The sequence below is a fragment of the Caenispirillum salinarum AK4 genome (assembly GCF_000315795.1).
GTDB lineage: Bacteria > Pseudomonadota > Alphaproteobacteria > Rhodospirillales > Rhodospirillaceae > Caenispirillum > Caenispirillum salinarum.
In genome coordinates this window covers 57,672-112,668 of the sequence record NZ_ANHY01000003.1, presented here as the reverse complement: position 1 = coordinate 112,668, position 54,997 = coordinate 57,672, and the positions used below count along the sequence as shown (strand labels likewise).

Genomic DNA, 54,997 nt, shown 5'->3' with positions numbered 1-54,997 from the left:
CGCGATCCTGGACCGCGGCATCGACGTCTACTGCGCCCTGTCGGCGGCGCACCTGGACGGGGCGCGCGACCGCATCGGCGTGCTGGCGCTGATCCCGCGCGAGGACAGCCTGCCCGAAACCCTGCTGGAGAAGGCCGACCAGATCGAACTGGTCGACGCCGCGCCCGAGGACCTGGCCGAGCGGTTCGAGAGCCGCAGCCTCATGCTCTCGGACGACGACTACGAGACGCTGGCCCCCATCTACGCCGTCGACTGCCTGACGCTGCTGCGCGAGACCGCCATCGGCGTCACCGCGCGGCACGTGCACCGCCAGTCGCTGGAACAGTGGTCGGAAGGCGCGGGCGTGGACGCCGAGACGCCGGCCGTGGAGCCGGAGCCGCCGCCGCGCATCCTGGTGCTGCTGTCCGACGTCGGCCGGCCCGAGCGCCTGGTGCAGGACGGCCACCGCCTGGCCGACCGCAACGGCGCGGCGTGGTTCGTCGCCTATGTGGACACCGCCTGGAACCATCGCCTGCCCCAGGCCATCCAGCGCGAGGTGACGGAAAGCCTGCACCTGGCCGATCACCTGGGGGCCGAGGTGGTGCCGCTGGGCGGGCCGGACCTGCTCGAGGAAGTCAGCGAATTCATCCGCACCCACCGCATCACCGAGGTGGTGGTCGCCCGGCCGCCGGTGCGCGGCCTGCGCCGGCTGTGGCGGCGCCCCTTCGCCGACCAGCTGCTGGAGCGCTTTCGGAACCTGGGCGTGCACATCGTCCCCGGGCCGGAAATGACCGTGGACGCCTTCGCCCTGCCCTGGCGCATCGACGAGGGGCGGCCGTGGTTCCACGAATACCTGGCCGGCGCCGTCGCCGCCTGCATGGCCGCCGGACTGATCAAGGTGCTGGACCCCCTGCTGCCGGCGGAAAGCCTGTCCATAATCATGCTGATGGCGGTGGTCTACGCCGCCACCGCCTACGGGTTCGCCTCGGCCCTGTTCACGTCGGTGCTGGGGCTGGCGATGTTCAACTTCTTCTTCGTCGAGCCCCAGTTCGCCCTCACGCCCGACAGGCCGGAGCAGATATTCCAGCTTGCCATCTACCTGGTCCTGGCCGCCATCGCCGCCAACCTGGCCGGGCGCCTGCACGACCAGGCCCAGGCGGCGCGGCGGCGCGAGCGGCACACCGGCGCGCTCTACCACCTGTCGCGCGAGATCGCCGCCACCTCCGACCCCGCCAAGGTGATGTCTGCCATCTCGGCGCAGATGCGCGACCTGTTGAACGTCAACGTGATGATCCTGCTGCCCCGGCGCATGGTGGCCGAGGCCGATCCCGGCCCCACGGGATCGGACGAGGAGGCCGAGGAACTGTGCGCCGCCTGGCCCGAGGGCGGCACGCTGGACGAGGAAGCCTGGCGCATCGCCTCGTGGGTGCGCCGCTACGGCGAGCCCGCCGGGCGCGGCACCACCGTCCACAGCAACGCCGGCTACCTGTTCCAGCCCCTGCGCACGGGCGGCGGCGTCATCGGCGTTCTGGTGGTGGAGGCCGCCGACCCCATGATCCTGCGCCGCGCCAGCTTCCGCCGCCAGCTCGACAGCCTGGCCGGGTTCTCCGCCGTGGCGGTGGAGCGCATGCACCTGAACCGCGAGGTGGAAACGGTGCGCGTGGTGGCCGAGACCGAGTCCATGCGCTCGGCCCTCCTGTCGTCGCTGAGCCACGACCTGCGCACGCCGCTGGCCTCCATCATCGGGTCAACGAGCAGCCTGCTGACCTACGGCCGGTCCTATTCCGAGGACGTGCAGCGCGACCTTCTCAAGACCGTGCTGGAAGAGGCCGAACGCCTCAACCGCTTCGTCGGCAACCTGCTGCAGATGACCAAGCTGGAAGCCGGCGCCACCGTCCCCAAGCCGCAGTGGACCGACCTGGACGACCTGGTGGGCACGACGCTGGAGCGCATGGAGGGGCGGCTTGAAAAGGTGCACGTGGCGCTGGACATTCCGCCCATGCTGCCGCTGTTCCAGGTGGATTTCGTGCTCATGGAGCACGTGCTGATGAACCTGATCGACAACGCGGTGAAATACTCGCCCGTGGGCTCGACCATCACCATCCGCGGACATGCCGAGGACGGATGGATCGTCATCGAGATCACCGACGAAGGCATCGGCATTCCGGCGGAGCACTGCGCGCGCATTTTCGACAAGTTCTTCCGCGTCTACTCGCGCGACCGGGTGGTGGCCGGCACCGGCCTCGGCCTTGCCATCTGCAAGGGGATCGTGGAAGGTCACGGCGGCACCATCGAAGCGGAAAGCGACGGCGAGAACGGCAGCACCTTCCGCGTGCGCCTGCCGGTCCGCACGCCCACGGCCGCTGATCTGGAGGGGGTCGACGCACCGCCGGAACACCTGCCCGCTGACTGACCGGGCCAAGCCGTTCAAGAGACCTGGACCAAAAGCAAGACCAACCGGAGACATCCGCCGCCATGCCCAACGACGCAACGGGAACCGCCAAAGTCCTCATCGTCGACGACGAACCGCAGATCCGCCGCTTCCTCAAGGCCAGCCTGACCGCCCACGGCTATCAGGTGGTCGAGGCCGAGGATGCCAACTCGGCCATCAAGGCGGCGACGGTGGAAAAGCCGGACCTGACGGTGCTGGACCTGGGACTGCCCGACATGGACGGCATGGAGGTGATCGAGCGGGTGCGCGAGTGGTCGTCCATGCCGATCATCGTGCTGTCGGTGCGCTCGGACGAAAGCGACAAGGTGGGCGCCCTGGACCGGGGTGCGAACGACTACATCACCAAGCCGTTCGGCATGGCGGAACTGATGGCCCGCATGCGCGCCGCCCTGCGCCACATCGGGCCCGAGGCCAACGACGACCCGGTGCTGGAGACCGATCGGGTGAGCATCGACCTCGCCAAGCGGCTGGTGACGGTGGACGGGGCGCCGGTGAAACTGTCGCGCAAGGAATACGACCTGCTGCGCGCGCTCGCCCAGCACCCCGGCAAGGTCATCACCCACCAGCAGCTGCTCCGCGACATCTGGGGCGAGGCCTATGTGGAGGAAACGCAGTACCTGCGGGTCTATATCGGCCAGTTGCGCCAGAAGCTGGAGGCCGACCCCTCCCGCCCCCGCCTCATCATCACCGAGCCGGGGGTGGGGTACCGGTTGCAGATTTCGGTGTGACGGGAGCGGTTCACGCGCGTGGGTGATTAAGAATAGACCGTCAAACCTGGGAAAGAGGCTGCCAGGAATTGGCGAGGACGGCGTGGGCGCTTGGCAAATCGTCTGGCACGGTGCGTGGATTCCTGCTTTCTCAGGAATGACGGTCAGTTTTACTTCATAAAAGAAGACCGAAACCGCCCCCTGCGAAAGAGGGTGTCAAGAAATCGGCTGGCTGCCGGCACAGGCGTCGCCAGGGCGGCTGACGGAGTGCGTGACCCCCTGCTTCCGCAGGGGCGACGGTTTTTTTAACCTGTTGTTATAGAGTGAAAAATACTCGTCATTCCCGCGAAAGCGGGAACCCACATGCAACGCCAGACACCCTGCCGCGCTCCCTCTGGTGAGGGTCCACCGTTTCTTTACAGCCTCGAAAGCAGGGGGCCACATCCGCTGCCAGCCGTCCTGCGCTTGCGTCTTGCAGTTGGCAGCTGAATCAACAACCCGCCACCACCCCTACCCCCGCTTCGCCCGCGCGTCATCCAGCGCGGCGCGCAGGGCGTCGAAGGGCAGCATGACCGAGCCGTGGCGGCTTTTCAGGTCGCGGACGAGGCGCAGGTATTCCAGCTCCTGCCAGTCGCCGCCGGGCAGGGGACCGTCTTCCTTGAGCATGGCGCGCATGGCCTCGGCCACCTGGTCCAGTTCCTCGACGGAGCGGCCGACGGCGTTGGCGGCCAGGATGGCCGTCGCCGCCTCGCCCAGGGCGCAGGCGCGCACGGCGTAACCGAAACCGGTCAGGCGGTCGGCATCGTCCAACGCGACGTCGACCGTGATGCGACTGCCGCACAGACGGCTTACCTTTTCCGCCGAGGCGTCCGGGCTCTCAAGACGGCGGTCCTCCCGCACCTGACGGGAGTATTCCTTCAGCTTGTCGCTGAACAGGTCGATCATGGCGGTTTCGGAACTCATCCCCACCCCGGGTCATGCTGAGCAAAGGCTGACGGCAACGGCGGCAGTCTACACCACCCCTGCCCAACATGGGGAGATGGCGCGCACGGCGCATCCCCCGCCCCCGCGCGGCTGCGGCGGCCTTGCGGCGGTGCCCCCCGGCCGGCCGGCGGCCCGACCGAGGATGCGGGAGGCCCTATTCCGGGTCCTGCCCGCCGCCGGCGTCCTCGCCGCCGCGGTCCATGCCCTCGCCCCCATGCCCATCGGGCCCGGCCGTCAGCTCCTTGTAGCGGGCGGCGTCGACGTCGGGGTAGGCCTCCACGAAGGCGGTGATGTCCCACAACTCCTCGGCCTCCTCGAAGGGGCCCCAGGCGGGCATGCCGGTCATCTTGAAGCCGTTGTCCAGGATCCAGTAGATGGACGCCGGCGCCCAGAACTCGGCCACATGGCCCATTTCCGGCGGCTTGGGCATCATGTGTTCGGCGAACTCGAACGCCTTGATACCCGGGGCGCCGTGGCAGGCGACGCACTTCTCGTCGTAGGCCTTGGCGCCGGCGGCGATCCGCTCCGGCGAGGCCAGGTCGCCAGGCACCTGGATGTCCTCTGCGCGGGTGCGCACGGCGTTCACCCGCGTGGTCGCCAGCGCCCACCGGACCAGGCCCGTGTGAGCGTCGGTGGCGGCCACGTTGTAGGCGCCGGTGAACATGATCGCCACCGCGATGGCGAGCAGCACGAGCAGAGTGGCGATGACGGTGCCGACGATTTTCATGGCGCGCTCCGGCGTTGCAGAAGGGGTTCCTTCTGCAACGCCGTCGCGCATCCCGCTGTTCCAGATGGCGGCCCTAGAGGTACCAGGCGAACTCGTGCGGGGTGATGACGCTCTGGAACTTCTCCAGTTCCGCCGTCTTGGTGGCGTGGTAGAGGCCCAGGTATTCGGCCCCCAGATAGCCGGGAAGCACCTCCGCCCCCTCCAGCCGCGCCAGCGCCGAGCGCCAGGTCCACGGCACGTCCGGGTCCAGATGTTCGCCGGCGTTGCCGGTATTGGCCGGCCCGGGATCGATCCTGCTGGTGATGCCGTGGTGGGCGCCCGCCATTACCGCGGCCAGCGCCAGGTACGGGTTGGCGTCGGCGCCGCAGACGCGGTGCTCCACCCGCCGCGTCGGCCCCGCACCGGCGGGCACGCGGAAGGCGACGGAGCGGTTGTTGACGCCCCAGGTGCGTCCCACCGGCACGTAGAGGTTCGGCGCGAACCGGCGGTAGCCGTTGGCGTTGGGGGAGAACAGCGCCATGCCCTCGGCCATGGTCGCCTGCATGCCGCCGATGGCCCAGCGCAGCATCTCGCTGCCCGTGTCGGAGCCGTCGTCGAACAGGTTGTTGCCCTGCTCGTCGCACAGCGACAGGTGGATGTGCAGCCCGTTGCCCGCCATGTGGGTGAAGGGCTTGGACATGAAGGTCGCCTCGAACCCGTGCTTCTCCGCCACGCCCATGACGACGCGCTTGAGCAGGCTGGCGTGATCGGCCGCCGCGACGCCGTCGGAGACGTGCCGCAGGTTGACCTCGAACTGGCCTGGCGCGTATTCGCTGGACGCCGTGTAGCAGGGCACGCCCTGGACGTTGCAGGCGTATTCGATGTCGCGCAGCACGGCGGCGTAGGATTCGATCTCCCACATGCCGTAGACCTGGGTGTTCTTGTCGCGCTGGCCGGTGTCGGGCGCGATGGGGAACTGCGGGCCGCCGTCCGACATGCGCTCGCGGTCGATAAGATAGAACTCAAGCTCAAGCGCCGTGACCGGGTGCAGGCCGTCGTCGCGCAGGCGCTTCTCCACGCCCTGCAGCACCACGCGCGGGTCCAGGAAGCTGGCCGAGCCGTCCTGCTCCGTCATGGTCAGCAGCACCTGGGCCGAGGGCACGCGCGCCCAGGGCACGCGCTTGAGCGTCCCCGGCACCGGCACGGCGATGCCGTCCGGATCGCCGTCCGAAAACCCGCGCCCGCCGGCGTCCGGGCAATCGCCGGTGACGTCGAGCAGGAAGACGCTGAAGGGGATCTGCATGCCGTTCTCGTACAGGCCCTTGGCGTCCTGGCGCGGATAGCGTTTGCCGCGGACGATGCCGCACAGGTCGAACAGGATCGCGTCGACGTATTCCACGTCCGGATGATCGGCCAGGAAACTGGTCAGTTCCTCGACACCGGCTTTCATGATGGGGAAACTCCCTGTCGGCTGCCTTGATGGGCCGCGACGGCCGGAGCGTCGCATATGTCGAACACGCAAGCCGGCGCGGCACGCTTTGTTATCGGCCTCAAGGGTGGCCTGCCGCGTCTCGGGCTGTCAATCGGCTGGTGAATTTATTTGACAGAAGGGCCGGTCCCGGCGGCCTCTCGGCGGCCGCTCCCGCTTGACTTGCCGGTCCGTGGTGCCCATGGTTCCGGCACTTCGCCCTCTGCCTCCCTCAACCCGTCTGTTGGGCACGCGTTGAGGCACCGGGGCCTGTGCGCCGTGACCTTCCGCCGTCCCGCCGTCTCCGGCGGGCCCTCCGACCGAATGACCTCCGACGAGAGCAATATCCGATGCTGATGGACTGGGTGTTTTTCATCGCCGGCCTCGTGCTGCTTGTGGCCGCGGCCGAGGCGCTGGTGCGCGGCGCCGTCGCCATGGCCGACCGCCTGGGCATCTCGCCCCTGGTGATCGGCCTGACGGTGGTGGCCTTCGGCACCTCGGCGCCCGAGCTGGTGGTGGCCGTGCAGGCGGCCATGACCGGGGCCGGCGGCCTGGTCTACGGCAACGTCATCGGGTCGAACATCGCCAACATCATGCTGATCCTGGCCTTCGCGGCGCTGATCCAGCCGGTGCACGCCGAAATGAGGGCGTTCGCGCGCGAGTCGGTCGTGCTGATCGGCGCGTCGCTGGCCATGCTGTTCTTCATGTGGGGCTGGGGCGTCGTGCGCTGGGAAGGCGGCGTGATGCTGGCGGCCCTGGCGGCCTACCTGCTGTGGTCCTACTTCCGCGAGCGCAAGACATCGGCCGAGTCCCAGGCGGCGCTGGAAGAGGTGGAGGAGCTGTCCACCCTGCAGCACAAAAGCTGGGCGACCATCATCGGCGCCACCCTCATCGGCTTGGCCGGCGTCATCGGCGGCGCCCGGCTGCTGGTCATCGGCGCCACCTCCATTGCGCGCGACTGGGGCGTGCCGGAAGAGGTCATCGGCCTGACCATGGTCGCCATCGGCACGTCGCTGCCCGAGCTGGCGACGGCCGTCGCGGCGGCACTGAAGAAGCACAACGACGTGGCGCTCGGCAACGTGGTGGGCTCCAACGTCTTCAACATTCTGGGCGTCATGGGCGCGGCGGCGCTGGTGAAACCGTCCGCAACGCCGGTCCAGGTGATGCAGTTCGACGTATGGGTCATGCTGGCCGTCACCCTGCTGCTGGTGCCGTTCTTCCTGTCCGGCCGACAGTTGTCGCGGGCGGAGGGCGGCTTCCTGCTGGCGGGGTACACGGCCTATATCGCTGTCCTGTTCATCGGCGTGGATAAACTCTTCACATGACCAATACGCCTCGCAAGCCCAGCCCCTCGCCGCGCACGGTGCTGATCACGGGAAGCGCCAAGCGCATCGGCCGCGCCATCGCCCTGGACCTGGCCGACCACGGCTGGGACGTCGCCGTGCACTACCGCTCCGACCCCGAGGAGGCCGACGCCGTCTGCGCCGAAATCGAGGCCCGGGGCCGCCGCGCCGTCGCCCTGCGGGCCGACCTGGGCCGCGAGGCCGACGTGGCCGGCCTGGTGGAGCAGGCCGCCGCGGCGCTGGGGCCGCTGGGGGCGCTGGTCAACAATGCGTCCGTCTTCGAATACGACGACTGGAACGGCGCGACGCGCGAGTCGTGGGACCTCCACATGGAGGCCAACCTGCGGGCGCCCTTCGTGCTGACCCAGGCCTTTGCCCGGCAGGTGGAGGCACCGAACCACGGCTGCGTCGTCAACATCATTGACGAGCGGGTGTGGAACCTCACCCCGCACTTCGTCACCTACACCCTGTCCAAGGCGGGGCTGTGGACCCTGACGCAGACGCTGGCCCTGGCGCTCGCGCCGCGCATCCGCGTCAACGCCATCGGCCCCGGCCCGACCCTGCCCAGCCCCCGCCAAAGCCAGGAACAGTTCGACGCGCAAAGCGCCTCCATGCCGCTGGAACGGGGGACGACGCCCGAGGAGGTCTGCGACGCCGTGCGGTTTATCCTTGCAGCCCCGGCCATGACCGGGCAAATGATTGCCCTGGACGGCGGCCAGCACCTTGCCTGGAGCCAGGACCCGCACAACGGCAAGGGCCCCCAGTCCATCGCGGAGTAGGCTCCGGCGGAAGGGCGCCGGGGCCTGTCGCCCTGGCGGATCGGCCGGTCCGCCCTATATCGCGCCTTCCGCGCCGCCCGCCCGCGTGGCCGAGCCTTCCCGCCCGGCCGCCGCCGCGCCCTCAACCGGACCGGATGCCCATGCCCGCAACGCCCGTCGTCACGCCGTTTCCCTCCGCCATCGCCAGCGCCCAGTCCGGCCTGCGCCATGTGTTTCTGCGCGACCTGGTGGTGGTCGCCAGCATCGGCGTCTACAAGCACGAGCACGAGACGCCCCAGCGCGTGCGCATCAACCTGGACCTGGCCGTGCGCGAGGGCGAAGGGCCGCGCCATGACGACCTGGCGGAAGTGGTCTGCTACGAAAAGATCCGCGAGCGCGTGCGCGACGTGGTGCTCGACCGCCACGTCAATCTGGTGGAAACCATGGCCGAACGGATCGCGGAAAGCTGCCTGACCGACCCCCGCATCCGCTCCGCGCGGGTGCGGGTGGAAAAGCTGGACGTGTTCGAGGACGTGACCTCGGTCGGCGTCGAAATCGAGCGCTTCAACACCCTTGCGTAATCGTTTGCGTGACGCCACACGGCGCCCGTACCGCGAGGCGCCGGCGGGTTGTGCGACATGATTCGCTACCAACGCGCGATCGGCTTAGACGGTTCCGCCTAAAGTTCGAACGAAAAGATTAGGGAAACCCGCCGATTCGCGCCGGCCCAGCCATCGAGTGCCGGGTTGTGCACAGGGCATGGGGACGGCTGCCAAACCGCAATATCCCTGTCAAGATGGAAGATCATGATCCCCTCGAACTTTCCGTAATGCAGGAAAATCAAGGGGTTCCGCTGTTCGCACATTTTTTGTGCAAGGCGGTGAGACTCCAAGAGTCCTGCGGGTCGGAGCGAGATGCCCCACAGCTATTCACAAAGTTATCCACAGGCTCCGTGGATATGTCGGACGGCGTAGATTTTTCCGCCTGATGCCCCCGTGTTCCACCCTGAGCGCGACCGCCTCCACCGACCGTTGACCCTGAAGAGCCCTTGACCAAGATTGCCGTCATGAGCGCGCCCGAGACCGACCAGAAAACCGCCGCCACGCCCGAAACCGAACCAGCCGCAGACATTCGGGTGGTGGACGCCGACCTTGCGCCGGACGAAGCGCCGGACGCCGTCTCGCGCGGGGTGGCCGTCATTTCGCGCACGCTGAAAACCCTGCCCGACAAGCCCGGCGTCTACCGCATGATGAACGCCAAGGGCGACGTGCTGTACGTGGGCAAGGCCAAGAACCTGAAGAAGCGCGTGGTGGCCTACACCCGCATCGCGCAGCTGCCCATGCGGCTCCAGCGCATGGTGACCGAGACGGCGGCGATGGAGATCGTCGTCACCAGCACCGAGGTCGAGGCGCTGCTGCTTGAGAGCAACTACATCAAGCGCCTCAAGCCCCGCTACAACATCCTCCTGCGCGACGACAAGAGCTTCCCCTACGTCGTGGTGACGGAAGGACACGACTACCCGCGCATCATCAAGCACCGCGGCGCCCGCAGCATCCCCGGCCAGTACTTCGGCCCCTTCGCCAGCGCCGGCGCGGTAAACCAGACGCTGACCCACCTGCAGAAGGCGTTCCTGCTGCGCACCTGCTCGGACAGCGTCTTCTCCAGCCGCACGCGGCCCTGCCTGCTGTATCAAATCAAGCGCTGCGCCGCGCCCTGCGTCGATCGCATCAGCCGCGAGCACTATGGCGAGCTGGTGGAGGAAAGCCGCGCCTTCCTGGCCGGCGAAAGCGCACGCATCCAGCAGGCCCTCGCCAAGCGCATGGAAGCGGCGTCGGAAAACCTGGAGTTCGAGGAAGCGGCCATGTACCGCGACCGCATCCGGGCGCTGACCCGCATCCAGAGCCACCAGGAAGTGAACCTGCCCAGCGCCCCGGACGCTGACGTCATGGCGATCCACCAGGCCGGCGGGCAGGCCTGCATCGAGGTGTTCTTCTTCCGCGCCGGGCAGAACTACGGCAACCGCGCCTACTTCCCCGCCCACAGCCAGGACGCCGAGCCCGGCGAGGTGCTGGAAGCCTTCATTGGCCAGTTCTACGACAACAAGGAGCCGCCGAAGGAGGTCCTGCTCAGCCACGACCTGCCGCAGGCCCCGCTCATGGCCGAAGCGCTGTCCGCCAAGGCGGAGCGCAAGGTGCGCCTGCACGTGCCCAAGCGCGGCGACCGCGCCGCCATGGTCGTCACCGCGCGCCGCAACGCCGAGGAAGCGCTCGGCCGCCGGCTGGCGGAAAGCTCCGCCCAGCGCAAGCTGCTGGACGGCGTGGCGGAGGTGTTCGACATGGAGCGCACGCCCGAGCGGATCGAGGTCTACGACAACAGCCACATCCAGGGGTCCAACGCCATCGGCGGCATGATCGTGGCCGGGCCCGAAGGCTTCATGAAGAACAGCTATCGCAAGTTCAACATCAAGAACGCCGAGGCCGCCGGCGACGACTACGCCATGATGCGCGAGGTGCTGACCCGCCGCTTCGCCCGCGCCATGAAGGAAGACCCCGACCGCGATCGCGGCCAGTGGCCCGACGTGGTGCTCATCGACGGCGGCCAGGGCCAGTTGAAGGTGGTGCAGGAGGTCTTCGACGACCTTGGCGTGGAGGACGTGACGCTGGTCTCCATCGCGAAAGGCCCGGACCGCGACGCCGGCCGCGAGCGTTTCTTCATGACGGGGCGGGAGCCGTTCCAGTTGCCCATGCGCCACCCGGTGCTCTACTTCCTCCAGCGCCTGCGCGACGAGGCGCACCGGTTCGCCATCGGCACCCACCGGGCGCGGCGGTCCAAGGACATCACGCGCACGGGGCTGGAGGACGTGCCCGGCATCGGCGCCCGGCGCAAGAAGGCGCTCTTGCACCACTTCGGCTCCGCCCGCGGGGTGCGCGAGGCGGCGCTGCGCGACCTGGAAAGCGTGGAGGGCATTTCCGCCGCGCTGGCGAGAAAGATTTATGACCACTTTCACCCGGAGGGGTGAGCAAGATAGGATGCCCGCACCCGCCGCCGGGGCACCAGACCGTCGACACCAGGAAGGGCCGACCCGTGTACACCTTGCCGAACATCCTCACCCTGTCCCGGATCGTGGTGATTCCGGTGGTGATCGGCCTGTTCTACGTGCCCGGTGACCTGGCCCGCTGGATTGCCTGCGGCCTGTTCGTCGCCGCCGCCGTGACGGACTGGTTCGACGGCTTCCTGGCCCGGCGCTGGAACCAAGTCAGCGCGCTCGGGCGCTTCCTGGACCCCATCGCCGACAAGCTGCTGGTCGCCGCCGTGCTGCTGCTGCTGGTGGGCTTCGACACCATGACGGTGTGGAGCTACCTGCCCGCCGCCGTCATCCTCTGCCGTGAAATCCTGGTCTCGGGCCTGCGGGAGTTCCTGGCGGAAATCCAGGTCAGCGTGCCCGTCACCAAGCTGGCGAAATGGAAGACCACCTTCCAACTGGTCGCCCTGACGCTGCTGATATTGGGCGAGGCTGCGCCCTGGGGCATTCCCGCCGTTCTGCTGGGCGAGATCGCGCTGTGGGTGGCGGCCGTGATGACCATCGTCACCGGCTGGGACTACCTGACCCACGGCCTCTACCACATGAAGGAAAGCGACCGCCGCGCCGCCGAGGAGGCCGCTCAACTGACCGAGGCCGAGGAGGCCGGAGAATGAAGATTCTCTATTTCGCCTGGCTGCGCGACACCATCGGCACCGGCCATGAAGACGTCTCGCCGCCCGCTGGCACGGTGGCGACGGTGGGTGACCTGATCGCCTGGCTGAAGGATCAGTCCCCGGCCCACGCCAAGGCCCTGGTCGACACCGACCGCCTGCGTTTCGCGGTGAACCAGGACTACGCCAAGCCCGACACGCCGGTGAAGGCCGGCGACGAGATCGCCTTCTTCCCTCCGGTGACGGGAGGCTGACGCCATGGCGGTGCGGGTCCAGCGCGAGGATTTCGACGTGGGCGCCGAAATGGCCGCCTTCTGCGCCGGGGATACGAGCGTGGGTGCCGTGGCGAGCTTCGTCGGCCTCGTCCGCGCCGACAAGACGGCCGAAGGGTCGGGCGCTGTCTCCGCCATGACCCTGGAACACTATCCCGGCATGACGGAACGCCAGCTGGAGGCCATTGAGGCCGACGCGCGCGAGCGCTGGCCGCTGCACGACGTGCTGGTGGTGCATCGGTACGGCCGGATGGAGCCGGGCGAGCGCATCGTGCTGGTGTTGACGGCCAGCAGCCACCGTCAGGCGGCGTTTGACGCCTGCGCCTTCCTCATGGACTGGCTGAAGACCAAGGCACCCTTCTGGAAGCTGGAAGAAACCCCGAACGGCGGCCGCTGGGTCGACGCGCGCGAAAGCGACGACGCGGCGGCGGCGCGGTGGGGCGGCGACGAGGGTTAAGCGGGCTCCGTCGCCAGCCTGACGGCCTGCGCCATGAACCCGGCGACGTCCTTGGCTTCGACGTCCTCCGCCGTCCGCAGCTTCACATGCCGCCGGTGCTTGCCCTTCCCTTCCAGATGCCCGGCTGGGTCCTCGAACCGCGCCCCGTGGGAGAATTCCAAGCTGGCATGGCCGTCGTAGACGAAGAAGCCGGCAAAGAGGGTCTTGGGGTTCCCCGCCTCCATCTCGAACACCCGCCCGCCATACATCGCCCGGCCCTTGGCGGAGGGCGCGGCGGCGGCGACGATCTCCTCGATCATGGCACCGATCTGTTCGGCCGTGGCGAAATCCATGAGGCGGCGCTCCCGCAGGTGGGGACGCCATGGATGGTACTGGCAATCGCGCGGAACGGGAAGCGACTTCGGCTGCCGCCGAGCGGGCTGCCGCCCGCACCCGCCTTCCCGCGAGGGCCACGGGCCCTCACACTCCCGATTTCGGCGGATGAAAGGCCGATCGGCGCTGGAGGTGGATCCCAGCCTTTGAGGGTGCAAAGTAATCGTGGATGTTCGGCGGCGGAGCGCGGCACGATGGTCGGCACTGTACGCGGATTCCTGCTTTCGCAGGAATGACGATCTCTAAATAGTTGTTACCTATGAAGTAATTACCGTCACCCCTGCGAAAGCAGGGGTCCACGTCAGACGCCCGCCATCCTGCTGCCTGCGCGCCGGGGGACCGCCGGACTCACCCGCCCTGCGCGGTCCGGCCCACCACCCCCAAAACCGTCTGCGGGTCCAGCCGGCGGTCGAACCAACTCACGCCGAAGTGCAGGTGCGGGCCCGTCGCGCGGCCGGTGGCGCCGACCTCGCCGATCTTCTGGCCCGCCGTCACCACGTCGCCCTCCGCCACGACCATGCGGCTCAGGTGGGCGTAGACGGATTGGACGCCGTGGCCGTGGTCGATCATCAGCGTCTGGCCGGTGAAGAACATGCCGTCATGCACCAGCGACACCACCCCAGGCCCCGCCGCCAAGACCGGACGGCCCGTTTCCGCCGCGTAGTCGGTGCCGGAGTGCGGACTGCGGGGCTCGCCGTTCAAAATCCGCTGGCTGCCGAAGACGCCCGAGACCACCGTATCCCCCTCCACCGGATGCACCCAGCCGGCGAACACATCGCCCGAGGCCCGGTCCACCGCGCGCACCTCGGCGATGGCGGCGGATTCGGTGCGGATTCGGGCGAGGAAGTCAGGGTCCGGCGTCACCTTCTTGGGCGGCAGACCATCGATGCGCTGCACGTCCCACTCCCGCGCCGCCACCGTCAGCGGCGTCACCACGCGGCTGCCGTCCGGCCCCGTCTCCACCAACTCCGCCGAGGGCTCGGCATCGCGGCCGAAGCCGATGACGAAGCGGCCTGCCTCGTCCACCCGCACCGGCTGGCCGTCCAGCGTCACCGCCGTGCCCGGCTGCGTCTGACCAAGCACAAGCGCCCCCTGCTCCACCGGGCCACTCAGGTCGGCGGCGTGAAGGGGCGCGGCGGACAGAAGCACCGCGAAGGCGGCGGCGAATAGGCAGCGCATCAGAACAGGCTCCCCTGGCGACCGTTGAACACAGGCTCCGGCGCGGCCGGCTTCTGCGCCTTGCGAGGGCGCAGGCGGGTCTTTCCCGGTTCCGGCTTCGGCTCCGGCGCTTTCTTCTTCCCCGAAGGCGCAGGCTCCGCCGCGCCCTCGCCGCGCACGGTGACCTCGGCGCGGCGCTCCTCCCGGAACTCCAGCGACCACACCGCGCCCGGCGCGGTGCCCGTCGGGTCCTCCACCACGCGGCCCTCGGCGTCGCGGACCAGCGCGAAGCCCCGGTTCAGCACGCTCTTATGGGAGCAGCTTTCCAGCAACCGGTCCTCGCGCTTCAGCGCATCGTCCCAGCCGCGCATCAGGCGGTCCATGTCGTCCCGCAGGGCGCGGCCCAGGCGCGCGGCCTCCTTCCCCGCGCGGTCGATGTCGGCGCGCAGGGGTTCGGGGCGCAGGCGGGCACCGGCGTGGAGGAGCGCCTGCTCCCGCTCGCTCAGGCGCTGGCGCATGCACTGGATCATGGAGCGGCCGGCGACCTCCACCCGGTGGGCGGCCATGTCCATCAGCTCGCGCGGGCTGCGCAGCCGCGCCACCGCCTCGCGCACCCGGCCGTCCAGGCCGTCGAACAGGCCGCGCGGGGCGTTGGCGAGGCGTTCCGCCCGGTCGTCGAGCCGCTGGGCGAAATCCTCCACCACGCGGGGCAGGTCGGGCAGGCCGCGCGCGCAGGCCTCCACCCGCACCCGCCGTTCCTCCAGCAGGCGGGAAACCGCGCCGTCCAGCCGGCTTTCCGCCTCCCGCACCGCGGCCAGCAGGTCGAGGCGCACCGGCACCGCCTTTTCCGCCGCGCCCGTGGGCGTGGGCGCGCGCAGGTCGGAGGCGTAGTCGATGAGCGTGGTGTCGGTCTCGTGCCCCACCGCCGAGATCAGCGGGATGTGACTGGCGGCGGCGGCGCGGACGACGCTTTCCTCGTTGAAGGCCATCAGGTCCTCCAGCGAGCCGCCACCACGCGCGACGATCAGCACGTCGGGCCTGGGCACCGGGCCGGAGCCGTCCGCCGGCAGGGCGTTGAAGCCGTTGATGGCGTTGGTCACCTGATCGGCCGCCGCATCGCCCTGCACGGCGACGGGCCACACCAGCACGTGACGCGGGAAACGGTCGGCGATGCGGTGGAGAATGTCGCGGATGACGGACCCGGTGGGCGAGGTCACCACGCCGATGACGCGCGGAAGGTAGGGGATCGGCCGCTTGCGCTCAGGCGCGAACAGCCCTTCCGCGGCGAGGCGCTTGCGGCGTTCCTCCAGCATCTTCAGCAGTGCGCCCTCGCCGGCCAGTTCCAGCGAGTCGATGACGATCTGATAGGACGAGCGGCCGGGATAGGTGGTCAGCTTTCCGACGGCGATGACCTCCAGCCCCTCTTCCGGGCGCAGCGTCAGGCGGCTCATGCTGGTGCGCCAGATGATGCCGTCCAGCACCGCCTGATCGTCCTTCAGCCGCATGTAGCAATGGCCCGAAGCCGCCACCTTGGGCTGGCTGATCTCGCCGCGCACGCGCACCCGGCCGTAGCTGTCCTCGACGGTGCGCTTCAGCGCCTGCGACAGCTCGCTGACCGAGTATTCCGGAACATTGGTGGCCGGGCCGCCGGGGCCGGGAGGATTGGGGCTCGTCATGGCCCGAACTTATGCTAAAACGCGGCCCCAGTGAATCACCGATCGACAGGGAGACGGCGGGCGATGAAGGTTCTGGTGGTGGGCTCCGGCGGACGGGAACATGCACTGTGCTGGAAGATCGCGCAGTCGAAGCAGTGCGAGGCGCTGTATTGCGCGCCCGGCAACGCCGGCATCGCCAGCGTCGCCACCTGCGTGCCCGTGAAGGCCGAGGACGTGCAGGGCCTCACCACCTGGGCGGTCGATAACGGCATGGACCTGGTGGTGGTCGGGCCGGAAGCGCCGCTGGTCGCCGGGCTGGTCGACAGCTTGCGCGCCGCCGGCATCAGCGCCTTCGGCCCCTCGCGCATGGCCGCCGAGCTTGAGGGCTCCAAGGGCGTGATGAAGGACGTGCTGGCCCGCCACAACGTGCCCACCGCCTGGTACGGCCGCTTCACCGACATCGACGTCGCCAAGAGATTCATCCGCGAGAAGGGTGCGCCCATCGTGGTGAAGACCGACGGACTGGCCGCCGGCAAGGGCGTCATCCTCTGCCAGACCGTGGACGAGGCCCTGCGAGCGGTCGACCAGATGATGGGCGACAAGATCTTCGGCGCCGCCGGCGACGAGGTGGTGATCGAGGAATTCCTCAACGGCGAGGAAGCCAGCTTCTTCGCCCTGGTCTCGGGCACGCAGGTGATCCCGCTGGGCGCGGCGCAGGACCACAAGGCCGTCGGCGAGGGCGACACCGGCCCCAACACCGGCGGCATGGGCGCCTACTCCCCGGCGCCGGTGGTCACGCCCGAGATGGAAGAGCGGATCATGCACGACTGCATCATCCCGACCGTCGAGGGCATGGCGAAGGACGGCCGCCCCTACACCGGCATCCTGTTCTGCGGCCTGATGATCGACGAGAAGGGACCGAAGGTCCTGGAATACAACGTCCGCTTCGGCGACCCGGAATGCCAGGCGTTGATGATGCGCCTGGACTCCGACCTGCTGCCCGTGCTGAAGGCCGCCGCCGACGGCAAGCTGGCGGACGTCGGCCCGCTGCGCTGGAAGGACCAGGCCGCGCTGGTCGTGGTGATGGCCGCCAACGGCTATCCCGGCGCCTATGAAAAGGGCACCGTCATCGGCGGCCTGGCCGAGGCCGGAGGGGTGGAGGGTGTGACCGTCTTCCACGCGGGCACGGCGGAGCAGGACGGCAAGGTGGTCGCCACCGGCGGCCGCGTGCTCGGCGTCACCGCCACGGGGCGGGACGTCGCGCAGGCCCAGGCACGGGCCTATGAGGCGGTGGACGCGCTGGACTGGCCGGACGGCTTCTGCCGCCGGGATATCGGCTGGCGCGCGGTGGGGCGCTGAGGCCTTTTCAACTTCAACTTGCATGAAGACCGCTCACCAGGGATGATCCTTGCGGGCGCGCAACAATGGTTGTCAATTGACAACCGCGCGCTCCGGAACCATCCTTGGGGGACGATGGATGACGCGCGGGAAACACCCGAACAAGGACATCCGGGCGGCGGTTGAGCACGCCTTGAAGCACGGCTGGCGGCTTAAGCCGGCGAAGGGACACGGCTGGGGCGTCCTTTTCTGCCCGGAGAACGACCCGGCGTGCCGCAGCGGCAAGTTCTGCATCAAGTCCGTCTGGAGCACGCCGCGCCGCCCTGAAGAGCATGCCCGCGATATTCGCAAATGGGTCGATGACTGCATCCACATGGGAGATGCCAAGAAATGAGCGACAGGACGTTCAGGTTCGACCTCGCGTTCGCACTTGCGGATCCAAGCCAGGACGTGGAAGAGTTGCTCGACCCCCTTTTCGAGGCGGGTTGCGACGATGCCTTGATCGGATGGAATGGCAAGGGCAGCCTCGGGGCGACTTTCAGCCGTGAGGCGGATTGCGCGGCCACCGCAATACGAACCGGCATCCGCGACGTTCAAACCGGCGCCCCAGGCGCGGCCCTTTACCTCGTCGACCCAGACCTCGTCAGCGCCAGCGACATTGCCTTCATGGTCGAGTGCTCGCGCCAGAACGTGCGCAAGCACCTGGAAAAGAACGCCCCGGACATGCCAAGCCCGGCGCACCTGGGCAACCCAGCCCTCTGGCATCTGGCGGAAATCGGGCCGTGGCTGATCGCGAACACGCCGCTGCGCATTCCGCGCGAAACGCTGGAGGTGGCGCGCGAGGCCATGCGCATCAACCTGGACCTGACGCGCCAGCGCCTGGAGTCGCTTCCTCCCCTGCCCGAGCAAGAAGAGTCGTGGGAGACTCCACGGACCGCCCACGGCTAAAGGACTGAAGGGTTCGGGAAGCTGTGCTTCCCGATCAGGGTGATCGGGGGACCGAGGCCCCCCGCGTCCGTCAGCCGCCAACCGGCTCCACCGGCACCCGCCCCCGCTCTCCCAGCACCCCCTCCAGCAGCGCCGCCTGCCCCAGCAGCGCGGCCTCTCCGCGCGGCCGCCCGACAAGCTGAACTCCGACCGGCAGCCCCGCCGCCGTCCGCCCGGCGGGCAGGCTGAGGGCCGGGCAGCTGGTCAGGGTGATGGCGAAGGTGATGGCGAGCCAGTCGACGTAGTTGTCGAATCGCACCCCGTTCACCTCCTCCACCCAGCGCTGTTCCACCGGGAAGGGCGGGACGATGGCGGTCGGGCAGGCGAGCAGGTCGAAGTCCGCCAGCACGCCAGCGACCTTCTCGAACACCTTGGCGCGCAGGCGCTCGGCACGCGCGATGTCGGCCATGGTCAGCGCGCGGCCTTTCTCGATGTTCCACACCACCTCGGGCTTGAGCTGGTCGCGCTTGTGGTCGAGCAGCGGCCCCATGGTGGTGGCGAAGCTGGCCGCGCGGAGCGTCTGGAAGGCCTCGCGCGCCGCCGAGAGGTCCAGCCGCACCTCCTCCACCACCGCGCCGGCGTCCTCGTAGCGGCGCACCGCCCGGGCGCAGATGTCCGCCACCTCGGGGTCCACCGGCCCCAGCCCCAGGTCAGGCGACCAGGCGACGCGGCGGGGCAGGCTCGGGCGTTCGGCGCTGGCGAGGAAGGGGGCGGCGGGCGGCTCCAGGGCGATGGGGTCGCGCACGTCCGGCCGGGCGAAGGCGTCCAGCATCAGCGCCACGTCGGCAACGGTGCGCGCCATCGGCCCTTCCACCCACAGCGTCCCCCACGGCTCGCGCGCCGGGCCGCGCGGCACGCGGCCGGGGCTCGGGCGCAGGCCGACGATGCCGCAGAACGAGGCCGGCGTGCGCAAGGACCCGCCCAGGTCGGAGCCCGTCGCCAGCCATGCCATGCCGGTCGCCAGGGCCACCGCCGACCCGCCGGACGATCCGCCGCAGGTGAGTGCGGTGTTCCAGGGGTTCCGCGTGACGCCGAAAACATCGTTGAAGGTGTTGGCGCCCGCGCCCCATTCGGGCGTGTTGGACTTGCCCAGCACCACGCCGTCGCGGGCCTCCAGCGCCTCGACGCAGGCATCGGTGCGCGTCGGAACCGTCTCGGCGAACAACGTCGAGCCGTAGGTGGTGCGCACGCCCTTCACGTCCGTCAGGTCCTTGACCACCAGCGGCAGCCCCGCCAGCCACCCCGGCGCGGTGACATCGCCCCGCCCCTCCATGGCGCGGCGGGCGGCGGCGCGGGCGCGGTCGGGGCAGAGCGTCGGCAGGGCGTTGACCACCGGATCGACGGCCGCGATGCGAGCGAGTGCGGCCTCCACCAGGTCCAGCGGAGAGACCTTGCCGGCGCGCAGCAGGCGCACGGCCTCCACGGCGGTCAGGCGGATCAGGTCGTCGCTCATGGCGGCTCTCCGGTTTTTTTTGCGTTCAGGCGCCACTAAGGCTCACGCGCCTGACTGGCGCGGGGTCCCACTGTGTGCTCCGCACACGCCTTCGGCTCCGGGACCCTATTCGCCCTCTTCGACCATGAAATAGTCGAAGAGGGCTCTACCGTTTCCCCAGGATCAGGCGGTGCAGCGCCCAGGTCACGGTCAGGACGATCACTGCCGACCAGATGGTGTCAGACAGGAAATGGCCGCCCTGCACGATGCGCACGAAGCTGACCATCAGGCCGAAGACCAGCGCCAGCGCCACCGCCTCGGCCCGGTGGCGCTTGGGCACCAGGAAGGCGAAGGCCACCGCCCAAAAGCCCAGCGCGCCGTGGCCCGAGGTGAAGGAGCAGTTGGACACGCACTGGTCCACGATCATGCCCGGGGGCGCGTAGGGGAACTCGCCGCCGAACACGGCCATGTCGTTGGGCCGGCCGCGCCCCCAGTTCTCCTTCAGCAGGGAATTGACGATCAGCCCCGGCCCGATCACCAGCGAGGAGACCAGGAAGCCCGTAACTCGCCCGTCGATGCCAAGGAATTTCTGGCGGTAGATCAGACCCGCGCCCCACAGGAAGATGACGAACAGCAGCGCGCCGATCATCACCGTCGGCAAGCCCTTGCGCACGAACTCGGCGAACCATCCGCGGCCGTGCACCCATCCCCCGCCGGGCTCGTAGAACAGGCCGCTGACCCACAGGTCCAGCCCCGGGAACAGCAGGAAAAACCACGTCAGCGCCAGCAGCCACACCGCCCAGTGGCGGCGGAACGAGGCGCCCAGCGATTCAAGAATCCTCTCGATCACGATCCCTCGTACCCCTTGAAACCGTCCAGGCGCCAGACGTTCAGGCGCACCGCGTAATCCTCCGACAGCGCCACCCGCAGCACGGACACCTGCTCCGCCTGGGCGAATCGGTTGGTGATGCGCGCCGGATCGTCCTGCTCCGTCACGTAGAGGAAGGGCCCCTCATCGCCGGATTCAAGCGGCATTTCAAGCTGATAGTGGTTGCCCGGGTAGTCGTAGGGCGCCCACATCTTCGCCTGAAACGGATAGGGCCGCACATAGTAGACAAGCGTCGCCATGGCCTTGCGTTCGTCGAACAGCAGGCGGGCATCGGGGGCGGCCAGGCGCAGGTCGGACAGGGACTGGCCGAGGGCATCCCAGCCGCGCACGCGCTTCAGCGGGTCCATCTTGTCGCCGGGCTCGATGCCCGCCAGCGGCGCGAGCACCCCGAAGTTGTAGAGCACCAGCGCGGCCGCCACATGAATGGCGACGCCGGTCTTCAGCAGCCATGCCTTTTCCCGCGTCAGCAGCCACGCCGGGACCAGCACCGCACCCGCCACATAGGCCGTGGCCGCCCAGTTGGCGTTCGCGCGGCTCAGCAGTCCCTGGAAGGTCATGAAGGCGAGGACCGGCAGGGTGAAGGCCAGCAGCAGGCGAAAACGCGGATCGGCAGCGGCCGACCGCCAGCGGGCGAAGACGACCCACAGCAGCACGGCGAAGAACACCGGCCCGAACACGCCGAACTGGCTGCCCAGGAACTCGCCCAGTTCGTCAAGGTTGAACAACTCGTTGCCCAGGTTGGCGTTGCTCTGGGTGTGGGCGTAGGAGACGAAGTCGTTGGACCAGTTCCACCACACGTTGGGCGCATAGAGCGCCGCGGCGACCAGCAACGCCAGCCACGGCCCCGCCTTGCGCACCTGACCCCGCAGGGCCGGCACCCACGCCATGCTGATCGCCAGCGAGACGACGAAGAACAGCATGGCGTACTTGGACATCATGCCAAGCCCGACGAACACCCCCAGCGCCAGCCACCAGGGCAGCGACCGTGCCGGGGCCTCCAGGATTCGCACCAGCGCCAGCAGGGCCAGCGCCCAGAACAGCAGCAGGAACGGGTCGGTGGTGATGACCAGCGACGAGAACGACACGCCGGGCATCAGCACATAGCCGATGGCGGCCCAGAACCCGATCCGGTCGTCGGAAAACAGCCGCCGCCCCACATGGTACAGCGCCAGCGCCGCCCCGAAATGGGCCAGCGGGGCGCCCAGCTTGACGCAGACCTCGCCATCACCGCAGACGGCAGTGGTCGCGGCGATGGCCCAGGCGACCATGGGCGGCTTGGAGAAGTACCCGAAGTCCGGGTCCTGCGCCCACAGCCAGTACTGGGCCTCGTCGAAGGACAGGTTGATGTCCAGCGCCGCCAGCGCCATGACGCGCCACACCGTGATGGCGCCCAGAAGCAGGGTGACGACGGTGGGGCCGAACAGCGCGGCGCCGCCGGGCGGGCCGGCGGCGCCTGGCGTGGACCCGGAGCCGGACGATTGCGAAACGAAACGGGGGGACATGGAGGAAGCTCTAACCGTCCTCGAGATGGAACAGGGATGCCACGCCCAGCAGCAGCGTCACCGCCGCCGGCGACCACGCCGCCAGCACAAGGGGCAGCGTTTCGGACAGGCCCAGGGCATAAGTGACCTTGCTGTAGAAGTACAGCGCGAACCCGGCGATCACGCCGCCCAGGACGCGCATCATCAGCTTGCCCGAGCGCAAGTTGGGATTGATGGTGAACACAGCCGCCACCAGCACCATGGCCGCCAGCAGCACCGGCGACGCCAGCAGCGTGTGCCAGTACAGCGTATGGCGGTGGGCCGAGAACCCGGCCGCCTCGAAAAAGCGTATGAACTCGGGCAGTTCCCAGAACGACACGCTTTCCGGCTGGGCGAATTTTTCCTGAATGCGGCCGATCGTCAGCGTGGTCGGCAGCGTCATGCTCTCCAGGTGCTCGCTGGGCAGGCCGGGCGCCATGATCCAGACGTCGCGCAGCGCGAACTCCTGGTCGGCCAGTTCGGCGCTCCTGGCCTCGATGCGGCGGATGAAGTCGTCCTCGCCCTTCATCTCGAACACCGACACGCCGCTCATGTGCAGGGTGTAGTTGTCCTGCCGGACGAACTCGGCACGCATGACCGCGGTGCGCTCGCCCGGTCCGGCCTCGCGCAGCCACAGGCCACCGCCGCTCAGTTCCAGCGTGCCGTCGGGGTCCTGCTCGACGAACTCCTGCTCCAGCGCCTGATAGCGGGCGAACAGCTTGGCGCCGACCGGGTTGACGACCGTCACCTGGAAGGCACCGATCAGCACCGTCGCCACCAGGATGGGCGCCAGGAACTGCCAGGCGGAGACGCCGGCGGCGCGCAAGATCACCAGTTCGGACGTGCGCGACAGCCGCCAGAAGGCCACCATCCCGCCGATCAGCACCACGAAGGGCAGTACGGTCTGGATCATGTTGGGAAGCTTCAGCAGCGCCATCATGACAAGCGTTGCGGCCGGCGTGCCCGTGTCGGCGGCACGGCGCAGAAGCTCGATCAGGTCGAACAGCAGGATCAACCCGGCAATCACCAGCAGCGTCCCCAGGAACGCCATCAGGAAGTTCCGCGTCACGTAACGCGAGAGAGTCGGATAGATCCGCAACACGAGACCGATTGTCCTTTGCATGGCCGGACGCGACGGCGCATTCTAGCCGCGCAATCGCGCCCGCGAAACCGCCGGAGGCATCCCGCCGCCCCGGCCGGGCATTTTTGTGCAGCGCGGCAACCGCAACACCGAAGCGCACCGGAGTATGGGGAGCAGAGTCACATGGTTCAACTCACGCGCATCTACACCCGTGGCGGCGACAAAGGCAAGACGTCGCTGGGCGATGGCAAGCGCGTCCCCAAGCACGACCTGCGCGTCGACGCCTACGGCACCGTCGACGAAGTGAACGCCGTCATCGGCCTGGCGCGGCTGCACACGGCGGGTTCGGCCGCCGATCAGATGCTCATGCGCATCCAGAACGACCTGTTCGACCTGGGCGCCGACCTGTGCATCCCCCTGCCCGAAGAGGCCGCCGATCCCGAGGCGGAAAAGATGGCCCTGCGTATCGAATCGGGACAGGTGGAGCGCCTGGAGGCGGAAATCGACTCCATGAACGCCGACCTGGAACCGTTGAAAAGCTTCGTGTTGCCGGGCGGCGATCCGGCGGCGGCGCACCTGCATCTCGGCCGCACCGTGGCCCGCCGCGCCGAACGGGTGATGACCGCCCTGGCCGAGGCCGAAGGCGTGAATCCCGAGGCGATCCGCTATATGAATCGCCTGTCGGACCATCTTTTCGTCATGGCCCGCTACCTGAATGCCCAGGGGCCGGGCGATGTGCTGTGGGTGCCCGGCGGCAACCGTTGATCGTAACAAACGAAAATCGAACCCGGCCGTGATTGACACGAAATTCCAGACACTTTATTTTGCGCCGCAAACAAAAGGTTGCGCGTAGCGCGCGACGACGGGCCGAAACGTGTCATAGTCCGGCCGTTATGCCCCGTCGGGGGAGAAAGACCGAACGCAACCGCTGAGACAGGAAATCCATGAAGGTTCTCGTCGCCGTCAAGCGGGTCGTCGACTACAACGTCAAGATCCGCGTCAAAGCAGACCAGTCCGGCGTTGAAACGTCCAACGTCAAGATGTCCATGAACCCCTTCGACGAAATTGCCGTCGAAGAAGCCGTGCGCCTGAAAGAGGCCGGCACGGCGACCGAGGTCGTGGCCGTCAGCATGGGCGTTCAGCAAAGCCAGGAGACCCTCCGCACCGCGCTCGCCATGGGCGCGGACCGTGGCGTCCTCGTCCAGACCGACGAGGAACTGCAGCCGCTGGCCGTCGCCAAGCTGCTGAAGTCGGTGGTGGAAAAAGAGCAGCCGGACCTGGTGGTCCTCGGCAAGCAGGCCATCGACGACGACAGCAACCAGACCGGCCAGATGCTCGCCGCCCTGATGGGCTGGCCGCAGGGCACCTTCGCCTCGAAGGTGGAACTGGCGGACGGCTCGGTGCAGGTCACCCGCGAGATCGACGGCGGCCTGGAGACGGTCAAGCTGAACATGCCGGCCGTGGTCACCACCGACCTGCGCCTGAACCAGCCGCGCTATGCGTCGCTGCCCAACATCATGAAGGCGAAGAAGAAGCCGATCGAGACGCTCTCGCCGTCCGATCTGGGCGTTGACGTCGCGCCGCGCCTGACGACCCTCAAGGTCGAAGAGCCCGCCGCGCGCAAGGGCGGCATCAAGGTGCCCGACGTCGCCACCCTGGTCGACAAGCTGAAGAACGAAGCGAAGGTGATCTGATGAGCATTCTCGTCATCGGCGAAATTTTCGAGGGCGCCCTGCGCTCGAGCGTCTACCCGACCGTCACCGCCGCCAAGCAGCTGTCCGACAAGGGCGCCGGCGACATCCACCTGCTGGTCGCCGGCAAGGACATCGGCCCCGCCGCCGAGGCCGCCGCCAAGATCGACGGCGTCGCCAAGGTGCTGAAGGTGGACGCGGAAACGTACGCCCACCCGCTGGCTGAGCCCCTGTCGCTGCTGATCAAGGGCATGGCCGAGGGCTACAGCCACATCCTGGCCCCGGCCGATACCTTCGGCAAGAACGTCATGCCGCGCGTCGCCGCGCTGCTGGACGTGGCGCAGATTTCCGAGATTTCGGAAGTGCTGGAGCAGGACACCTTTGTCCGCCCCATCTACGCCGGCAACGCCATGGCCACGGTGCAGTCCAAGGACAGCATCAAGATCATCACCGTGCGCGGCACCAACTTCGACGGTGCGGCCCCCGAGGGCGGCTCCGCTTCCGTCGAGGACGCGGGCGCGGGCGATGATCCGGCCGTCTCCAGCTTCGTCGGCCAGGAGCTGTCGAAGTCCGAGCGGCCCGAGCTGACCAGCGCCAAGATCGTCGTCTCCGGCGGCCGCGGCATGGGCTCGGGCGAGAACTTCAAGCACATCGAGGCGCTGGCCGACAAGCTGGGCGCCGCCGTCGGTGCCTCGCGCGCCGCCGTCGACGCGGGCTTCGTGCCCAACGACTACCAGGTCGGCCAGACCGGCAAGGTCGTCGCGCCGGAGCTGTACATCGCGGTGGGCATCTCGGGGGCCATCCAGCATCTTGCCGGCATGAAGGACTCCAAGGTGATCGTCGCCATCAACAAGGACGAGGAAGCGCCCATCTTCCAGGTCGCCGACTACGGCCTCGTCGCCGACCTGTTCCAGGCTCTGCCGGAGCTGGAGCAGGAAATCGACAAGGTCAAATAAGTACTGCAAATCAAAAAGCGAGAGCGTAGAGGCTTCTCTGGGTCGTCACGGTTTGCCAGCCAAGGAAAGGCCAGTTTCATGATCAAGAAGATCGGCGTTATCGGCGCCGGCCAGATGGGTAACGGCATCGCCCACGTGTGCGCCCTGAACGGTTACGACGTCCAGCTCGTGGACATCAACCCGACTCAGCTCGAGAAGGCTCTGGGGACGATCGGGAAGAACCTCGACCGTCAGCTCAAGAAGGGCAAGATCAGCGATGCGGACCGGCGGGCGACGCTGGACCGCATCGCCACCGGAACCGACTTCGAGTTCTCGACCTGCGATGTCGTCATCGAGGCGGCGACCGAGGACGAGGCCGTGAAGAAGGAGATCTTCGCCAAGGTCTGCCCGTCGCTGAAGCCCGAAGCGATCCTGTGCACCAACACCTCGTCGATCTCGGTCACGCGCCTGGGTGCCACCACCGACCGTCCCGGCAAGTTCATGGGCATGCACTTCATGAACCCCGTGCCGGTCATGGCGTTGGTGGAACTGATCCGCGGCATCGCGACCGACGAGAGCACGTTCGCCGAAATCCGCACCTTCACCGAGTCGCTCAACAAGCAGCCGGTGAACGCCGAGGATTTCCCGGCCTTCATCGTCAACCGCATCCTGCTGCCGATGATCAACGAAGCCGTCTACACCCTCTATGAGGGCGTGGGCTCGGTGGAGGCCATCGACACGGCGATGAAGCTGGGCGCCAACCACCCGATGGGCCCGCTGGAACTGGCGGACTTCATCGGCCTGGACGTCTGTCTGGCGGTGATGCACGTGCTGCACGACGGCCTGGCGGACACCAAGTACCGCCCCTGCCCGCTGCTCGTGAAGTACGTCGAGGCCGGCTGGCTGGGTCGCAAGACCGGCAAGGGCTTCTACGACTATTCGGGCGAAACGCCGGTACCGACCCGCTAAGAACGGTCAACACCGGTGGGTGGCGCGGCCACCCCGCCTTGTGCTAAACGGCCTCCGGAGCCTCTCCGGAGGCCGTTCCTTTTTTTCGTACCGGCAACCGTCCCAGCTTCAGGAGCGGCGAGCGTGCAGAAACTGACCCAGGGCTGGCGGCCCTATGTCCTGCTGACACTGTTGTGCGCCCTGATCTACATCCCGGGCATCGCACAGGTCCCGCCGCTCGACCGCGACGAAAGCCGCTTCGTTCAGGCGACGCGCCAGATGATGGTCACCGACGACTACGTCACCATCTGGTTCCAGGACCAGCCGCGCCACAAGAAGCCCGTCGGCATTCACTGGCTGCAGTCGGCCAGCGTCTCGGCCCTGGGGCATCCGGAAGCGACGGACATCTGGCCGTACCGGCTGGTCTCGGTGATCGGCGCGACGGCGGCGGTGCTGCTGACCTTCTACTTTGGCGCCGCCTTCTTCGACCGGCGCGTGGCGCTTCTGGGCGCCGGGATCATGGCGGTGACGCTGATGCTGGCGACGGAGGCGCATCAGGCCAAGACCGACGCCGTCCTGCTGGCCTGCGTCGTCGCGGCACAAGGCGCCTTCGGCCGCTTCTACCTACAGGGCAAAGGGGCGGCGAAAGCAGCGCCGCCATCGTGGAACGCCATCCTGTTCTGGTTCGCCATCGGCGCGGGCATCATGATCAAGGGGCCGGTCGTCCCGGTGATCGCCCTGCTGACGATGATTACCGTGGCCGTCGCCGACCGTTCCATCGGATGGCTGCACGGGTTGCGGCCGGTCATGGGCATCCCGCTGGTTCTGGCCGTCGTCCTGCCCTGGTACCTGGCGGTGAACGACGCCACCGACGGCGGCTTCATTGCCGAGGCCGTCGGCAAGGACCTGCTGCCCAAGCTGCTCAGCGGCCAGGAAAGCCATGGCGCTCCACCGGGCTACTACCTGCTGCTGGCGCTGGTGACGTTCTGGCCCGGCAGCCTGTTCCTGTGGCCGAGCCTGTGGCGCGGCTGGAAGGAGCGCAAGACGACGCCCGCCATCCGCTACCTGCTGGCGTGGATCATTCCCGCCTGGATCATGTTCGAGCTGGTGCCCACCAAGCTGCCCCACTACACGCTGCCGCTCTATCCCGCGCTGGCGCTGCTGGTCGCGAGCACCCTGTTCGCCGTGCGCGACCGCACCTACGACCTGCTGTCCTCGCCCGGCGCGCGGGTCTGGTACGGCGTCTGGGCCATCGTCGGCCTGGCGCTGGCGGGGGCGAGCATCGCCCTGCCCATCGTCTACGGCGACGGCATGGAGTGGTGGAGCATCCCCCTGGCCCTGGTGGCCGTGACCTCGGCTGCCTGGCCGTTGTGGCACGCCTTCCGCCGCCGGTTCCTCAATGCCATGGTGATCGCCGGCGGTATGGCGGGCGCCGTTTATATCGGCGTGTTCTCGCTGCTTCTGCCCGACATGGAGCGGCTGGCCGTCAGCCCCCGCCTCGTGGCCGCCTACGACGCCGTGGCCCCGGGCCGGCCGCACCCGCTGGTTTCCGCCGGCTACACCGAACCCAGCCTTGTCTTCCTGGCGGGAACGGAGACGCGCCTGACCACAGGCCAGGGCGCCGCGGGCCACCTGATCGAGAACCCGGGCGCTGTCGCCGCCGTGGAAAGCCGGCATGAGCAGCAGTTCCTGGATGCCATCGCCGCCGCGCCGGGCGTGGAGGTCGAGCCGCTGGAAACCGTCCGCGGCTTCAACTACTCCCGCGGGCGCGACATCACCATCACTCTCTACCGCTCCAAGGCTTCCGGATGATGCTGACTGCCGACCGTTTTGCCCTGCTTCGCCGCCCCCGCTGGGCCGGCGCCTTCGCGCTGGCGGCGCTGGTGGTGGTCTCCATCGGCGTCATCGACAAGCCGCTGACCCTGTGGCTGCACGCCAACATCTCGCAGACCGACTATGGCTTCTGGCGCTCGGTCAGCAAGATCGGCGAGGCGGGCGTGTGGTACATCCTGGCGGTGGGCATGCTGGCGGTGTCGGAGGTCCGCCGCCGCCTCGCCTGGACGCTGACAGGCGCGGCGGAGCAACTGCGCCGGGTGCGGGCCTGGGGCTTCATGGTGCTGTCCATGCTGCTGAGCGGCGCGCTGATCCACGTGGTGAAGTTCACCACCGGCCGCATCCGGCCGGAGGACATGCTGAACACCGACACGCCGCTGTACGGCTTCTATCCGTTCTCCGGCGAGCAGTCGTTCCCTTCGGGCCACAGCCAGGCGATCTTTTCGGCCATGGTGGCGCTGGGTATCCTGTTCCCGCGCCATCGCTGGTGGTTCATCGGCATCGCGTCGCTGGTCGCCTTCAGCCGGGTCGCCACCTATCAGCACTTCCTGTCCGACATCATCGCCGGCAGCGCCATCGGCGTGCTGGTGACGCTGGGGCTGGCGCGGAAATTCTCCAAAAAGGCACCGCTGCGGCTGGGCAAGAAACCCTGACGGGGCTCACCCGTCGGCCGGCGCCCGTTCGGCCAGTTTGCGCAGGGCCGCGATGAAGTCGGGATCCGCCCATTCCGCGATGCCCTCGCGGTAGGCCAGTTTTTCGCCCTCGGGGCCGATCAGCACCGTCGTCGGCATCCCGCGGATCTGAAAGGCCCGCGCCAGCCCCTGGCGCTGGTCGGCAAAGACCTCCAGGTGATCGAGCCCCTGCTCGCGCAGCCAGGCGGGTGCCACCTCCAGCGGCTTGCGGTCCTCGTTCAGAGCGATGACGGTGATGGGATCGTCGGCCGTCGCTTCTGCCAGCGCGTCCAGGTCGGGCATTTCCTTGACGCAGGGGGCGCACCAGGTGGCCCAGAAGTTCAGCACCACCACCTGGCCTTCGAAGTCCGCCAGCGTGATTTCCTCTCCGTCGGCGTTGAGGAACGGCTCTTGCGGCAGGGGGTCGGGATTGGTCACCTTCACCATGAAAGGCACGGTCACGCCGTTTATCTCGGCGGCCATCGGGTCCTGGCCCCTTGCGATCTGGCCCGTTATGGTCATTATCACGAGGGCGGCGGCCACGAGGCCCGCTCCGAAGAACACCGTCTTTCTGCCAGCGACCATTTCCTGAAGAGCCCCTTATGAGCGATACCAAAAAGCAGGCCTCCACCATGTGGGGCGGCCGGTTCAAGAGCGGTCCGTCGGCCATCATGGAGAAGATCAACGCCTCCATCGGCTTCGACAAGCGCTTCTACCGCCAGGACATCATGGGCTCCAAGGCCCATTGCACCATGCTGGTGCGCCAGGGAATCCTGAGCGAGGACGACGGCCGCGCCATCCTGGACGGCCTGGACCAGGTCCTTCAAGAGATCGAGGCCGGGCAGTTCGAGTTCAAGGCCGAGCTTGAGGACATCCACATGAACGTGGAGGCCCGCCTGGCGGAAATCGTCGGCGAGCCGGCCGGGCGCCTGCACACCGCGCGCTCGCGCAACGATCAGGTGGCGACCGACTTCCGCCTGTGGACGCGCGATGCCATCGACCTGATCGACCAGGGGCTGGAAGGGCTTCAGCGCGCGCTGGTGGCCCAGGCGGAAGCGCACGCGGAAACGGTCATGCCCGGCTTCACGCACCTCCAGGCCGCGCAGCCCATCACCTTCGGCCACCACATGATGGCCTATGTGGAGATGGTCGGGCGCGACCGGGGGCGGTTCTCCGACTGCCGCACGCGCCTGAACGAAAGCCCGCTGGGTGCGGCCGCGCTCGCCGGCACCAGCTTCCCCATCGACCGCCACGCCACCGCCGAGATGCTGGGCTTCGACCGCCCCTGCGCCAATTCGCTGGATGCGGTGTCGGACCGCGACTTCGCGCTGGAGTTCCTGTCGGCGGCGTCCATCTGCGCCGTCCACCTGTCGCGTCTAGCCGAAGAGCTGGTCATCTGGACCACCGCCCAGTTCGCCTTCGTGCGTCTGTCGGACGGCTTCTCCACCGGTTCCTCCATCATGCCGCAGAAGCGTAACCCCGACGCCGCCGAGCTGGTGCGCGCCAAGGCGGGCCGCGTGATCGGCGACCTCAACAGCCTGCTCATCGTCATGAAGGGCCTGCCGCTAGCCTATTCCAAGGACATGCAGGACGACAAGGAACCGGTGTTCGAGGCCTTCGACACCCTGGAATTGTGCATCGCCGCCATGGCCGGCATGATCTCCGACCTGGAGGTCAACACCGAGCGCTGCCGCGAGGCCGCGTCGGCCGGCTTCACCACCGCCACCGACCTGGCGGACTGGCTGGTGCGCGAGCTGAACATGCCCTTCCGCAAGGCCCACCACGTCACCGGCTCACTGGTCAAGATGGCCGAGGACAAGGGCTGCGACCTGCCCGACCTGTCGCTGGAAGAAATGCAGTCCGTCGAGCCCGGCATCACCGAGGGCGCCAAGGCGGTTCTGACCGTGGAGGCCAGCGTGCGCAGCCGCACCAGCTTCGGCGGCACCGCGCCCGGCAACGTGCGCTCCGCCGCCCATGCCGCGCGCGACGTCTTCCTGGCCGACGCGCCGACCATCGACGAGGACAGCAACGGGGAGCCGCTGGCATGATGACGCGCCACGTCAAGACCATCGGCCGACTGGCCGTCGTGATGCTCGTTGTCGCCGCCATGGCCGCCCCGCTGGCCGCCTGCGGCAAGCGCGGCTCCAACGAGGCGCCCGAGGATGCCCGCTACCCCCGCACCTACCCCGCCTACTGAGGCCCGCTCTCCATGCATCATTTCACGTCCCGCGACGGCGTCCTCCACTGCGAGGACGTCTCGCTCGAGACCATCGCGGCCGAGGTCGGCACGCCCGTCTACGTCTACTCCACCGCCACGCTGACGCGGCACTGGGGTGTGTTCACCGGCGCGCTGAAGGACGCCGGCCTGGATGCGACCGTGTGCTTCGCCACCAAGGCCAACGGAAACGTGGCCGTCCTGCGCACGCTCGCCGACCTGGGCGCGGGGGCCGACGTGGTCTCGGGCGGGGAGCTGTTCGTGGCGCGCCACGCGGGCGTTCCGGCGGATCGGATCGTGTTCTCGGGCGTCGGCAAGACGCGGGACGAACTGGCCTATGCGCTGGACGAGGGCATCTTCCAGATCAACGTCGAAAGCAAATCCGAGCTGGAGATGCTGGACGCGGTCGCGCGCGAGAAGGGCGTGAAGGCGCCCATCGCCATCCGCATCAACCCGGACGTGGAAGCCGGCACGCACGAAAAGATCACGACGGGCAAGTTCGACAACAAGTTCGGCATCGCCTGGACGCAGGCCCACGCGCTCTACCGCAAGGCGGCGGGGATGGATGGCATCGCGGTCAAGGCCATCGCCATGCACATCGGCAGCCAGATCGCCGACCTGTCGCCGTTTGATGCCGCCTTCGGGCGGATGCGCGACCTGCTGGCGATCCTGCGCAGGGACGGCATCGAGATCGAGCGCCTGGACATCGGCGGCGGCCTGGGCGTGCCCTACGACCGCGAGGGCGACCCCACCCCCATGCCGCCGGCCGACTACGCCCGCGTCATCGCCCGCAACCTGGGCGACCTTGGGTGCAGGCTGGTGCTGGAGCCCGGCCGCCTCATAACCGCCAACGCGGGCGTGCTGCTGAGCCGCGTCGTGCACCGGAAGGAGGGGGCGACGCGCAGCTTCCTCATCTGCGACGCCGGCATGAACGACCTGGCCCGCCCGGCCATGTACGACGCCTTCCACGCCATCGAACCCGTCCGCGCCCCCGCGCCGGGTGTGGAGAATGAACACGTGGACGTGGTCGGCCCCATCTGCGAGAGCAGCGACGTTTTCGGCAAGCAGCGCGCGTTGCCGCCGATGCAGGCCGGCGACCTTCTGGTGTTCCGCACCGCCGGGGCCTATGGCGCGACCATGTCCAACATGTACAACGGCCGCCCGCTCGTGCCCGAGGTTCTGGTGAAGGACGGGGAGTACGCCGTGGTCCGGCGCCGCCCCACCTGGCAGGAAATGATCGCCCTGGAAAGCCCGGCACCCTGGCAGGGATGAGATAGCCGTCTGGCATCGCTCGGCAGCGCCCGGACGTGCAGACGATCGGCGGAGCATCCCTGTCGGAGCCCCTCACCTTGAGCAGGCACGTTCCCGCCACGGCGCGTCCGGATGGCGGAGCGGAATTCGATGCGAGTCGCGGGCCGCTTCGTGACCGTTTCGCCGCCCTTGCCACGGGCGCGGGAATGCACTACCCCTTGAGCCTCCATCGGTGGCCGCGCAAGCCTTGCGCCCGGCCGCCGCATCCGTCCACCGGAAAGGGTCAGACGCCGCGCCCATGCGCATCTTCCGGCATTACGAGGAAGTTTCCCCCGACGTGCGCGGCGCCGTGATCGCGCTCGGCAACTTCGACGGCGTCCACCGCGGCCACCGCGTGGTGCTGGGCACGGCCCTGCGCATCGCGCGGGAGACCGGCGCGCCCGCCGCCGCCATGACCTTCGAGCCGCACCCCCGCATGGTCTTCCGGCCGGATCTGGAACCCTTCCGCCTGACCAGCTTCCGCACCAAGTCGCGCCATATCGCGGCGCTGGGGCTGGACTTCCTCTACGCCCAGCATTTCGACACCGCCTTCGCCTCGAAAACGGCGGAGGACTTCGTGCGTGACGTGCTGGTGGCCGGCCTGGGCGTCAGCCACGTCGTCGTCGGCGCCGACTACGTCTTCGGCAAGGGCAGGCAGGGCGACGTCGCCTTCCTGCGCCAGATGGCCGCCGACCACGGCTTCGACGTCACCTCCGTCGGGTCGGTCACCGCCGAGGACGGCACCATCTACAGTTCCACCAACATCCGGGGCGCCTTGCGCGACGCCCGCCCGCGCGACGCCGCCCGCCTGCTGGGCCGGTTCTGGGAGATCGAGGGCCGGGTGGAGCATGGGGACAAACGCGGACGCACCATCGGCTTCCCCACCGCCAACGTTTCCATCGGAGAGCTTCTGCGCCCCGCCGTCGGCGTCTATGCCGTGCGCGCGGGCGTCGATGCCGGCGAGAACACCGTCTGGATGGACGGCGTCGCCAACTTCGGCCGCCGCCCCACCTTCGACAAGCAGACCCTGCTGCTGGAGGTCCACCTGTTCGACCGCCAGATCGACCTGTACGGCGAGCACCTGCGCGTCGCCCTGGTCGACCACCTGCGCGGCGAGCGCAAGTTTTCCGGGCTGGAGGAACTGAAGGCCCAGATCCAGCGTGACGAGGCGGAGGCCCGCCGCATTCTCGCCACGCTGCCCGGGCACGGTGAGGCCGCGCCGGAAGTGGCCTGGCCCGACGCCTTTGACGCGCCCGGCCCCGCATCCTCGTGACCCCGCCCGACCTGTCCCGCCGCCACCACGAGCCGCCCCGCATGAGCTTCCGTCCCCGCCGCCTGGTTCCCGGCCTGATCCTGGCCCTGGTCATCCTGGTGGTCGACCAGTTGAGCAAGATCTATATCGTCGGCTCGGTCATGGACCCGCCGCGGGTGATCGAGGTGACCGGCTTCTTCAACCTGGTGATGGCGTGGAACTACGGCGTCTCCTTCGGCCTGTTCAACGAGCCCGGCACCCAGCGCTGGATGCTCATCGCCTTGGCACTGGCCGTCTCGGCGGCGCTGGCGGTGTGGATGACGCGCGAGCCGGCACGGGCCACCCGGCTGGCGCTGGGGGCCATCATCGGCGGTGCCATCGGCAACGTCATCGACCGCGTGCGCTGGGGGGCCGTCGCGGACTTTCTCGATTTCCATGCTTTCGGCTATCATTGGCCCGCCTTCAACGTGGCCGATGCGGCCATCGTGGTGGGCGCCGCCGTTCTGGTGCTCGACAACCTGTTCCGTCCCGCCGCGAAAGAATCCGACTGACCGCGGCGGTCTGTGGAGTTTTGGACCCGTGATGCTTCGACCCTCGATGCGATCCCTTGCGACGGCCGGCCTGGTGCTGCTGACCCTGGGGCTGACCGCCTGCGGCAGCGACACCAAGCAGATGCTGGGCCTGGAGCGTACGCCGCCCGATGAGTTCGCCGTGGTCTCGCGCGCGCCGCTGTCGGTGCCGCCCGAATTCTCGCTGCGCCCGCCCGAACCCGGCGCCGCCCGCCCGCAGGAGGGTCGCGCCAGCGACCGCGCCCGCCGCGCGCTGACCGGCACGGAAATGCAGGCCGCCTATCGCCGGGCCGGCCTCAGCCCCGGCGAGTCCACCCTGCTCGCGCGCACCGGTGCCGCCAACGTGCCCGAGGATATCCGCGCCACCATCGACCGCGAGTCCAGCGTGCTGGCCGCCAAGGGGCAGGCCTTTACCGAGCGTCTGGTGTTCTGGCGCGACCCGGAGGCGCCGGGCGCGGTGGTCGATCCCGAGGCCGAGAACCGCCGCATCCGCGAGAACCAGGCCCTGGGCGAGCCCGTTACCAAGGGCGAAACGCCCCGGATCGAGCGCGAGGAAAAGGCCATCTTCGAGGGCCTGTTCTGAACGGGCCGATGAGCTGCCGGACCCGCGCGGCTGCTTGAGGCGCAGCGCCGCGCGGCCCATATCACGCGCAATCCGATGTCCGGGCCCGCCGGCGGAGGTTCGATCCGCCGGCGGGCCCGCGGCGTATCTGCGGTGCCCACCGCCCTTGAGGGAGACGTTCATGCCGTCCGCAGCCGTCCTGCCGAAACCCGCCTCCGCCGCCGTCCGCCGCGTTGCCGGCACGCTGGGTCTGGCGGCCCTCCTCGCGCTGCCGCTTGCGCCGCACGCGCTCGCCACCGAGGAAACGCCGGCCGGCGGAGAGGCCTCCGCCGCGATCGAGGAAAAGGTGTTCGACGCCCACACCTTCACGCTGGACAACGGCCTGCAGGTGGTCGTCATCCCCGACCACCGGGTGCCCGTCGTGACGCAGATGGTGTGGTACAAGGTGGGCGCCGCCGACGAGCCGCCGGGCAAGTCGGGCATCGCTCATTTGTTCGAGCACCTGATGTTCAAGGCGACCGACGAAATTCCTGCCGGCGAGTTCTCGAAAATCGTCGCGCGCAACGGCGGCAACGACAACGCCTTCACCAGCAGCGACTACACGGCCTATTTCCAGAACATCGCCGCCGACCGCCTGGACCTGGTGATGAAGATGGAGGCCGACCGCATGGCCGACCTTCGCCTTGATGAGAAGACGGTGCTGACCGAGCGCGCCGTGGTGCTGGAGGAGCGCCTGTCGCGCGTCGCCAACGAGCCCGGCGCCCTTCTGGGCGAGCGCGTCGACCTGGCGCTGTGGACCGTCCACCCCTACCGCAACCCTGTCATCGGCTGGGAACACGAACTCACCGAGCTGACCCGCGAGGATGCGGTCGAGTTTTACCGCCAGTGGTACGCGCCCAACAACGCCACGCTGGTCGTCGCCGGCGACGTCACCGTCGAGCAGGTGCGCGAACTGGCGGAAAAGCATTACGGCCCCATCGAGCGCGGCCCCGACTTCACGCGCGAGCGCGTCACCGACCTGCCGCCGGGCGCCGACACGCGGGTCGTCATGCGCCACCCGCGCGTCACCCAGCCGTCGTGGAACCGCCAGTACGTGGCGCCCAGCTACAACATCGGCGAAGACTGGGAGCCTTACGCGCTTCAGGTGCTGTCCGAAATTCTGGGCGGCGGCACCACCAGCCGCCTCTACCAGGACCTGGTGGTTGACGAGAAGGTCGCCGTTTCCGCCGGCGCCTGGTACCGCGCCACCGCCGTGGACTATGGCGTCTTCGGCTTCTACGGCACCCCCGCCCCCGGCCAGGACCCGGACGCGGTTGAGGCCGCCATCGAGGCGCGCATCGCCGACGTGCTGGAAAACGGCGTGACCGAGGAAGAGGTCGCCCAGGCCAAGCAGCGCCTGCGCGCTGGGCTGGTCTACGCCCGCGACTCCAGCCAGTCCGCCGCCCGCACCATTGGCGCGGCCCTGACCACCGGTTCGACGCTCGAAGACGTGCAGGCCTGGCCGTCCCGCATCGGCGCCGTCACCCGTGAACAGGTGGTGGAGGCCGCGCGCTCGGTCCTGGGCGAAGGCCAGTCGGCCACCGGCGTCCTGCTGCCGGGGAACCCCGAGGAAACCGCCGCCGTGCCCGCCGATGCCCCGGCCCCCGCCGGCGGCGCCGGGCCCGCCATGCCCGCCGACGACACCGCCGGCCATCCCGGCTGAGACCAGAAGGACGCTCTGCCATGACCGCCATGATCTCCGCCCTTCTGCCGCGCGGCCGCCGCGTTCTGGCCGCTGGTGCCGCCCTCGCCGTCGCCGGGCTGCTCGCCCTGCCCTCGCCCGCACGGGCCATTGTCGAAGTGGAGCGTGTCGTCTCCGACCAGGGCATCGAAGCCTGGCTGGCCGAGGACCACACGCTGCCCATCGTTTCGCTGAAGTTCTCCTTCCGGGGCGGCTCGGCACTGGACCCCGAGGACAAGCAGGGGCTCGCCAACATGGTCTCGGGCCTGCTGGACGAGGGCGCCGGCGACATGGACAGCTTCGCCTTCCAGTCCAAGCTGCAGGACCTGGCCATCTCCATCAGCTTCGACGCCGGGCGCGACAGCTTCTCCGGCAGCCTGCGAACCATCACGGAAAACCAGGAGACGGCCTTCGACCTGCTGGAGGCTGCCATCACGGCGCCGCGCTTCGACGAGGAACCGGTGGAGCGCATCCGCAACCAGATCCTCACGGGCCTGCGGTTCGACCAGACCGATCCCAACACCATCGCCAGCCAGCGCTGGTTCGACGAAGCCTTCCCCGACCACCCCTACGCCAAGCGCCCGGAAGGGACGCCGGAAACGGTGAAGGCCATCACGACCGCCGACCTGGAAACGTTCGTCGACACCCGCTTCACCCGCGACCGGCTGGTGATCGGCGTGGCGGGCGCCATTTCGCCGGAAGAGTTGAAGCCGGTGCTGGACGCGGTGTTCGGCAGCCTGCCCGGCACCAGCGACCTGCCCGCGGTGCCCGACGTCGACCCGACGTTCGCGGGCGAGACCATCTTCGTCGAGATGGACATCCCGCAGACGGTCGCCATTTTTGGCCATGGCGGCATTCCGCGCGACGATCCGGACTTCTATCCGGCCTACGTCCTGAACTACATCCTGGGCGGCGGCGGCTTCGCCTCGCGCCTGATGGAGGAGGTGCGCGAGGAGCGCGGGCTGGCCTATTCCGTCTACAGCTACCTCTACCCGCTGGAGCACGCGGCGCTGATGATCGGCGGCGTGGCGACCGAACGGGCGCGCTTCGACACCTCGCTGGAAGTCATCCGCGACGAGTGGCGCAAGATGGCGCAGGCGGGCCCCAGCCGGCAGGAACTGACCGACGCCAAGACCTACCTGACCGGCGCTTTCCCGCTGCGGTTCTCCTCCACCGGCGCCATCGCGTCGATCCTGACCGGCATGCAGCTCGACGATCTGCCCATCGACCACCTGGAAACCCGCAACGACAAGGTCGAGGCGGTGACCATGGAGGACGTGCAGCGCGTGGCGGAGCGCCTGCTCAAGCCCGGGAACCTGCTGGTGGTCGCGGTCGGCAAGGCGGCGGAAGCGGCGGAGCAGACGAACGGAGATGCGTCCAACTGATGCCCCTGCGGCCCGATGGGATACGGCGTGTCGGCAAAGGTCGCCGGCGCCGTATCTCTTAGGCTCTTGAAGGCCTTGGTCTTAATCCATTGCCGGTCAGTTCTATGCCGTAAGACCAAGTGCATCATTCAGGGTCGGCGCGGTATATTTGTTTCAACGGGCGGCGTGGCGCCTTTGCGCAGCCGCCCGTATTCAATTCTTCCGCACCATGCGGAGGGGCTGCGCGTTCACCCGGAACGCAGGGGAGTTGGCCGCCATGTCGAGTTTGACCTGGAGCACGGACATGAGCGTCGGCGCCGAGGCGCTGGACGCAGACCACCGGGCGCTGCTCGACCTGGTCCGGCGCCTGGACGAGTCCGTTCGCGCCCGCGAGCCGTTCGAGATCGTCGCCAGCCTGCTCACCGTCGCCACCGAACTGACCGAGGCCCACATCCGCCGCGAGGAGGACGTGCTGCGCCGCCTGAACATGGGCGTGGACGCCGAACACGCCCATGCGCACCAGGCTTTCCTCACGTGGTCGCGGCGTCTGCGCGACGATTTCATCCGCACCCGCGACGCCGGCCGCGTGCGCTCGGTCATGCCGGTGATCCGCGACTGGTGGCACTTTCACGTGTGCGACCAGGACATGGTGGACCGCCCCCTCTTCACCGCCAACGCCGACCGCATCGAGGCCATCCTGGCCGACTCCAGCCTCGCCGAGCCGATCCTGGACAGCGGACCGCTGCACTGGCCCGACGCGCCGGCGCCGGTGGTCGGCCTGCGGTTTGCGCCGGGCGCCGTCTGAGGACTCTTCAAGGGTCACGGAAATATCTCGGAGCGCCGCCTGTTCCGGTGTGATGAAGCCTGATAGCCTTCCCTGTCGTTGGTTGGTCAGCATCCATTGGATCAGGAGGGACATCACCTCATGGCGCGTCTGACAGAGAGCCCGGCCTATCAGGCCCTCGCCGATCATCACGGCAGAATCGCCGACCTGCACCTGCGGGACCTGTTCGCCGACGACCCCGGCCGCTTCGACGCCCTGTCGCGACGGCTCGACGGCATGCTGGTGGATTTCTCCAAGAACCGGGTGACGGCCGAGACGCTCTCCCTGCTGATCGACCTTGCCCGCGACCGCGGGCTGGAAGCCCGGCGCGACGCCATGTTCGCCGGCGAGGCCATCAACACCACCGAGGGCCGCGCCGTCCTGCACACGGCCTTGCGCAACCGCTCCGGCCGGCCCGTCATGGTCGACGGCGAGGACGTCATGCCCAAGGTCCACGGCGTGCTGGACTGCATGCGCGACTTCACGGCCCGCGTGCGCAGCGGCGACTGGACGGGGGCGACCGGCAAGCGCATCACAGACGTGGTCAACATCGGCATCGGCGGCTCCGACCTCGGGCCCCGCATGGTGGTGGAGGCGCTGAGGCCCTGGGCGCAGGACGGGCCGCGCGTGCGCTTCGTCTCCAACGTCGACGGCAGCGACATCGCCGAGGTTCTGAAGGCCTGCGATCCGCATTCCACGCTGTTCCTGGTGGCGTCCAAGACCTTCACGACGCAGGAGACGCTGACCAACGCCCACACCGCGCGGGACTGGATCGTCCAGGCCCTGGGCGAAGACGCCGTGGCGTCCCACTTCGCCGCCCTGTCCACCAACAGCAAGGCGGTGGCGACATTCGGCATCGACACGGACGTGATGTTCGAGTTCTGGGACTGGGTCGGGGGGCGCTATTCCCTGTGGTCGGCCATCGGCCTTCCCATCGCCCTGGCCGTCGGCTTCGACCGGTTCGAGGCGCTGCTGGAGGGCGCCCACGCCATGGACGAGCACTTCCGCACGGCGCCGCTGGACCAGAACATCCCGGTGCTGATGGGGATGATCGGCCTGTGGTACGTGGACTTCTTCGGTGCCGACAGCTATGCCGTGCTGCCCTACGACCAGTACATGCACCGCTTCCCGGCGCACCTCCAGCAACTGGACATGGAAAGCAACGGCAAACGGGTGGCGCTGGACGGCACGGCCATGGACGTCCAGACCGGGCCGGTCCTGTTCGGCGAGCCCGGCACCAACGGCCAGCACAGCTTCTACCAGCTGATCCACCAGGGCACGCACCTGATCCCCTGCGATTTCATCGCGCCGGCGCGCACCCAGAATCCGCTGGGCGAGCACCATCCCATTCTGCTCTCCAACTTCTTCGCCCAGACCGAAGCCCTGATGCGCGGCAAGACGGAGGCCGAGGTACGGCGCGAGCTTGCCGACAAGGGCATGGGCGAGGACGAGATCGCCGCCGCCCTGCCGCACCGCGTCTTCCCCGGAAACCGGCCGTCCACCTCGATCCTGGTCGAGGAGGTCAACCCGCGCGCCCTGGGCATGCTGGTGGCGCTGTACGAGCACAAGGTGTTCGTCCAGGGTACCATCTGGGGCGTGAACAGTTTCGACCAGTGGGGCGTGGAACTGGGCAAGCAGCTCGCCAAGGGCATCCTCCCCGAACTGATGGCCGGCGACCCGGTGGACAGCCATGACGCCTCCACCAACGGGCTCATCAATGCCTGGCTGGACATGCGCTGACCGCAGGACCGCACGTCCTGCGCGACGGCTGCCCCGGCTACACAACGATCAGCCGCTATGATAGCGTCCCAGGGTCTGGGGTCCGTTGCGCCAACGGACCCCTGCCGAGGGGGGCTATGCATGAACGAGACGCGAGGAAACCCGCGGCGGGTCCTGCTGGGGCTTGGCCTGCTGCTGCTTGTCCTGGGCGCGGCGGCCGGCATGGTGCTGGGCGGCGGCGCGGCGCCTGACGTGGTGAAAAAGGCGGGCGACGTGCCGCCGCTGGACGCCGAGTCACCGATCCGCCTGCGCGTGACCGCCGCCGACGGCACGGAAACCACGCTGACCGGCACCGACCTGGAGGGCCTCGGCCTGTGGACGGCCGACACGCGCACCTATTGGCCCGACGACGAGGGCCCCTTCAGCGGACCGCGCCTGCGCGACGTGCTGGCGGCGACCGGCCTGGACGGGGCGGAGGCCGTGCGCCTCACCGCCGCCGACGACTACTCCATCGTCATCCCCCGTGCCGACTGGACCACATGGCCGATCCTGCTGGCGACGCGCGACTCCGGCAGGGCCATTCCGGTGGAGGACAAGGGCCCGCTGCGCGTGATCTACCCGCGCGACATGGATGCGGCCCTGGATGAACGGGTCTACGGGCTGCGCTCGGCCTGGATGGTGGAACGCCTCGCGCCGGCCTCGGCCGACGCGGTGACCCGGTGACTCCGCCAATGACGACCGCACCGCGGCGTCCCCTGCCGTCCCGGCGATGGCTGCTGCCGGCGGCGGCGCTGCTGGTGGCGGCCGTGGCCGCCGGCGTCGGATTCTACGTCTGGACCACCACCGTCAGCATCGAACGCACGCTGGCCCGCGACGCCCACACGCTGGTCCGCCAGAGCGCGACGCTCGCCACCGAAACCGCCGACCTCGCCATGAAGCTGCGGCGGATGGCGGTCGACCCCGGCCCCGATCCGGCGCAGCTTCTCGACCGCGCCCGCCGCAGCCGCGCCATGGCCGCCGCCCGGCTGACCGTGGTCGCCAACGGCGCTTCGGCCGTACCAGGCATGCGGCTGGACGGGCTGGACACCCTGCGCCCGCTGCTGGGCGAAGCGGACGCGGCGCTGGCCACGGCCGCCACGCCCCGACCGGCAGCCCTTCTGGACCTGGCCGACCGGCTGGACGCCTTGCGCCCGGTACTGGTGGAAACCGCGGTCCAGGCGGACCAGTTCTCGACCACCATCATCGGCCGCCAGAGCCTGTTCCTGGAGCAGATGCGCAGTGCCGTGCTGGCCTTCGTCGCCCTCTCGGGCACGGGCGGCGTCATCATCCTGCTGCTGCTCGACCGCTTGCGGGGCGCCCGCCACCGCGCCGAGGCCGCCGCGGCCGAGGCCGGGGCCGCCGCCCGCGACCTGGAACGCTCCAACGCCGAGTTGGCGCAGTTCGCCTACGTCGCCAGCCACGACCTGCGCGAACCCCTGCGCATGGTGACCAGCTACATGTCCCTGCTCGACCGGCGGTACGGCGGGAGCATGGCGCCGGAAGCGCGGGAGTTCATGCAACATGCCTCGGACGGCGCCAAGCGCATGGACCGGCTGGTCCTCGACCTGCTGGAATACTCCCGCGTCGGCCGCGGCGAGGCCGCAGTCGACGCCGTGGACCTGGACCGGGTCCTCGACGCCGCGCTGGAGAACCTGCGGGTGGCGCGGGAAGAGGCCGGCGCCGTCATCGATCGGCCCAAGACCCTGCCGTCGGTGCCGGGATCGCCCGGTGACCTGACGCGGCTGTTCCAGAACCTGATCGGCAACGCGCTGAAGTACCGCAGCCCCGACCGCCCGCCGCGCATCGAAATCGGCTGCGCCCCGCTGACGGGCGATGCGGGCGAAGGACTGCACCTGTGGATCGCCGACAATGGCATCGGCATGGACCCACGGTACACCGAGCGCGTTTTCGGCCTGTTCCAGCGCCTGCACCCCCGCGGGTCCTACGAGGGCACAGGCATCGGCCTGGCCGTCGTCCGCAAGGTGGTGGAGCGCCACGGCGGGCGGGCCTGGATCGACTCGACACACGGCGAGGGCACCACCGTGCACGTGGTGCTGGGCGCCGCGCGGGCGACGCGGGCGGCATGACACCGCGCGACAGGGAATCCTGGCCCCGTCGCGCGATCCCCGGATTCAGTCCTCCTTGACCGGCACCGTGTAGTTCAGCGCCAGACGGCCGCCGTCGGCGTAGATGCACTGGCCGGTGACGTAGCTGGAGTCGTCGGTCGCCAGGAAGACGGCGATGCCGGCGATCTCGTCGGGCTCGCCAATGCGGCCCAGGGGGGTGCGGCTCATGATCTTGTTGCGCGCCGCGGGGTCGGAGTTCACCGCCTGCAGCACCTCGGTCATGATGGAGCCGGGGCCGATGGCGTTCACCCGGATGCCCTTGTCGGCCAGCGCCAGCGCCATGGTCTTGGTCAGCTGGTTGACGCCGCCCTTTGCGACCACGTACGGCGTAATGGTGGGGATCGCCATCACCGCGTTGACCGACGACATGTTGATGATGGCGCCGCCCTCGCCCTGCGCCGCCATCTGCCGCGCCGCCGCCTGGCCGCACAGGAACACGCCCTTCAGGTTCACGCGCAGGACGCGGTCGAAGTCCTCTTCCGTCAGGTCCAGGAAATCGCAGGCATGCACGATGCCCGCGTTGGCGACCATGATGTCCAGCCGGCCGTAGGCATCCACCGCATCGGCCACCAGGCTGTCCACCTGGGCCTTGTCGCCGACATCGCAGGTGACGAACATCGCCGTTCCGCCCTCGGCCGTGATGGTGTCGACGGCGGCCTGACCGCGTTCCTCGTTGATGTCGGCCAGCACCACCTTGGCGCCCTCGGCGGCGTAGCGCTTGGCGCAGGCGAGCCCGATGCCGGCCGATGCGCCGGTGACGATGGCAACCTTGCCGGACAGTCTCATGGCGTTGATACCTCCCTGAAAAGCTTCAGTGTTCCAGCCTGGACGCCCGTCGGACAGGGCCATTACCGGGGTGTGCGGTCGCCGGTGGCGCGCGGGGCGGAGATCACCAGGACGCGCAGCTCGCCGTCCGAGTCGTTGCGGATGGCGTGCGCCTGCTTGGGCGCCACCATGACGCCGTCGCCGGGGCCCAGGGCGTGGGTGCGCTCGGCGACGTCCATCACCGCCTCGCCCTGCAGCACATAGAAGAACTGGCGCGAAAAGGTATGGCTGTGGCGCTGCTCGGCCGTGCCCGGCGGCATGACCTCCTCCACCACCGTCAGGTCCTGGCCCTCCAGCAGGCGCCAGGCCTGGCACTGGCCGTCGTTCCAGTAGTAGGCGTCCGCCGTCTCGCGGTTCATGACCAGCGGCAGCGGGCCGTCGTGCACCTGCTTACCCGGCATGGCGGGCGGCTCCCGTCTCTTCGGCATGATCGGCCCCGACGGCATCCGCCACCGAGGCGAAGCCGTCGCGTTTCAGGCAGTCGGCGAGTTCCGCCTTGATGGCGGGGATCAGCGGCGGCCCGCCGTAGATGAACGCCGTGTAGAGCTGAACCAGCGACGCGCCGGCGCGAATCTTGGCATAGGCATCGCGGCCAGACGCAATGCCGCCGACGCCCACCAGGGGAATGCGCCCGCCGGTCGCCTTGTACATGCGGCCCAGCAGGGCGGTGGAGGGCTCGAACAGGGGCCGGCCCGACAGCCCGCCCGTCTCGGCCTTGTGGCCGGAGCGCAGCGACTCGGGCCGGGCGATGGTGGTGTTGGAAACGATCAGGCCGTCGATGGCCTCGGCCGTCACCACGGCGGCGATGTCCGATTCGTCCTCGGCCGTCAGGTCCGGGGCGATCTTCAGCAGCAGCGGCGGCGCCTTTTCCGCCGGCATGGCGGCGCGGGCGCGGCGGATCAGGTCGATCAGCGGCTCGCGCCCCTGCAACGCCCGCAGCCCCGGCGTGTTGGGGCTGGAGACGTTGAGCGTCAGGAAGTCCGCCAGCGGCGCCAGGGTGCCGATCAGCCGGGCGTAGTCCTCTGCGGGGTCGTCGGTTTCCTTGTTGCGGCCCAGGTTGACGCCGACGATGGCCGCACCGCCTGCCTGTCGACGGGCGGCCAGACGCGCGGCGACCGCCTCCATGCCGTCGCTGTTCAGGCCGAACCGGTTGATGACGGCGCCGTCCTCCTCCAGCCGGAAGACGCGCGGACGCGGGTTGCCGGGCTGCGGCCTGGGCGTGACGCCGCCCACCTCCACAAAGCCGAATCCCAGCCGCGCCAGGGCGTCGGGACACTCGGCGTGCTTGTCGAATCCGGCCGCCAGCCCGATGGGGTTGGCGAAGTCGCGGCCCCAGACGCGCGTGCGCAAAGCGGGCGGATCAGCGTGGGGAACGCCCGGCACCAGACCGCGCGCGAGCGCCGCGACGGCCATGCGGTGGGCAGTTTCCGGGTCCATGCGCCGCACCAGCGGCCAGGCGAGACTGTAGAGGTTCAGCATGGCCGCGACGTTAGCTCAAAGCCCGTCGCCTGACCAGCGCCGCAGGCGCCGGTTCGCGCCGCGTGGGGCCGTTCCGGGAGGCAAAGGCCGGTCCGGTCGAAAGTTTCCTTTGTCTCCCTCCGGCGAAAAATGTCATAACACTTTTGGGGCGAAGGGGCTGATGCGAGGTTTGATCGAGAGGGGGCGACGAGGAAATGCCGCTTCTGGCATGGCGCGAGGCGTTGAGTGTCGGGGATCCCCGGATCGACGAGGATCACAAGAAGCTCATCAGCTTCGTGAACGAATTGAACGACGCCATCGAGGGCCGCAAGAGCGACCGTGTCGTCGGCAAGATCATTCTCGAACTGGTGCAATACACCAAGGACCACTTCACGCGGGAAGAAGCCTGCATGAAGGGCGCGGACTATCCAGACTACGAGCGCCACAAGCAGATCCACCAGGCGCTGACGGCGCAGGTCCTGCTGATGGCGGAAAAGTATGTCCGCACGCCCACCGACGAGGTGAAGAAGGAACTCATTGATTTCCTGGCGGCCTGGCTGGTGGAGCACATCATCAAGGAAGACCGCAAGCTGGGCTCCTATCTGCAGGGCAAGCGCGTCTGGGTCTGAGCGGAGGCCAAGCCGATACATGGCGCCGCCGGGCCCAGGGCGGACGACCCTGCGGCCGTTCCTGAGGCGAAACCCTCCAGGGGCGGGGCCGCTTTCCGCCACTTATCCCACAACTTATCCACAGGGCGGCAATGTCGCAAGGCCTTGGGATTCCTGCATCCCTGCAAGCATAGCGGAAGTCGCACGCGCGATCTCCACAAGCGACACCAAGAACCCTGGCTGTTTCATGGCAGCGGACTCCACCTGCTAAGGCCGGGGATTTGCGGCAACGCGGCGTTATACACGATGGGGTAAATGTTACATCCTTGGAGGGAGTGCAGGACCAAACGGTTCCTGCCTGGCCGTTCGCGCACCGCCTCGTGCAATGCGCCCGAGGCGCCTTCCTCAAACGCAAAACGCACGCCCGTCCGCGTCTCCCTTCAAGACGCGGACAAGCGTGCGTTTCCGAGCGGCCTCCACGCCTGCGCTGCGCCGGAAGGCTGCGCGCAGGCGGCGGATGATCGTCAGTCGGCGTCGCCGGCGGGGGCGGTGGTCAGGTACATGACGACGCACAGCAGCGTGAACGTCATGAACAGCCCGAAGTAGGTGATGGCGGTCGCGACACCGGGCATCTGGAAGTTGCTGCCGATGTGGATCGCCAGGTAGACCAGAAGGCCAACGAGACCGATGAGCACGATGCCGAGCGTCTTGCCGGTAACGGACATGAGTACAACCCCTCTTATAACCGCGAACCGCGGTGACGATCGGTCTCCCCCTCCGACGGAAGAAACCCCAAAAACATCGCGTATTATGCCAGCATCCTCCGGCCTGTCCAGGGCTCGGCGGCATGCGTGTGTTTATGTCGGGGCGGGCGAGTCGGTTATGCCGGGTCGTCGCCTGTCGACGGAGCCCCGGCCGGGACGCGTGCCTGCGCATCGCCGCCATTGCCGCCATCACCCCCGTCGCCGCCAGTGGGCGTGGGCGAGTGGCGGCTAACCGGCCCGCGCGGCGGCCAGGCGGGGCGAGTCGCCACCTCCCGCCCGCCGCAGCCCGAACACACCACGTGCGCCGCCACTGCCGGCACGGGCGTCGCCGGCCCCATCTGGACGGCCAGCACGCGCACGGGCAGCACGGCATGGTGGCTGCAGCGATTGCACCAGCAGAAGACGTCGATGCCGAACTGCACCAAATTCCACAACGTCATCGGGCCGCCCTCGCCGTCCGGCGGCGGCGGCGCGGCGGAGGACGGCGGCGGCGGAGGCGCCTCGTGCGGGTTGTAGCGGCGCGGCTTGCGCGGGCGCGAGCCTTCCGTCACCTCGGCGGCGGGGGGAAAGGCGTCGGATACGCGCGACGACGGGGGCGCCGCGGCGGGCGCGGCGTCGGAACGGCGGCGGGACATGGCGGCATGCTCCGGCGGATGGGTGGCTGTCTGAATGAGAACATATACGGAACATGCACCGCGCGGCAACGGGATTCCGAATCAGGCGAAACGTCGGTCGGGGCACCCATTGCGCTCGCGCATTGTCAGCCGGCGGCGGGGCGGGCATGATGCCCCCTCGCCCTGATCGGGCACTCCCTTGCACAGAGATTTCAGGACCCATGACCGGACGACTTCAGGACCGCATCTGCCTCATCACCGGCGCCTCGCGCGGCATCGGACGGGCCGTCGCCCTGCGCTTCGCCGACGAGGGCGCGACCGTCATCGCGCTCGCCAAGACCCAGGGCGCGCTGGAGGAACTGGACGACGAGATCAAGGCTCGCACGGGCCGCAACGCCGTCCTGGTCGCCGAGGACCTGACCGACTACGACAAGATCGATCAGGTGGGCGCGGCGCTCTACCAGCGCTACGGCCGGCTGGACGCGCTGGTCGGCAACGCCGGCGTGCTGGGGATGCTGGCGCCGGTCGGCCACATCGGCATCAAGGAATGGCAGTCCTGCATGGACGTGAACGTCACCGCCAACTGGCGGCTGATCCGCGCCATGGACCCGCTGCTGCGCCAGTCCGACGCCGGTCGCGCGCTCTTCGTGACCTCGGGCGTCGCCGGCGCCGACGGCCGCCCGTACTGGGGTGCCTACGCGGCGTCCAAGGCGGCCCTGGAATGCCTTGTGAAGACCTACGCCCACGAGGTGGAGAACACCACCGCCATCAAGGCCAACATCCTGGACCCCGGCCGCATCCGCACCCGCATGCGCGCCACCGCCTATCCCGGCGAGAACCCGGAAACCCTGCCGCCGCCGGAAGCCATCACCGGCACCTTCGTGGACATGGCCTCGCCGGAGTGGACGGACACCGCGCAGGTGGTGAAGGCCAAGATCGAGGGCTGGGAGAAGCCGGCTGGGTGACGAACGACAGCGGCGCGACGCCCGCCGTCCGGCATCGCGCCGCCTCGTCCTCAGGTCTGCCGGGCGAAATCCGGAGCGGGGAAGATCGTGTCGTATGCCCATGTGAAGACGAAGGCGTAAACGATGTAGAACGCCGCAAAAAACACGTCCATCACGAAGGCATCCACCAGGGAAATCCCAAGCCACCAGGCAATCAGCGGCAGCAGCGCCAGCAACAGCCCGCCTTCGAAGCCGATGGCATGGACGACCCTTAGCACCAGCGTCTTGCGCGTGTGCCCCCGACGCCACCGCAGAAGGTGGTCGAAACCCAGATTATAGATGTAGTTCCAGGCGGTCGCGATGGTGGCGGCGATGACCGCCAGGGCACCGACCTCTCCCATGCCCACCCCGAACAGCCAGGACGCCAGCGGCGTGATCGCCAGAAGGCCGATCAGTTCGAAGCTGACGGCCTGGCGGATGCGATCCCACGTCGTGCGCACGAAAAGTCCTCCGGCTCTCGCGTCGGGCCGTCCCGAATGCTGATCCCGATTGGGGGAGGTCGTCCTCATACGCCTCGATGATTGAAATCATCGAGGCTGCGGTGTGCGCGCTTCCGCGCACGCCTTCGGCTCCAAGCGGCACGCAGCCTCACGCGCCACTAGGCGCGGCGGCCGGTCGGCCTTGCCGGACGACAACTGTATGTTTTCAAGTGTCGTCCGGTATCACCTTGCGGCGGGCTCCGACCGGCCCGCCGGACCGCGGCGGCCCTCAGTCCGCCTTCTCTGCCGCCTCTTGCCCGCCGATGGTCTTGATGGCCCCGCGGGCCAGCGCGTCGGCGCGCTCGTTCTCGGCGTGGCCGGCGTGGCCTTTCACCCAGTGCCACTCCACCGTATGACGGCGCGCTGCGGCGTCGAGTTCCTGCCACAGTTCGGCGTTCTTGACGGGCTTTTTGCCGGCGGTCTTCCAGCCGTTCTTCTTCCAGCCGAAAATCCACTTGGTGATGCCGTCCATCACGTACTTGCTGTCGGTGTAGACGTCCACCGTGCAAGGCCGCGTGAGCGCGTTCAGGCCCTCGATGACGGCCATCATCTCCATGCGGTTGTTGGTTGTCTGGGCCTCGCCGCCCGACAGTTCCTTCTCCACGCCCTTGAAGCGCAGGATGGCGCCCCAGCCGCCCGGCCCCGGATTGCCCGAGCACGCGCCGTCGGTGTACAGCTCCACCGTCTTGTTGCCCGCGTCCTCGCTCATGCCACGTCCGCCGGGTCGAGGCCGTAGGCCGCCGCGCTGTCCACCTGCTGATGAAAGACCAGCTTGTGCAGGTACTCGCCCGGGTCCTTGCGCTTGACCATGGCCCCTTCCGGCGTGTTCACCCAGTCATACAGGCGGGTCAGCAGGAACCGCATCGCCGCGCCCCGGCACAGGATCGGCAGCGCCTCCAACTCCGCCTTGCTGACGGGCTTGAGGCGGCTGTAGGCCAGCAGCAGGTTGCGCGCCTTGGTGATGTTGAACTGCCCGTCGGGCTCGAAGCACCAGGCGTTCAGGCAGATGGCGATGTCGTAGGCAAAGGCGTCGGTGCAGGCGAAGTAGAAGTCGATCAGGCCGGAACACTTCTCGCCCAGGAAGAACACGTTGTCGGGGAACAGGTCGGCGTGGATGACGCCCGTCGGCAGGTCCCTGGGCCAGCGGGCCTCGAGCACGTCCAGTTCCCGCGCGACCGTCTCCCGCAGGCCCGGGCGCACCGAGTCGGCGGCGTCGGCGCAGCGGTCGAACAGGGGCCGCCAGCCGTCCACCGACAGGTCGTTGCGGCGGCTCATGGGGAAATCGGCGCCGGCGGCGTGCAGCTCCGCCATGGCCTTGCCCAGTTCGGCGGTGTGGTGCGGCAGGATGCGCTTGGGCCACATGCCGCGCAGGAAGCTGGTGATGGCAGCGGGACGTCCGCACAGTTCCCGCAGCGCCCGCCCGTCGCGGCCGTGGATGGGCGTGGGGCACTTCACGCCGCGCGCCGCCAGGTGGTCCAGCAGGTTCAGGAAGAACGGCAGGTCGTCCGGGTTCACCCGCTTTTCATACAGCGTCAGGATGTACGGCCCGGTGTCCGTCTGCAGCAGGTAGTTGGAATTCTCGACGCCCTCGGCGATGCCCTTGCAGCTTTCCACGGCGCCGATGTCGTACTCGGCGACGAAGGCTTCCAGGTCCTCGTCGGACACGTCGGTGTAAACGGCCATGCCTGCCCCGTTCCTTGCGATCCTGTTTCACTCGGCGCCCGTTCTAGCGCGCCGGGCGCCGATCGTCACGCACTCAGCGCGCGGGGCAGCTTGAAGGTGATGGTTTCCTCGGCAATGGTGGCGTCCTCCACCGTCACCGTGTAGCGCTGGCGGGCGGCGTCGACCACCTCTTCCACCAGCACCTCCGGCGCACTGGCCCCGGCGGTGATGCCCAGGCGCTTGACACCCGTCAGCGTCGACCAGTCGATGTCGGCGGCGCGCTGCACCAAAACGGCGCGGTCGCAGCCGGCGTCCTTCGCGGTCTCCACCAGACGGCGGGAGTTGCTGGAGTTGGGCGCGCCCAGAACCAGCAACGCATCCACGCCCGCCGCCATGGTCCGCACCGCCGCCTGGCGGTTGGTGGTGGCGTAGCAGATGTCTTCCTTGCGCGGGCCCTGGATGCTGGGGAAGCGGTCGCGCAGGGCTTCCACGATGCCGGCGGTCTCCTCCACCGACAGGGTGGTCTGGGTGACGAAGGCGAGGTTCTCGGGGTCCTCCACCGCCAGCGTGTCGACCTCCTCGCGCGTTTCCACCAGGATCATGCGGCCCTCGGGCACCTGGCCCATGGTGCCGATGACCTCGGGGTGGTTGGCGTGGCCGATGAGGATGATCTGGCGGCCGGCGGCGTGGTGGCGCTCCGCCTGGGTGTGCACCTTGCTGACCAGCGGACAGGTGGCGTCCAGGAACTCCAGCCCCCGGCGTCCGGCCTCCGCCGGCACGCGCTTGGGCACGCCGTGCGCGGAGAAGATGACCGGCGCGTCGTCGGGCACCTGGTCCAGTTCCTCCACGAACACCGCGCCCTTGTCCCGCAGGCCGTCGACGACGAACCGGTTATGGACGATCTCGTGCCGCACGTAGACCGGCGCTCCGTACTTGGCCAGCGCGCGTTCCACGATCTGGATGGCGCGGTCGACGCCGGCGCAGAAGCCGCGGGGGCCGGCAAGCACGAGGGTCAGCGGGGGCAGGAACTTCAGCGTTTCGGTCATGGAGCAGAGTATCCGGCTGGAATCCGGCGAAGATGCGGCAGCGTCTTGAGGTCGGCGCGGGACGCCCTCAGGTGAGGAGGACGGCCGCCCCATGCAATACCAGATCGCCCGGCGGCCCGGAAAGGGAAACCGCACCCGGCCTCACCCGCACAGGAGCGCGCCCATGCCCCAGGACACGCCCGCCGAGCCCCTCGTCACCCAGCCCGAGCCCTTCGCCGTGCAGGTCGAAGCCGGCCAGAAACTGTTCTGGTGCGCCTGCGGCCGGACGAAGAACGGCGCCTTCTGCGACGGGTCGCACAAGGGCACGGGCCTGAAACCCCTGGTGGAGGTTGCCGAGGACGCGGGGACCAAGTATCTCTGTGGCTGCAAGCGGACCACCACGCCGCCCTGGTGCGACGGCAGCCACGCCCGGCTGTAGATGCACACGGCTGGCGGCGTTTCGGCGGGTCCGCACCTCGGAATTCAAAGACCCTGCCACGCCTGTTCGGGACCCCGCCATGCCCTTTTCCGACACCGCCCGCGCCGCTGCCGCCACCGCCCCTGCCCGCCGCTTCGGCCGACTGGCGCTCGTGTTGGGAGGCGTGGCGGCACTGGGGGCCTGCTCGTCCCTCGGACTGGACCTGGACGACGAACCGCCGCCCCCCTGCCCGACGGTGCGCATCGACCGCGACACTGCACAAATGGTGCAGTACGCCGGCCAGGGCCGCGACATCACCGACATGACCTACGCCATCGAGATCCAGGGCTACGGCGGCGCCTGCGAATACGAGGACGACGCGGTCATCGTGCAGGTGGTGCCGCAGTTCCTGGTGGAGCGCGGCCCCGCCGCACCCGAAGGCACGGCGACGGGGACCTTTTCCTACTTCGCTGCGATCCCCAGCTATTACCCCGACCCGGCCGGCAAGCAGGTCTTCCCCCTGCGCTTCGCATTCGCCGATCCGGTGACGCCGGTGATGGCGGTGCGCGACGAACCCATCACCCTGACCCTTCCCCGCGCCCCCGGCGAGAGCCTGGCGGACGAGGACATTTACATCGGCCTGCAACTGACGCCGGAACAGCTCCAGCGCAACCGCGAGCGGTCGGCGGCAGGGGCGCGGTAGGGCGACGCACCGCACAACAGCCGCCGTTGACGTATCCTGCCGATCCTCTACACTAGCGCCATCCCGATCCGCCGCGCGGGAGAGACCGGCCGCTCCGTCAGGGGATAAGCCGGCGCCGAAGGAGCAACCGCCCCCGGAAACTCTCAGGCACCAGGGACCGCGCGGGTCAGGGGGATGCTCTGGAAAGCGGGGTCGTGCGTTCCTTCCGAAGGGATGTCCGGCCCTCACCGACGAAGTAAGCCCGGCCCGGCCCCGCGCAACGCAGGCCCGTGCCCGGTGAATCTTTCAGGTCTCGGGACAGAGGGGGGCATCACCGTCGCGGCCCATCCGCCGCGGCCGATGCCCTGTCTGTCGGAGGCCGCATGTCGGAACCCAACGCCGAATCCCTGAAATCCACGCCGCTGGACGCCCTGCACCGCGAGCTGGGCGCCAAGATGGTGCCGTTCGCCGGCTACGCCATGCCGGTGCAGTATCCCATGGGCGTGCTGAAGGAACACCTGCACACGCGGCAAGCCGCCGGGCTGTTCGACGTCAGCCACATGGGCCAGTGCCGCATCCACGGCGAAAACCGGGCGGAGGCGCTGGAAGGGCTGGTCACCGGCGACATCCAGGGGCTGAAGACCGGGCGCCAGCGTTACACACTGTTTACCGACGAGAATGGCGGCATCCTTGATGACCTGATGGTCTCCAACGCCGGCGACCATCTGTATCTGGTGGTCAACGCCGCCGTGAAGGACGCCGACTTCGCCCGCATGAAGGCCCACCTGGAGCCGCGCGGGTGCCAGCTTGAAATCCTGGAGGACCGCGCGCTGATCGCCCTGCAGGGTCCGGCGGCGGCGAAGGTGATGGAGCATCTCGCACCCTCGTCCACGGCCATGACCTTCATGACCGCCGGCCCGCTGGAAGTGAACGGTGTGCCCTGCTTCGTCACGCGCTCGGGCTACACCGGCGAGGACGGGTTCGAGATTTCCGTCCCCGCCGATCAGGCCGAGCACCTGGCCCGCCACCTGCTGGAACAGGCGGACGTGGCGCCCATCGGCCTCGGTGCGCGCGATTCCCTGCGGCTGGAGGCGGGGCTGTGCCTCTACGGCTCGGACATCGACACCACCACCACGCCGGTGGAGGCCGCGCTGACCTGGGCGATCTCCAAGCGCCGGCGGGAGGAAGGCGGCTTCCCGGGCGCCGACTTCATCCTCAAGCAGCGCGAGGAGGGTCCGGCACGCAAGCGGGTGGGCATCAAGCCTGCCGGTCGGGCGCCGGCGCGGGCGCACACCGAAATTCAGGACGAGACCGGCCGCACGGTCGGCGAGATCACCTCGGGCGGCTTCGGGCCCTCGGTCAACGGGCCGGTCGCCATGGGTTACGTGGAGGCGGCGCTGGCCGAGCCCGGCACGCCGCTCCAACTCATCGTGCGGGGCAAGGCCATGCCGGCCGAGGTCGCGGCCCTGCCCTTCGTCAAGCAGAACTACTACAGGGGATAGGCTTCATGACCATGTGGTTTACCAAGGATCACGAGTGGGTCCGCGTCGAGGACGGCAACACCGCCACCGTCGGCATCACCCACTACGCCCAGGAGCAACTGGGCGACGTGGTCTTCGTGGAACTGCCGGAGGTGGGCCGCTCGCTCGCCAAGGGCGAGGAAGCCGCCGTGGTGGAGTCGGTGAAAGCCGCGAGCGAGGTCTACAGCCCCGTCGCCGGGGAGGTGGTCGCCTTCAACAAGGACCTGCCCGACGCCCCCGGCACGGTCAACACGTCGCCGGAGAACGAGGGCTGGTTCTACCAGTTGAAGCTGGACGGCGACCCGGACACCAGCGACCTGATGGACCAGGCCGCCTACGACGACTACGTGGCTTCGTTGTAAGGCCCCTGACGGGGTGCGGGAAGCTTTTAACCACCAAGGCACCAAGACACCAAGGGTCCGGGTGAACGCGGATCAGCGGTAACCGGCGGCGCGGCGGGATTGCGGCTCCGCCGCGCTTCCAGCCCTCCCGCCACCGCTGATGCACGCCCGCCGACGTCAGCACACTCTCTTGGTGTCTTTGTGTCTTGGTGGTTCTCCCCGCGCACCCCGCTAGCCACTTGAGCACACGCACGCCCGGCACACCGCGAAGGACTTGAGACCCTCATGCGATACCTTCCCCTCACCGACGATGACCGGAAGGCGATGCTCGACGCCGTCGGCGTCGCCAGTGTCGACGACCTGTTCCGCGACGTGCCGGACTCGGCCCGCGGCGGGGAGCCGACCGACCTGCCCGACCACGCCAGCGAAATGGCCGTGGAACGCACGCTCTCGGCCATGGCGCGCAAGAACGTCACGGGCCAGGATGCCGCCAGCTTCCTGGGCTGCGGCGCCTATCGCCATCACGTGCCGGCCAGCCTGGACTACATCATCCAGCGCGGCGAGTTCCTGACGGCCTACACGCCCTACC

General features: G+C 68.7%; 57 protein-coding genes and 1 riboswitch (2 of these 58 only partly in view). Of the genes, 37 read left to right on the top strand and 20 right to left on the bottom strand.

Annotated elements, in window-relative coordinates:
- Positions 1-2,392, top strand: the 3' portion of a protein-coding gene (locus tag C882_RS01950) for an ATP-binding protein (RefSeq protein ID WP_009538846.1). 506 nt of this gene lie to the left of the window's left edge; 2,392 of the gene's 2,898 nt are visible here — the last part of the coding sequence; its start codon lies off the left edge, out of view; the stop codon is at positions 2,390-2,392.
- Between the two features lie 62 nt (positions 2,393-2,454).
- Entirely contained in the window at positions 2,455-3,159 is a 705-nt protein-coding gene (locus C882_RS01945; RefSeq protein ID WP_009538845.1) for a response regulator, read from the top strand.
- Between the two features lie 489 nt (positions 3,160-3,648).
- Here the strand turns inward: C882_RS01945 and C882_RS01940 are convergent, their stop codons facing one another.
- The 3 genes from C882_RS01940 to C882_RS01930 form a co-directional block, all read right to left on the bottom strand.
- The gene (locus C882_RS01940; protein ID WP_009538844.1) at positions 3,649-4,101 is read right to left on the bottom strand and encodes an iron-sulfur cluster assembly scaffold protein; all 453 of its coding nucleotides are present in this window, start codon (positions 4,099-4,101) and stop codon (positions 3,649-3,651) included.
- 175 nt (positions 4,102-4,276) lie between these two features.
- Positions 4,277-4,849 carry a c-type cytochrome gene (locus C882_RS01935; RefSeq protein ID WP_051999931.1) on the bottom strand — a complete coding sequence of 191 codons (573 nt, stop codon included), beginning with the start codon at positions 4,847-4,849 and terminating at the stop codon, positions 4,277-4,279.
- Between the two features lie 73 nt (positions 4,850-4,922).
- Positions 4,923-6,278 carry a glutamine synthetase family protein gene (locus C882_RS01930; RefSeq protein ID WP_009538842.1) on the bottom strand — a complete coding sequence of 452 codons (1,356 nt, stop codon included), beginning with the start codon at positions 6,276-6,278 and terminating at the stop codon, positions 4,923-4,925.
- A gap of 368 nt (positions 6,279-6,646) precedes the next feature.
- Between C882_RS01930 and C882_RS01925 the strand changes: the two genes are divergently transcribed.
- From C882_RS01925 to C882_RS01895, 7 genes are all read left to right on the top strand, one after another.
- A complete protein-coding gene (locus C882_RS01925; RefSeq protein WP_009538841.1) occupies positions 6,647-7,621 on the top strand; it encodes a calcium/sodium antiporter in 975 nt (324 codons plus the stop codon).
- Positions 7,618-8,418 carry an SDR family oxidoreductase gene (locus C882_RS01920; protein WP_009538840.1) on the top strand — a complete coding sequence of 267 codons (801 nt, stop codon included), beginning with the start codon at positions 7,618-7,620 and terminating at the stop codon, positions 8,416-8,418. The genes C882_RS01925 and C882_RS01920 overlap by 4 nt, the downstream gene beginning before the upstream one ends.
- Before the next feature lie 134 nt (positions 8,419-8,552).
- The gene (gene folB / locus C882_RS01915) at positions 8,553-8,978 is read left to right on the top strand and encodes a dihydroneopterin aldolase (RefSeq protein ID WP_009538839.1); all 426 of its coding nucleotides are present in this window, start codon (positions 8,553-8,555) and stop codon (positions 8,976-8,978) included.
- A 485-nt stretch (positions 8,979-9,463) separates the two neighbouring features.
- Positions 9,464-11,416, top strand: coding sequence for an excinuclease ABC subunit UvrC (uvrC, locus tag C882_RS01910; RefSeq protein ID WP_083875668.1), 1,953 nt, complete (start codon positions 9,464-9,466; stop codon positions 11,414-11,416).
- A 65-nt stretch (positions 11,417-11,481) separates the two neighbouring features.
- The gene (gene pgsA / locus C882_RS01905; protein WP_009538837.1) at positions 11,482-12,093 is read left to right on the top strand and encodes a CDP-diacylglycerol--glycerol-3-phosphate 3-phosphatidyltransferase; all 612 of its coding nucleotides are present in this window, start codon (positions 11,482-11,484) and stop codon (positions 12,091-12,093) included.
- Positions 12,090-12,344 (top strand): molybdopterin converting factor subunit 1, encoded by a 255-nt coding sequence (gene moaD, locus C882_RS01900; RefSeq protein ID WP_009538836.1) that lies wholly within the window; start codon positions 12,090-12,092, stop codon positions 12,342-12,344. Before pgsA ends, moaD begins: the two co-directional genes overlap by 4 nt.
- Before the next feature lie 4 nt (positions 12,345-12,348).
- Complete coding sequence (locus tag C882_RS01895) at positions 12,349-12,819, top strand: molybdenum cofactor biosynthesis protein MoaE (RefSeq protein WP_009538835.1); 471 nt, start codon at positions 12,349-12,351, stop codon at positions 12,817-12,819.
- On the opposite strand, the gene C882_RS01890 is transcribed toward C882_RS01895, so the two are convergent.
- From C882_RS01890 to xseA, 3 genes are all read right to left on the bottom strand, one after another.
- On the bottom strand, positions 12,816-13,151 hold the full coding sequence (locus C882_RS01890) for a DUF1801 domain-containing protein (protein ID WP_009538834.1): 336 nt from the start codon (positions 13,149-13,151) through the stop codon (positions 12,816-12,818). The two genes, C882_RS01895 and C882_RS01890, sit on opposite strands and share 4 nt — an antisense overlap.
- Positions 13,152-13,539: 388 nt before the next feature.
- Positions 13,540-14,370 carry a M23 family metallopeptidase gene (locus C882_RS01885; RefSeq protein ID WP_009538833.1) on the bottom strand — a complete coding sequence of 277 codons (831 nt, stop codon included), beginning with the start codon at positions 14,368-14,370 and terminating at the stop codon, positions 13,540-13,542.
- Positions 14,370-16,025 (bottom strand): exodeoxyribonuclease VII large subunit, encoded by a 1,656-nt coding sequence (gene xseA / locus C882_RS01880; RefSeq protein ID WP_009538832.1) that lies wholly within the window; start codon positions 16,023-16,025, stop codon positions 14,370-14,372. The genes C882_RS01885 and xseA overlap by 1 nt, the downstream gene beginning before the upstream one ends.
- A gap of 63 nt (positions 16,026-16,088) precedes the next feature.
- On the opposite strand from xseA, the gene purD reads away from it, so the two are divergent.
- The 3 genes from purD to C882_RS01865 all read left to right on the top strand — a co-directional run bounded on the left by purD (position 16,089) and on the right by C882_RS01865 (position 18,290).
- Positions 16,089-17,363: a phosphoribosylamine--glycine ligase gene (gene purD / locus C882_RS01875; protein ID WP_009538831.1), complete on the top strand. Its 1,275-nt coding sequence runs from the start codon at positions 16,089-16,091 to the stop codon at positions 17,361-17,363.
- Between the two features lie 118 nt (positions 17,364-17,481).
- Positions 17,482-17,736, top strand: coding sequence for a hypothetical protein (locus C882_RS01870; RefSeq protein ID WP_009538830.1), 255 nt, complete (start codon positions 17,482-17,484; stop codon positions 17,734-17,736).
- Complete coding sequence (locus C882_RS01865; protein ID WP_051999929.1) at positions 17,733-18,290, top strand: hypothetical protein; 558 nt, start codon at positions 17,733-17,735, stop codon at positions 18,288-18,290. The genes C882_RS01870 and C882_RS01865 overlap by 4 nt, the downstream gene beginning before the upstream one ends.
- Positions 18,291-18,360: 70 nt before the next feature.
- Here the strand turns inward: C882_RS01865 and C882_RS01860 are convergent, their stop codons facing one another.
- From C882_RS01860 to lptG, 4 genes are all read right to left on the bottom strand, one after another.
- Complete coding sequence (locus C882_RS01860) at positions 18,361-19,782, bottom strand: amidase (protein WP_009538828.1); 1,422 nt, start codon at positions 19,780-19,782, stop codon at positions 18,361-18,363.
- 145 nt (positions 19,783-19,927) lie between these two features.
- Complete coding sequence (locus C882_RS01855) at positions 19,928-20,611, bottom strand: phosphatase PAP2 family protein (RefSeq protein WP_009538827.1); 684 nt, start codon at positions 20,609-20,611, stop codon at positions 19,928-19,930.
- Positions 20,608-22,152 (bottom strand): ArnT family glycosyltransferase, encoded by a 1,545-nt coding sequence (locus C882_RS01850; RefSeq protein ID WP_009538826.1) that lies wholly within the window; start codon positions 22,150-22,152, stop codon positions 20,608-20,610. The genes C882_RS01855 and C882_RS01850 overlap by 4 nt, the downstream gene beginning before the upstream one ends.
- Positions 22,153-22,162: 10 nt before the next feature.
- On the bottom strand, positions 22,163-23,272 hold the full coding sequence (gene lptG, locus C882_RS01845; RefSeq protein ID WP_009538825.1) for an LPS export ABC transporter permease LptG: 1,110 nt from the start codon (positions 23,270-23,272) through the stop codon (positions 22,163-22,165).
- A gap of 162 nt (positions 23,273-23,434) precedes the next feature.
- Here lptG and C882_RS01840 point away from each other — a divergent pair, with 162 nt between their 5' ends.
- The 6 genes from C882_RS01840 to C882_RS01815 all read left to right on the top strand — a co-directional run bounded on the left by C882_RS01840 (position 23,435) and on the right by C882_RS01815 (position 29,311).
- The gene (locus tag C882_RS01840) at positions 23,435-24,016 is read left to right on the top strand and encodes a cob(I)yrinic acid a,c-diamide adenosyltransferase (protein ID WP_009538824.1); all 582 of its coding nucleotides are present in this window, start codon (positions 23,435-23,437) and stop codon (positions 24,014-24,016) included.
- A 179-nt stretch (positions 24,017-24,195) separates the two neighbouring features.
- Positions 24,196-24,945 carry an electron transfer flavoprotein subunit beta/FixA family protein gene (locus C882_RS01835; RefSeq protein ID WP_043643042.1) on the top strand — a complete coding sequence of 250 codons (750 nt, stop codon included), beginning with the start codon at positions 24,196-24,198 and terminating at the stop codon, positions 24,943-24,945.
- Positions 24,945-25,898: an electron transfer flavoprotein subunit alpha/FixB family protein gene (locus C882_RS01830; protein WP_009538823.1), complete on the top strand. Its 954-nt coding sequence runs from the start codon at positions 24,945-24,947 to the stop codon at positions 25,896-25,898. The genes C882_RS01835 and C882_RS01830 overlap by 1 nt, the downstream gene beginning before the upstream one ends.
- A gap of 78 nt (positions 25,899-25,976) precedes the next feature.
- Positions 25,977-26,846 (top strand): 3-hydroxybutyryl-CoA dehydrogenase, encoded by an 870-nt coding sequence (locus tag C882_RS01825; RefSeq protein ID WP_009538822.1) that lies wholly within the window; start codon positions 25,977-25,979, stop codon positions 26,844-26,846.
- A 123-nt stretch (positions 26,847-26,969) separates the two neighbouring features.
- Entirely contained in the window at positions 26,970-28,637 is a 1,668-nt protein-coding gene (locus C882_RS01820; RefSeq protein ID WP_009538821.1) for an ArnT family glycosyltransferase, read from the top strand.
- Complete coding sequence (locus C882_RS01815; RefSeq protein WP_009538820.1) at positions 28,634-29,311, top strand: phosphatase PAP2 family protein; 678 nt, start codon at positions 28,634-28,636, stop codon at positions 29,309-29,311. Before C882_RS01820 ends, C882_RS01815 begins: the two co-directional genes overlap by 4 nt.
- Positions 29,312-29,317: 6 nt before the next feature.
- Here the strand turns inward: C882_RS01815 and C882_RS01810 are convergent, their stop codons facing one another.
- Positions 29,318-29,812, bottom strand: a complete 495-nt coding sequence (locus C882_RS01810) for a TlpA disulfide reductase family protein (RefSeq protein ID WP_009538819.1) — start codon at positions 29,810-29,812, stop codon at positions 29,318-29,320.
- Between the two features lie 119 nt (positions 29,813-29,931).
- Between C882_RS01810 and argH the strand changes: the two genes are divergently transcribed.
- The 12 genes from argH to C882_RS22800 all read left to right on the top strand — a co-directional run bounded on the left by argH (position 29,932) and on the right by C882_RS22800 (position 42,969).
- Positions 29,932-31,377 (top strand): argininosuccinate lyase, encoded by a 1,446-nt coding sequence (gene argH / locus C882_RS01805; RefSeq protein ID WP_009538818.1) that lies wholly within the window; start codon positions 29,932-29,934, stop codon positions 31,375-31,377.
- Positions 31,374-31,526 carry a hypothetical protein gene (locus C882_RS24865; RefSeq protein WP_009538817.1) on the top strand — a complete coding sequence of 51 codons (153 nt, stop codon included), beginning with the start codon at positions 31,374-31,376 and terminating at the stop codon, positions 31,524-31,526. The genes argH and C882_RS24865 overlap by 4 nt, the downstream gene beginning before the upstream one ends.
- 12 nt (positions 31,527-31,538) lie before the next feature.
- Complete coding sequence (lysA, locus tag C882_RS01800) at positions 31,539-32,816, top strand: diaminopimelate decarboxylase (protein ID WP_009538816.1); 1,278 nt, start codon at positions 31,539-31,541, stop codon at positions 32,814-32,816.
- A gap of 277 nt (positions 32,817-33,093) precedes the next feature.
- Positions 33,094-34,107, top strand: a complete 1,014-nt coding sequence (locus tag C882_RS01795; protein ID WP_083875651.1) for a bifunctional riboflavin kinase/FAD synthetase — start codon at positions 33,094-33,096, stop codon at positions 34,105-34,107.
- 41 nt (positions 34,108-34,148) lie between these two features.
- The gene (lspA, locus tag C882_RS01790) at positions 34,149-34,637 is read left to right on the top strand and encodes a signal peptidase II (protein WP_009538814.1); all 489 of its coding nucleotides are present in this window, start codon (positions 34,149-34,151) and stop codon (positions 34,635-34,637) included.
- Positions 34,638-34,668: 31 nt separating this feature from the next.
- The gene (locus C882_RS01785; protein WP_043643038.1) at positions 34,669-35,238 is read left to right on the top strand and encodes a DUF3035 domain-containing protein; all 570 of its coding nucleotides are present in this window, start codon (positions 34,669-34,671) and stop codon (positions 35,236-35,238) included.
- A 160-nt stretch (positions 35,239-35,398) separates the two neighbouring features.
- Positions 35,399-36,919, top strand: a complete 1,521-nt coding sequence (locus C882_RS01780) for a M16 family metallopeptidase (RefSeq protein ID WP_009538812.1) — start codon at positions 35,399-35,401, stop codon at positions 36,917-36,919.
- Positions 36,920-36,939: 20 nt separating this feature from the next.
- A complete protein-coding gene (locus tag C882_RS01775; RefSeq protein ID WP_009538811.1) occupies positions 36,940-38,322 on the top strand; it encodes a M16 family metallopeptidase in 1,383 nt (460 codons plus the stop codon).
- A 256-nt stretch (positions 38,323-38,578) separates the two neighbouring features.
- Complete coding sequence (locus C882_RS22810; RefSeq protein WP_083875650.1) at positions 38,579-39,106, top strand: bacteriohemerythrin; 528 nt, start codon at positions 38,579-38,581, stop codon at positions 39,104-39,106.
- Between the two features lie 120 nt (positions 39,107-39,226).
- The gene (pgi, locus tag C882_RS01765; protein ID WP_009538809.1) at positions 39,227-40,864 is read left to right on the top strand and encodes a glucose-6-phosphate isomerase; all 1,638 of its coding nucleotides are present in this window, start codon (positions 39,227-39,229) and stop codon (positions 40,862-40,864) included.
- A gap of 120 nt (positions 40,865-40,984) precedes the next feature.
- Positions 40,985-41,566 (top strand): molybdopterin-dependent oxidoreductase, encoded by a 582-nt coding sequence (locus C882_RS22805; RefSeq protein ID WP_009538808.1) that lies wholly within the window; start codon positions 40,985-40,987, stop codon positions 41,564-41,566.
- Between the two features lie 8 nt (positions 41,567-41,574).
- Positions 41,575-42,969 carry a sensor histidine kinase gene (locus C882_RS22800; RefSeq protein ID WP_009538807.1) on the top strand — a complete coding sequence of 465 codons (1,395 nt, stop codon included), beginning with the start codon at positions 41,575-41,577 and terminating at the stop codon, positions 42,967-42,969.
- A 45-nt stretch (positions 42,970-43,014) separates the two neighbouring features.
- Here C882_RS22800 and C882_RS01750 read toward each other — a convergent pair whose 3' ends face one another.
- The 3 genes from C882_RS01750 to C882_RS01740 form a co-directional block, all read right to left on the bottom strand.
- Positions 43,015-43,794: an SDR family NAD(P)-dependent oxidoreductase gene (locus tag C882_RS01750; protein ID WP_009538806.1), complete on the bottom strand. Its 780-nt coding sequence runs from the start codon at positions 43,792-43,794 to the stop codon at positions 43,015-43,017.
- A gap of 62 nt (positions 43,795-43,856) precedes the next feature.
- A complete protein-coding gene (locus tag C882_RS01745) occupies positions 43,857-44,234 on the bottom strand; it encodes a cupin domain-containing protein (RefSeq protein ID WP_009538805.1) in 378 nt (125 codons plus the stop codon).
- Complete coding sequence (locus C882_RS01740; protein ID WP_009538804.1) at positions 44,224-45,312, bottom strand: quinone-dependent dihydroorotate dehydrogenase; 1,089 nt, start codon at positions 45,310-45,312, stop codon at positions 44,224-44,226. The genes C882_RS01745 and C882_RS01740 overlap by 11 nt, the downstream gene beginning before the upstream one ends.
- A 194-nt stretch (positions 45,313-45,506) precedes the next feature.
- On the opposite strand from C882_RS01740, the gene C882_RS01735 reads away from it, so the two are divergent.
- Positions 45,507-45,920, top strand: coding sequence for a bacteriohemerythrin (locus tag C882_RS01735; RefSeq protein WP_009538803.1), 414 nt, complete (start codon positions 45,507-45,509; stop codon positions 45,918-45,920).
- Between the two features lie 503 nt (positions 45,921-46,423).
- On the opposite strand, the gene C882_RS01730 is transcribed toward C882_RS01735, so the two are convergent.
- Both C882_RS01730 and C882_RS22795 read right to left on the bottom strand, forming a co-directional pair.
- Positions 46,424-46,624: a hypothetical protein gene (locus tag C882_RS01730; RefSeq protein WP_009538802.1), complete on the bottom strand. Its 201-nt coding sequence runs from the start codon at positions 46,622-46,624 to the stop codon at positions 46,424-46,426.
- Positions 46,625-46,779: 155 nt separating this feature from the next.
- On the bottom strand, positions 46,780-47,298 hold the full coding sequence (locus C882_RS22795) for a hypothetical protein (RefSeq protein WP_009538801.1): 519 nt from the start codon (positions 47,296-47,298) through the stop codon (positions 46,780-46,782).
- Between the two features lie 200 nt (positions 47,299-47,498).
- Between C882_RS22795 and C882_RS01720 the strand changes: the two genes are divergently transcribed.
- Positions 47,499-48,242, top strand: coding sequence for an SDR family NAD(P)-dependent oxidoreductase (locus C882_RS01720; RefSeq protein WP_009538800.1), 744 nt, complete (start codon positions 47,499-47,501; stop codon positions 48,240-48,242).
- A 50-nt stretch (positions 48,243-48,292) separates the two neighbouring features.
- On the opposite strand, the gene C882_RS01715 is transcribed toward C882_RS01720, so the two are convergent.
- The 4 genes from C882_RS01715 to ispH form a co-directional block, all read right to left on the bottom strand.
- Positions 48,293-48,721, bottom strand: coding sequence for a PACE efflux transporter (locus tag C882_RS01715; RefSeq protein ID WP_009538799.1), 429 nt, complete (start codon positions 48,719-48,721; stop codon positions 48,293-48,295).
- A gap of 268 nt (positions 48,722-48,989) precedes the next feature.
- On the bottom strand, positions 48,990-49,469 hold the full coding sequence (gene rnhA, locus C882_RS01710) for a ribonuclease HI (RefSeq protein ID WP_009538798.1): 480 nt from the start codon (positions 49,467-49,469) through the stop codon (positions 48,990-48,992).
- Positions 49,466-50,443, bottom strand: a complete 978-nt coding sequence (locus C882_RS01705; protein WP_009538797.1) for a homoserine kinase — start codon at positions 50,441-50,443, stop codon at positions 49,466-49,468. The genes rnhA and C882_RS01705 overlap by 4 nt, the downstream gene beginning before the upstream one ends.
- A gap of 65 nt (positions 50,444-50,508) precedes the next feature.
- Entirely contained in the window at positions 50,509-51,468 is a 960-nt protein-coding gene (ispH, locus tag C882_RS01700) for a 4-hydroxy-3-methylbut-2-enyl diphosphate reductase (protein ID WP_009538796.1), read from the bottom strand.
- A 163-nt stretch (positions 51,469-51,631) separates the two neighbouring features.
- Between ispH and C882_RS01695 the strand changes: the two genes are divergently transcribed.
- From C882_RS01695 to gcvPA, 5 genes are all read left to right on the top strand, one after another.
- A complete protein-coding gene (locus C882_RS01695) occupies positions 51,632-51,886 on the top strand; it encodes a CDGSH iron-sulfur domain-containing protein (RefSeq protein WP_009538795.1) in 255 nt (84 codons plus the stop codon).
- A gap of 79 nt (positions 51,887-51,965) precedes the next feature.
- Positions 51,966-52,568, top strand: a complete 603-nt coding sequence (locus C882_RS01690; RefSeq protein WP_009538794.1) for a hypothetical protein — start codon at positions 51,966-51,968, stop codon at positions 52,566-52,568.
- Between the two features lie 66 nt (positions 52,569-52,634).
- Positions 52,635-52,738, top strand: a riboswitch (glycine riboswitch).
- A 192-nt stretch (positions 52,739-52,930) separates the two neighbouring features.
- The gene (gcvT, locus tag C882_RS01685) at positions 52,931-54,049 is read left to right on the top strand and encodes a glycine cleavage system aminomethyltransferase GcvT (RefSeq protein ID WP_009538793.1); all 1,119 of its coding nucleotides are present in this window, start codon (positions 52,931-52,933) and stop codon (positions 54,047-54,049) included.
- 5 nt (positions 54,050-54,054) lie between these two features.
- On the top strand, positions 54,055-54,429 hold the full coding sequence (gcvH, locus tag C882_RS01680; protein WP_043643033.1) for a glycine cleavage system protein GcvH: 375 nt from the start codon (positions 54,055-54,057) through the stop codon (positions 54,427-54,429).
- A gap of 264 nt (positions 54,430-54,693) precedes the next feature.
- Positions 54,694-54,997, top strand: the start of a protein-coding gene (gcvPA, locus tag C882_RS01675) for an aminomethyl-transferring glycine dehydrogenase subunit GcvPA (protein WP_009538792.1). 1,040 nt of this gene lie beyond the right edge of the window; 304 of the gene's 1,344 nt are visible here — the first part of the coding sequence; its start codon is at positions 54,694-54,696; the stop codon falls past the right edge of the window.

Bases quoted from the DNA above. Each gene is read 5' to 3' on its own strand.
- C882_RS01945 (WP_009538845.1), top strand. From the start codon at position 2,455: ATGCCCAACGACGCAACGGGAACCGCCAAAGTCCTCATCGTCGACGAC.
- C882_RS01940 (WP_009538844.1), bottom strand. From the start codon at position 4,101: ATGAGTTCCGAAACCGCCATGATCGACCTGTTCAGCGACAAGCTGAAG.
- C882_RS01935 (WP_051999931.1), bottom strand. From the start codon at position 4,849: ATGAAAATCGTCGGCACCGTCATCGCCACTCTGCTCGTGCTGCTCGCC.
- C882_RS01930 (WP_009538842.1), bottom strand. From the start codon at position 6,278: ATGAAAGCCGGTGTCGAGGAACTGACCAGTTTCCTGGCCGATCATCCG.
- C882_RS01925 (WP_009538841.1), top strand. From the start codon at position 6,647: ATGCTGATGGACTGGGTGTTTTTCATCGCCGGCCTCGTGCTGCTTGTG.
- C882_RS01920 (WP_009538840.1), top strand. From the start codon at position 7,618: ATGACCAATACGCCTCGCAAGCCCAGCCCCTCGCCGCGCACGGTGCTG.
- folB (WP_009538839.1), top strand. From the start codon at position 8,553: ATGCCCATGCCCGCAACGCCCGTCGTCACGCCGTTTCCCTCCGCCATC.
- uvrC (WP_083875668.1), top strand. From the start codon at position 9,464: ATGAGCGCGCCCGAGACCGACCAGAAAACCGCCGCCACGCCCGAAACC.
- moaD (WP_009538836.1), top strand. From the start codon at position 12,090: ATGAAGATTCTCTATTTCGCCTGGCTGCGCGACACCATCGGCACCGGC.
- C882_RS01895 (WP_009538835.1), top strand. From the start codon at position 12,349: ATGGCGGTGCGGGTCCAGCGCGAGGATTTCGACGTGGGCGCCGAAATG.
- C882_RS01890 (WP_009538834.1), bottom strand. From the start codon at position 13,151: ATGGATTTCGCCACGGCCGAACAGATCGGTGCCATGATCGAGGAGATC.
- C882_RS01885 (WP_009538833.1), bottom strand. From the start codon at position 14,370: ATGCGCTGCCTATTCGCCGCCGCCTTCGCGGTGCTTCTGTCCGCCGCG.
- xseA (WP_009538832.1), bottom strand. From the start codon at position 16,025: ATGACGAGCCCCAATCCTCCCGGCCCCGGCGGCCCGGCCACCAATGTT.
- purD (WP_009538831.1), top strand. From the start codon at position 16,089: ATGAAGGTTCTGGTGGTGGGCTCCGGCGGACGGGAACATGCACTGTGC.
- C882_RS01870 (WP_009538830.1), top strand. From the start codon at position 17,482: ATGACGCGCGGGAAACACCCGAACAAGGACATCCGGGCGGCGGTTGAG.
- C882_RS01865 (WP_051999929.1), top strand. From the start codon at position 17,733: ATGAGCGACAGGACGTTCAGGTTCGACCTCGCGTTCGCACTTGCGGAT.
- C882_RS01860 (WP_009538828.1), bottom strand. From the start codon at position 19,782: ATGAGCGACGACCTGATCCGCCTGACCGCCGTGGAGGCCGTGCGCCTG.
- C882_RS01850 (WP_009538826.1), bottom strand. From the start codon at position 22,152: ATGTCCCCCCGTTTCGTTTCGCAATCGTCCGGCTCCGGGTCCACGCCA.
- C882_RS01840 (WP_009538824.1), top strand. From the start codon at position 23,435: ATGGTTCAACTCACGCGCATCTACACCCGTGGCGGCGACAAAGGCAAG.
- C882_RS01835 (WP_043643042.1), top strand. From the start codon at position 24,196: ATGAAGGTTCTCGTCGCCGTCAAGCGGGTCGTCGACTACAACGTCAAG.
- C882_RS01830 (WP_009538823.1), top strand. From the start codon at position 24,945: ATGAGCATTCTCGTCATCGGCGAAATTTTCGAGGGCGCCCTGCGCTCG.
- C882_RS01825 (WP_009538822.1), top strand. From the start codon at position 25,977: ATGATCAAGAAGATCGGCGTTATCGGCGCCGGCCAGATGGGTAACGGC.
- C882_RS01815 (WP_009538820.1), top strand. From the start codon at position 28,634: ATGATGCTGACTGCCGACCGTTTTGCCCTGCTTCGCCGCCCCCGCTGG.
- C882_RS01810 (WP_009538819.1), bottom strand. From the start codon at position 29,812: ATGGCCGCCGAGATAAACGGCGTGACCGTGCCTTTCATGGTGAAGGTG.
- argH (WP_009538818.1), top strand. From the start codon at position 29,932: ATGAGCGATACCAAAAAGCAGGCCTCCACCATGTGGGGCGGCCGGTTC.
- C882_RS24865 (WP_009538817.1), top strand. From the start codon at position 31,374: ATGATGACGCGCCACGTCAAGACCATCGGCCGACTGGCCGTCGTGATG.
- lysA (WP_009538816.1), top strand. From the start codon at position 31,539: ATGCATCATTTCACGTCCCGCGACGGCGTCCTCCACTGCGAGGACGTC.
- C882_RS01795 (WP_083875651.1), top strand. From the start codon at position 33,094: ATGCGCATCTTCCGGCATTACGAGGAAGTTTCCCCCGACGTGCGCGGC.
- lspA (WP_009538814.1), top strand. From the start codon at position 34,149: ATGAGCTTCCGTCCCCGCCGCCTGGTTCCCGGCCTGATCCTGGCCCTG.
- C882_RS01785 (WP_043643038.1), top strand. From the start codon at position 34,669: ATGCTTCGACCCTCGATGCGATCCCTTGCGACGGCCGGCCTGGTGCTG.
- C882_RS01780 (WP_009538812.1), top strand. From the start codon at position 35,399: ATGCCGTCCGCAGCCGTCCTGCCGAAACCCGCCTCCGCCGCCGTCCGC.
- C882_RS01775 (WP_009538811.1), top strand. From the start codon at position 36,940: ATGACCGCCATGATCTCCGCCCTTCTGCCGCGCGGCCGCCGCGTTCTG.
- C882_RS22810 (WP_083875650.1), top strand. From the start codon at position 38,579: ATGTCGAGTTTGACCTGGAGCACGGACATGAGCGTCGGCGCCGAGGCG.
- pgi (WP_009538809.1), top strand. From the start codon at position 39,227: ATGGCGCGTCTGACAGAGAGCCCGGCCTATCAGGCCCTCGCCGATCAT.
- C882_RS22805 (WP_009538808.1), top strand. From the start codon at position 40,985: ATGAACGAGACGCGAGGAAACCCGCGGCGGGTCCTGCTGGGGCTTGGC.
- C882_RS22800 (WP_009538807.1), top strand. From the start codon at position 41,575: ATGACGACCGCACCGCGGCGTCCCCTGCCGTCCCGGCGATGGCTGCTG.
- C882_RS01750 (WP_009538806.1), bottom strand. From the start codon at position 43,794: ATGAGACTGTCCGGCAAGGTTGCCATCGTCACCGGCGCATCGGCCGGC.
- C882_RS01745 (WP_009538805.1), bottom strand. From the start codon at position 44,234: ATGCCGGGTAAGCAGGTGCACGACGGCCCGCTGCCGCTGGTCATGAAC.
- C882_RS01740 (WP_009538804.1), bottom strand. From the start codon at position 45,312: ATGCTGAACCTCTACAGTCTCGCCTGGCCGCTGGTGCGGCGCATGGAC.
- C882_RS01735 (WP_009538803.1), top strand. From the start codon at position 45,507: ATGCCGCTTCTGGCATGGCGCGAGGCGTTGAGTGTCGGGGATCCCCGG.
- C882_RS01730 (WP_009538802.1), bottom strand. From the start codon at position 46,624: ATGTCCGTTACCGGCAAGACGCTCGGCATCGTGCTCATCGGTCTCGTT.
- C882_RS22795 (WP_009538801.1), bottom strand. From the start codon at position 47,298: ATGTCCCGCCGCCGTTCCGACGCCGCGCCCGCCGCGGCGCCCCCGTCG.
- C882_RS01720 (WP_009538800.1), top strand. From the start codon at position 47,499: ATGACCGGACGACTTCAGGACCGCATCTGCCTCATCACCGGCGCCTCG.
- rnhA (WP_009538798.1), bottom strand. From the start codon at position 49,469: ATGAGCGAGGACGCGGGCAACAAGACGGTGGAGCTGTACACCGACGGC.
- C882_RS01705 (WP_009538797.1), bottom strand. From the start codon at position 50,443: ATGGCCGTTTACACCGACGTGTCCGACGAGGACCTGGAAGCCTTCGTC.
- ispH (WP_009538796.1), bottom strand. From the start codon at position 51,468: ATGACCGAAACGCTGAAGTTCCTGCCCCCGCTGACCCTCGTGCTTGCC.
- C882_RS01695 (WP_009538795.1), top strand. From the start codon at position 51,632: ATGCCCCAGGACACGCCCGCCGAGCCCCTCGTCACCCAGCCCGAGCCC.
- C882_RS01690 (WP_009538794.1), top strand. From the start codon at position 51,966: ATGCCCTTTTCCGACACCGCCCGCGCCGCTGCCGCCACCGCCCCTGCC.
- gcvT (WP_009538793.1), top strand. From the start codon at position 52,931: ATGTCGGAACCCAACGCCGAATCCCTGAAATCCACGCCGCTGGACGCC.
- gcvH (WP_043643033.1), top strand. From the start codon at position 54,055: ATGACCATGTGGTTTACCAAGGATCACGAGTGGGTCCGCGTCGAGGAC.